Raw genomic sequence first — 57671 nt, forward strand, 5'->3', positions numbered from 1 at the left:
CGTTACCTATTAATGTATAATGAAAGGGATATTTTTCTAAAAGGAGTCCTTATGAGAAAATTACTGTTACTCTTACTAGCCATTCTTATCGCAGGAAGTATGTGGTTGCTACTTGCTCAAAATCCAGTATCTTCTTCCACTAGTATCCAAGCAAAAATTGCTGACGTGAAAGATTACAAATACTACTTAGATAAAGGCAATGCTGCCATTGGTAAGGACATGACTAAGCTTGATCTAGTGATTGTAGAACCTATTGAAATGCAGCAGAAGTATATTGACAGTGCCCAAAAAAGCGGTACTTTAGTGTATGGCTATATTAATGCAATGGAGGCAGATAAATGGAACAAAGCCCTCTACCATCAATTAAACGAAGAAGACTTTTATCGAAATAAACAAGGTGAAAAAGTGTATTTTGCTGAATGGGATTCCTATTTAATGGATATGACTTCGAGTCATTATCAAGAACTTTTACTAACGGAAATCCAGAAGCAAATTGTACAGAAAGGCTTAGACGGTGTGTTTTTAGATACGGTTGGTAATATTAATTCTTATTTACCCCAAGACGAGCAAACATGGCAAAATGAAGCCATGTTATCATTTCTCCAACAAATTAAAAAACACAATCCTGAACTATCTGTTGCTCAGAATTGGGGGTTTCAAACACTAGCTGATTATACAGCACCCTATGTTGACTTTATTATGTGGGAAGACTTTTCTTACCCAGTGGTAGGAAAAGACGAATGGTCACTCGATATGATGCAAAAACTCGTCCATATACGAGATGAATTTGGTACACAGGTTATGGCAATTAGTTTTGAAGATGCAACAAAAAGTCGTGCATTAGCTGAGAAGTTTGATTTTAAATTCTTTTATAGCCCTGCTGGTTCAGACTATAACACCTGGCAGTGACGATATCCCCCCACAAAAAGACTACTGTTTTTGTGGGGGATATTTTGTTTAAGTGCTCACCTCATGGGTAGACTAAAAGAAATTCAGCTTGAGGTGATATGATTGGGTATGACAAAGATGTACGAGGAACAAAATCATAAACACGAAAACCGCTTTCAATATAAACAACGTAATATGTGGACAGGCATATTATTCGGCCTTGGGGTTGTGGCATTTATAGATGAGGTCATTTTCCATCAATTATTACATTGGCATCATTTTTATGATAAATCTACAGCTGCTATTGGGTTAGTGTCAGATGGTTTATTTCATGCATTCAGCTTTTTCGCGACGATTGGTTCTGCTTTTTTATTGGCTGACCTACATAGAAAGCATGGATTTTGGCTAAAAAGATGGCTTGGTGGTATTTTTCTAGGAGCTGGCATATTTCAATTATACGACGGGATTATTCAACATAAATTCATGAAACTGCATCAAATTCGTTATCATGTTGATATTCTCCCATATGATGTGGTTTGGAACATATTAGCGGCTCTATTAATTGTTATTGGTGTGGTCTTGTTACTCCAAACCAATCAAAAGGGACGTTAGGAGGTTGCCCGTTTTGCATTCTGCTCATGCTCAAAGCTTTCCCATTATAGTACAGCTACTAATAGCTTTACCATTTTTTATAGCCATTATTTTTTATATCGTAGCTGTCATTGTTTCGAATCAACATAAAAAACAATGGCCGCATTTTCGTACTATCTGTTGGCTTGTGGGAAATGTAAGTGCCATCGTGACACTAATCGGTCCATTGGCTTCTCTTAGTCATGTCCACTTCGCAGCACATATGATAGGGCATCTATTGCTTGGCATGCTTGCCCCCCTACTTATGGCATTAGCAGCTCCCATGGCACTCCTTTTAAGGACATTATCAGTGAACACGGCTCGTACTCTTTCTCGTACAATGAGGAATCCTTATGTTCGTTTTATTTCTCACCCAATTAATGCGTCTATTTTAAATGTAGGTGGCTTATGGTTACTCTATACGACATCACTTTTCAATCTTATGCATGAACATATACTTCTATATATTTTCATTCACCTTCACATTTTTCTAGCAGGCTATGTATTTACCATTGCCTTTATTTATATTGATCCTACACCCCATCCATACCCTTATGTCTTTCGATCACTTATATTAGTAGTAGCACTAGCAGCTCATTCTATATTGGCAAAATATATTTATGCAAATCCTCCTCAGTATGTACCTGTCACACAGGCAGAGCTAGGTGCCAAGATCATGTACTATGGTGGCGATGCAATTGAAATCATCCTTGTTTATATCCTTTTTTATCAATGGTTTAAAAGCACAAGAAATGCTATTCACACAAAGACAACCATTTCATCACGCTAATTCTACCTCTGACTTAAGAGGATAAATAGGATTGAATAATCCGCCAGTCCTCTAGCTTTTCAGCAAAAGATTTTATATTTTTTCCTGGGATCGGACTGGTTGATGGCATTTTTTTATAAGCACGTTCTTCTAAAAGCTCTAGACCTATATGCTTTTTAAAAACCTCAAATGCTTTCGCTCCATTAAAGAGTACTAACTGGATATTAGGATATTCTTCAAATAAGGTTTGAAAATCATTTGGTTTTTCATTGCGAATTGCTGCGTCTAAGCTTCCTTCACGCTCACAAGTTTCAATCGTGTCCCAAAGACCGATTGCATTGTGTTTTAACAATGCGATTCTCTTTACATAATCGTCAGGAACCTCCGTCTCTAACAGCTCACTCATAATGGGCCAAAAGTGATTGCGTGGATTGCCATAATACTGTTGCTTTTCTAATGATTGCTTTCCTGGCATTGAGCCTACAATGAGCACCTTTGTTGCTGAATCTACGACTGGTAATAATACATTTTTTATTTCACTGGACACAACAATCACTCCTTTCCTCTATTGTAGCGGAAAATCTGAACCAGCAAGTATATCTTTGCTTGACGTAAATAGGAGATGTCGGGATGAATGCTTCTTACTATACGACTGAACAATTTTATAGCCTATACAGTAGCCTATCCAAGGTGGCAGCTCACCACCGTATAAAAACGGCCTATGCTTTTCTACCCCTTCAACCTGTAAATTCTGCAAAAAATGACTTTTCCATAAAACTAAAAGCTCTGTAGCTGAATATTTTTTTAACCATGGTGCAAGCCACTTTTCTCCGTATAAATCTTTCACTGCACTTTCTGCTAAGCCCTCTAAAATAAGAGCATCCAACAAAGTCATCTCATCGAGGGATTTTTTTAAATTGTGTAAACGGCAGACATGATTATATTCATGTGCGAACAATGCTTGCAGTTCCTGTGTCTCTACTTCTCCAATAAATAAAAAAAGAGCCTGAGGATAAGCCACACCGTTTTTATTGGTCATCGTTTGCTGTTGGGTAATTGGGAAAATATAAATCGGTATAGTCGGACCATTCCATTTCTTTTGCAAGTATATAAATTCTTGCTGTACGCAATCCCACACATTATGCTGCTTTAATTGCTCTACATCGACTGTCTCATCTGGTAGAAAAAGTCCCTGTTGCTGTAAAGAATAGTGTATTTCTTCTGACAAGCCGTCTTGAAATAATTCGACTAAATGATCACAAAGAATGGAGCATTGCAAACTATGTAACTCATCTTTTTTTGTGGATTTTCTGGCATAAACAAATTCATCTAACCACTTATCTGTTGGCACAACTGCCATGTCATCACCTCTTCTCAGCATATGTCGTGAATAGACAATCGGCTAGTGATAAATGCTTCGGATCGCATATATTAGCTTGTAATGACATCGAAAGGAGGGATGATATTGAATCCAGCTGATGCTTATAATCTTTGCTGTAAATATCATGGCAAACGCGTTCGAATCTCGGATTCATCTGGTAGGGTACATGTTGGGGAAATCACTAAGGTAGACAGAAGACAGGTATGGATTCTACCTGATAGAAGACATAGTGGTTATGGTTTAGGTTTTTGGGGATTTGGAGGATTTGGTGGGGAAGGTTTTGGCTATGGAATTGCTTTAGGAACAATCTTAGGGATTGCACTAGCTCCAATCATATTCTTCTAACTCAAACTTTTAATATATGTGAAAAATAAGCCATTTCAAACCTTGTTGAGATGGCTCATTTTTCATTATTGAACTTGCTCCTGTTGCTGTTGTTTACTTTCAATCATCTCGGATATTGTGACAAATGTGTAGCCCTGTTTTTTTAATGCAGGGAGGATTTCTTCTAATGCCTTAATGGTTTGTGTACGATTCCCACCACCATCATGAAATAAAATGACATCTCCAGGCCTCGTTCCCTTCATCACCTTTTGCACAATTTTCTTTACACCAGGCTCTTTCCAATCTTGCGTATCCTGATGCCAAGACCACATCACAACCTTGTAGCCATCCTTTACAGCAGCATTAATCATAGCATCCGTATAATTTCCACCTACAGGACGGAATAAAACTGGGGAAAAACCAGTAATACTATAAATCGTGTCATTTGTCTTTTGAAGCTCCTCTTGCAATTTTTTGATGGAAACTTTAAACGGATGTGTATACGTATGATTGGCTAATTCATGGCCTTCTGTATAAGAACGTAAAACAAGCTCTGGATATTTTTCTGCATTCTTTCCAATAATAAAAAAGGTTGCTTTGGCATCATATTTTGCTAATAAATCAAGCACTGCCGCAGTGTACTTGGGATGTGGGCCATCATCAAAGGTGAGGGCGACAATTTTATCCTCTGTGTTGATATCCCATACCACTTCTCCTGTTTCCTCATAATAAGGGCGACCCTTATCAGCATAGCCTTTCTCTCCTAAAAATCCCGAGATGATTAAAAAGCAAACTGTAAAAACCAATACATGTATACGTGTCATAGCATCACCTCCCAAGTCCGAATTCACAGAACTCCGTCAACTTACTATTTACGAATTGCAATGAAATATACTTATGAAGGATTGTCTGTTTTCTCCTTTTAATTATTTCATAACAATTTTGAACGATATGTGAAAAACAAGGGTTAGTGCTTTATTTTTTCTTTATTGATGTAAAATAAAATTATAAGTGATATATAACAAGTCGATAAATATACACTATGTTGTGTAACACAATGGAAGGGATGACATATATGTGGGTTATTACAGTATTTGAAGAAAACACTTATCGAATGTTTGAATATCGTTCTAAAAGTGAGGCAACAACTGCATTACATATATTTAAACAAACTGCTCTGCTTTCCTATACAAGGTAAAGAGATACAAGGAATCTATTCATCAGGAGTAGATTCCCTTTTTAATTGCCTCCATTAACTTCATCCATCATCTCATTCGTTTTCAGCATTATTCATCTGATGACTTTTTTCAAGGAAATGTTGAACACCTTGCTAGTCATCACCATATGTATATAGAGAAAAGGAGTGATTTCGATGGTGACAATTGAACCTATTATGATTAAAGGGCATTTCTTCACTGCAGTAGTTGTTCAATTACCTAAAACAACGCTACTGACCATTTCTAATACGACAGGCTACATTATGTGTGGAGCTTTAGATGTTGGCCTATTAAATAGTCGCTTAGTTGATCGAAAAATCGTTGCTGGTCGTGCAGTAGGTGTTAAAACAATTGATGAGCTATTAACAGCCCCATTAGAATCGGTAACGTATGAAGCAGAACAACTTGGCATTACTGAAGGAATGACTGGCGTAGAGGCACTTTTAAAAATGATCTAATTGGCTATAAAAAAGCGTCAACTAGACGCTTTTCTTTTTTGTTTGCCAACCGATAGTTGAATAAGCAAATATCCCCTTCCACATACTGTGGGACAAAGGGAGTTGTTGTTATGAATAATGGTCAACATTTTAAGATACACCTAACCTTACTTGCTATCGTCTTAATTGTATTTACCTGGTCAGTCATTAAACCATCCTCCTATTTAGATTGGCTGGCTGAGGTTAGCCCAGGGGTTGTGGCAATAACAGTCGTAGTTTGTATCTATCATAAATTTCGCTTCACCACATTTTCTTATATCATCATTGCCCTATTGTCGATCCTTACTTTTATAGGTGGACATTATACCTATTCAGAGGTTCCTCTTTTTAATTGGCTAAAAGAAGAATTTCATTTCCAACGCAATCACTATGATCGTTTCGGTCATTTTTTAAAAGGTTTATTAGCCATCGTGATAAGGGAAATATTACTTCGAAAGACGCAGCTTACTAAAGGAGCTTGGCTAACAGGTATTACAATTAGTATTTTGCTCGCAATTGCTGCTTTTTATGAAATCATCGAATGGTTAAGTACAAGAATCTCGAAGGGCAGTAAAGGGACGAAAGATTTTTTAGGCATGCAGGGAGATCGCTGGGATGCACAATGGGACATGTTTTTAGCCTTGTTGGGAACTATTTTAACTTTACTTTTCTTCACAAAGCTTCATGATAAATATTTAAAAAGACTAAACAAGGAATAAATTTCTTTGCATAGCATTATTATATACCTTACGAAAGGTGGTTTTGTATGTACTATGCACAAGTCAATCAACAAGTACCCCATCTATCACGCGTTATTACGGTAACTGGCAATGGCCAGGTAATGGCTACTCCAAGCTCTGTACAAATACAAATAGAAGTCCAAACACAAGGCAATAATGTACAAGGCCCTCAGCAGGAAAATGCAAGGATCATGAATCAAGTCATTCAGTCACTAGTAGCCCTCGGTATTCCAAGAGAACAAATACAAACAGCTAGTTATACGGTTACACCACAGTATCATTTTGAAGAGGGCAAACAAATTTTTAATGGCTATGAAGTGGTCAATGCCATTACCGTCAATGTATCAAACATCGATAATTTGGGCTTAGTCATTGATACAGCCATAGAAAATGGAGCAAATCGTATTGCCAACATTCAGTTCAAATTGGACCATACAGACGCTTACTATCAGCAAGCATTAAATTTTGCTCTTCAGAATGCACAGCTGAAGGCGAAAACAATAGCAGAAACCATGCACCTTCCTTTACAGCCACTCCCTATAGAAATTGTGGAAGAGCAAGCTAACACACCGATCCTTTACCGCTCTATGGCTGTTTCCTCAGGAGTTACGCCTATAGAACAGGGACAAATTGCTATTGATGCTACTGTCCGCGTAAAATTCCAATACTAAAGACAGGCGCCTTCCACTAATTGATTAGTAGAAGGCTCTCATTTATTTTACAAGTGTATTTTTTTCAATAAGGATTTCATCATCCTCTGTTTTAATAACCATATCAAAATGTTGGCAATATGGATGCATAAATAATTCATATTGAATACGTCGTTCATCATGTGATTGTTTTAAATAATTTATATCTGTCCCTCTATCAAGTACATCACGATCTGATCTTCGCTTAAGCTCTGTAGCCCCATCTGTATAAAAATAAATTTTGAAATCCAATAACTCTGGATCTATAAATGCTACACTCATTCCTTCTACTATCGTGATCTGTTTTTTTGAAGAAATTAATGTGCTTTTCATATAATGTGTACCGATTGTCAATAAATCCAGCCCTGCTCTTATCATCTGAACATCTCTTTCCAATGAAGGAAGGTGATGGGCAGCGGGATGACAAGCGGTCATTTTAAAACGATGATTTACATTTTGATATGTATAATTAATCATTGTCTGTTTGCGAATATCTGAACTAACAATATAAGGATCAGTATTCAAATAATTCACTTCAGCTTGATTTAAAACTTTTAAAAGCTTTTCAGCAAATGTTGTTTTTCCTGCAGCTCCATGACCTGAAATGCCAATAATAATCCTTTTATCAGCAAATCTGATCGATTCCAATATTTCTTGAAAAATCTTCTCCATAGTATTGTTGTCCTCCCTAATTAAAAAGGTATGATGGAAAATTTGCACCATACTCGCTGTACTTTAAAAATAATAACAAACAGTTACAATACATAGAAGTTCGTTTTCCAAATTTTTATGCGTTAACTCCATATCATTTCTAGCTTCGATCTAATAAAAACAATTTGACAGGTTGTCAGTCAATAATTATAATAAAAGCATCTTAATTGATATTGATTATCATTTAAGATGCTTTCACTCAATAATTAAATTTAACTTTCACAGTTTGTCTTAGGAGGGATAAATCAAATTTTCCATGAGGGACTCCGAATAAATGTTCGAACGTAGATTGAATGGCTTTAATTCTAGCAATACGTTCATCTTTATTCCATTTAAATAACGATGAATCTACCCAATGGTGGATTGTCGATAGGAAAAATTCTGCCACTAGCGTTGGATTTTCAATGTGAAAGAGCCCCTCTTTATTGCCTTGTATATTTAAATCTGTTAGCAGTGGCGTAAACTGACAAATGGTTTGTACATGTAATATTTGACGCAGAGTAGCATTACTATCATGTTGTAAATATTTAAAGATTTCGACATGGCCTGTTGGATCATCAAGCTCATAAACAAAAATCCATGCAATTTTCTCATACGCCGTAAGTGTCTCATTATAGATGACTTCTGTAAATTCTTGCTTTATTCCTTTAAGTTGCCTATCAATTAATGCATTTGCCAATGCTTCTTTGGATTTAAAGTAATAGTACAGCGTTCCCTGTGCTACTCCCATCCTTTTAGTTATATCAGTAGTTGAGGTTTTTTCATAACCTTTTTCACTAAAAAGAGACTCTGCTGTATCTAAAATCTCATTTCGTCGTTCTGATGCACTTTTTGTTACTCTAATCATTTTCTGAACTACCCCCTTTTTTCATTTAAGCATTTGACTAATAACTAGTCAAATGATCAGAGTGAGAAGAAATATTGTGAAACATTATTGAGTGACTGTCAGTCAAATACTAATTTTTAGGAGGATTTAAATGTTAAAAAAAACCCTTTCTCTATTAGGTTTCACACTTATATTGCTGATTTTAGGTTGTGCACAATCACAGGAAACTATTTCTGAGAAAAAAGACAATACAACTATTAATGGAAACTATCCATTAACACTAGATACCTACACTTATGAAGGACAGAAAATCTCTCAGACTATCCCCAATGCTCCCGAGAAAGTGATGGTCATCGGTTCAGCTGTCGCAGAGTTAATAGTTAAGTTTGGACAGCAAGAAAAAGTCGTTGGATTTGCATATAGTGATTTAACAAATTCAGACTACAAAGATGACATTGACAAACTACCTTTAGTTAGTGAAATGTGGCCAGCTAAGGAGGCTATCATGGCTCTAGAACCTGATTTAATCTACTCTATTGCTTCTGCATTTAGAGAAGAATTAATTGGAAGTATCCCTTCTTGGAACAACCGTGGACTGCCTGTTGTTTCTTCCACCAACTTTACAATAGGACGTAGCATAGATATTTACTTTGAGGAAATTCAAACATTTGGGAAGGTTTTTAATATAGAAGATAAAACGAACAAATATCTAACTGAACAACAAACACGCATAGATGCCATTACTTCTAAAGTTAAGGATTCTAAAGAAAAGCCTACTGTCCTATTGATAAGTGGCGCTAGAGGTAAGTATTTCTACTTCTCACCAAAATGGGCCATGATTGACGAGATGATTGAAGGTGCAGGCGCTACATATTTAGAACTTTCGAAAGAAGACTATATTGAGCTTTCAACAGAGGCAATTATTGCAGCAAATCCAGATAAAATTATCATCACAGAATTCCAAGAGCCTGATCAAGAAAAAACAAAAAATAATTTAATGAATGATAAAAAGCTTCGAACTGTAAAAGCCATTCAAAATAATGAGGTTATGGCCGTAGAATATACAGGAGCTATAAATGGTGGTATTGAGATTGCTGATTTATATGAGGAAGTAGCTGCATTTATCAACCCTGAAATAGTTAATGGAGTGAAAAAAAATGCTCAAAAGTAAATTTTCTTTTTTTACCCTACTTCTATTTTTGATAGTGCTAGTTTTCATTTCTATAATTGCTTCTGTTTCCATAGGACAAGTCAGTATACCATTTCTTGATTCTTGCAAAATTGTTTTATATCAAATTACAGGAATAAACATAGGTCATATAGATACAACTATTTCTAACATGACACTTGAAATCATATGGCAAATTCGTTTTCCCAGAGTTTTATTAGCACTATTCGTCGGGAGTGGTTTGGCACTTTGCGGTAGTGTGATGCAAGCAACCATTCAGAATCCACTTGCAGATCCTTATTTACTTGGTATCTCCTCAGGTGCTTCACTAGGTGCAACATTCTCTATCATATTAGGGTATCAGCTCAGCCTTTTTGGAGAATCAAATTTAATGATTTGGGCGTTTCTAGGTGCGTTATTGGCAACATTTCTAGTATTGCTGCTATCAAGTATTGGGGAAAAAATGTCTGTTATTAAACTTATTCTAGCCGGAACTGTTGTCAATGCACTATTTACAGCTCTATCTAATCTATTTATATATTTTGCTAAAGATGCGGAAGGTGTACGTTCAGTATCATTTTGGACAATGGGGAGTTTGTCCACTGCTGATTGGGATGACCTGCCTTTAATCGCTACTACTATTATTATTATAGCTGTATTTTTCCTCTCCCAATGGCGCATTATGAATGCAATGCTTATGGGAGATGATGCTGCTATGACATTAGGTATTAATATAAATACTTATCGGAAAGTATTTTTAGTTATTTCTGCCGCTTTGACAGGCATTATAGTTTCAACATGTGGAATTATTGGCTTTGTTGGGCTTATCATTCCACATATTGTACGCATCTTTACAGGGTCAAATCATCAACAACTACTACCTATTGTTATTTTAGTAGGGGCTATCTTTTTAATCTGGACAGATTTATTAGCAAGGTCAATCATTCCTAACAGCGAATTACCAATTGGCATCGTAACCTCATTATTAGGTGCCCCAGTATTTATGCACATGTTAATAAAAAAGAAATATGGTTTTGGGGGTAACTAATATGGAATTAGATGTAGAAAATGTTTCATTCGCAGTATCAGATGTTGAAATTATCAAAAGTATTTCGCTAAAGGTGAAAGAAGGACAATTTGTTGGCATTATTGGACCGAATGGCTGTGGAAAATCAACACTATTAAAAAACATTTATAAAGTCATAAAACCCACTAGTGGCAAGATTTTTTTAGATGATATAGATATTGTTAAATCCTCTGCCAAAGAAATCGCGAAAAAAATGGGGGTTGTTGGACAATTTAACAACTCGAATTTTGACTTTACTGTCCGTGATATGGTGATGATGGGAAGAACACCACATAAAGGAATATTAGAATCAGATACAAAAAATGATATTGAACTTGTGGATAACATATTACGAAAAGTAAACTTAGAGTATTATGCTTCAAAACATTTCTCTTATCTTTCTGGTGGTGAAAAGCAACGTGTCATTCTCGCACGTGCCTTAGCTCAAGAACCACAGTTTTTAATTTTAGATGAACCTACAAATCACCTGGATATTAAATATCAAATTCAAATTTTATCACTAGTGCAATCATTACAGATTGGTACACTAGCCGCATTGCATGATCTATCTATTGCTGCCATGTATTGTGAATATTTATATGTACTAAAAAATGGTCGCATACTAACACATGGCAAGCCTGAGAAGCTACTAACACCTTCATTAGTAAAAGAGGTTTATGAAGTTGACTGTTGTATCTATCAAAATAATGATACGAATAATATAGTCGTTGCGTATCATCCAGCTTTACCTAATCACTAAAGCTATTTTTGACTGACAACCAATCAATATAAGGAGGAGTATCTATGAATCCAATTTCATCAGAAAAATCAAGTACGTTCTATTCATATAGATGGTTGGCATTAGCGGTGATATTACTTCCAACATTATTAATCTCCTTAAATACTTACATGATACAAATTGCATTACCTTCCATTCAAAACGACTTGCATATATCCTTTTCTCACGCTCAATTACTATTTTCAGGATATTCGGTTGGGCTTGCAACTGCTCTAATAATTGGAGGTAAACTAGGCGATATTTACGGTAGAAAAAAAATATTATGGATTGGCGTATTGTTCTTTACCCTTACTGCTTTCTTAGGAGGAATACTTTCAAGCCCATTGTTATTAGTTGGGATTCGATTTGTTCAAGGCTTAGCCGCAGCCCTTATTCAGCCTCAAGTTTTATCAACAATCCAGGAAATTTTTCCGCCTAGAGAAAAAAATTTAGCTTTCGGCTTGTATGGTGCTGTCATTGGAGTAGCCTTTACCTTTGGCTTAATATTAGGGGGATTATTAGTTCAATGGAATATATTTAACGGCGGTTGGCGAACTGTATTTTTTTTCAATGTTCCAATTGGCATGCTAGTACTCCTTTTGCTCCCTTTTATACCGGAGTCAACGGATAAGAAATCCAATCATATTGATTGGATGGGTTCAATTTTATTAATGGTTAGTATATTTCTACTTATTTATCCTTTATCCGAAGTCCAACAACAAGGATGGCAAACATGGATTTTTAGCTGTCTACTGCTTTCATTTGTTGTACTTATTCTGTTCATTTATCTTGAGCGATTTAAGCAAAAACTTCAACAATCACCTCTCGTAGACCTAAGTTTATTTAAGCATCGCCCTTTTGTATTTGGCATTTGTTCTGTGCTAGCTATTTACTTAAGTATGTTTGCCTTTTTCTTTATCCTTAGTTACTTTTTACAATATGGCCTAAAGTATGATACAGGAGAAACGAGTTTAGTTTTTCTACCAATAGGAATTGGATTTTTTGTAACGTCTATTATTTCTTCAAAAATTATTAATAAGTATGGTTTTATTGTTTTAAAAATGGGTGCATTATGTATGAGTATGTGTACTTTTTTACTTGTCTTCTTTTTATGGATGGAGCAATATAATTTACTCAGAACTGATGCAATAATCCTTTTATTCGTCTATGGCCTTGGACTTGGTCTTGCTACAACACCTTTAGCAAATGCCATATTGGGTAACATTCCAAAGATTCATATGGGGGTTGCTGCTGGTCTATTTACAACCTTTATGTACTTAGCAAATTCCTTAGCAGTCGCAGGTATTAGTATACTATTTTCTTATTATTTAGGAACAAGTTTAGAGAGCGCTTCTTTGTTAAATTATATACATGCTTTTACTATAAGTTTAATTGTCATTGGACTGTTTTCTATGATAGCCTATATGATTTTGTCACTTTATCATAAAATGATTTTAAGAATAAAAATAAAGCAACAATAAATTACTATTTTGATTTATAGATTTTTCAAATAATGTATGACAAGCTCTTCATTATTTCGAGCTTGTCTACAGTCTGAAATCACCTCGTACACTATCGAGGTGATTTTTTATAACCAACGTTCACTTCTTGTTTCTTTTCGACAACAAAAGAGCACAAAGAATAATACATATCCCTATGAAATGTTTGATTAATAACGGTTCTTTCAATATCAAATATCCAAGTAGAACACCTACTACAGGAACGATATAATTACTAAAAGAGGCAAATAAAGCACCCTCACTTTTAATTAAAAGATTATAAAGCATATACACAATCCCTGCGTGGAAAATGCCTAATATAACAATGGAGACGACCTGAATCCCATTTATGCTTAATCGTAATGGTTGTTCAAGGATAAATGCCATTGGTAATAAAATCACAGTGGCAATTCCTAAAACATTTCTCATATGAACGATTGGTGAACCACCCTCTAACTTCTCCATTAAAATTAACGAAAATGCAAAGCTCAGTGCTGCTAATAGTAGCAGCACATTCCCTAATACTGTCCCTGAACCACTCACCCCTTGTATTGGCCAAGAAAGAATGATGATCCCCAAAAAGCCTAATAGAATGCTAATCGTTTGAAACGAACTAACTTTTTTATTAAAGAAAAAAACAAAGAGAACTGACGTGATAATCGGGACCATTGCTATGAGCATAGACGCAATACTACTGGATACATATTTTTGACCTTGCGCAATGAGGACGAAGGGAATCACTACTTCAAAAATGGCAATCCCAATGTATAATTTACTATTTGCTAAGTAGTTTTCTTTTTTCAAAAATAAGCCCATAATACTTAAGCAGATTGCACCGATTAAAGCTTTTAACAAAGATAAAGTGACAGCTCCCACATCATTCGTAACTAATGCTACGAAGAAAAACTGAGAGCCCCATATACAACTTATTAATAGCAAAAGGCTGTATTTTCTCATTACACTACCTGCCTCTGCCCAAAATAATTTGTTCCTATGACGCCAATAATGATGATGATTCCACCAATAAAGTGATAAAGGTGAAAGACTTCCTGTAAAAACAAAACGCCTGCAAGTATTGTAATGAGCGTAGCAAAGTTACTAAAAACACTCATTTTAGAAGCCTCTAATTTAGATAACGCATAATTGGATAAATAGGACGTACCGAGCGAGGATAATAGCCCTAAATATAAAATCGCGATGACAAAATCAACATGTGTTAATGGCTGAAAAAATTCATCGATTGTACCATTCATCAGATGATTTCCAAGAGCCACCCCATTAAAAATGACAAATCCACATAATGTCATTACATACGTTAAAATCAGTAATGAATATTGCTTTGTAAGCCTTCGTGCAAACACGTTATAAAGCGACGCAGCAAGGGCTGAAAGTAAAATAAGTCCACTGCCGATGACATTTCCTGTAGTTGCATTGGCCCCATTCATAATTAGCATGTAGATAACTCCAAGTACAGATAAACTAATGAAGACGAGCTGTCCACGAGTAGCTTTTTCCTTTAATAATAAACCTGCTAGTGCTAATGTAAAAATAGGAATCGTTGCTTGAATAATTCCAGCCTCTGAAGAGGAAATTTTAGCAAGCCCAAGCACTTGAAAAGTGAAAAAAACAATGGGATACAATATGGCTAACGGTAAAATTTTTAGTAAATCATATTTTTTTATTGTTAGCTTATTTTTCGTAAATACCATTAAAATAACAATACCGATGAAGGCAAACGTAAAGCGATGGGCTAAAATATCAGTTGGACTCGCCACCGTTAATGTAACTTTCACAAACATGAATGAAAGGCCAATGATACATGCATACGAAATCGCTGCTATATAGGCTTTTCTTTTTTCTGACATACGATAATGCTCCTTCTCAAATCATTCCGGCCGGTATAGTTATCGTATTAAAAAGAGAACCTATAGACGATATGAAAAAAACACATCTGTACCGATACAGATGTGCTGGAGGCTGTCTATGCTTAAATATGAATGGATTTATTCTCAGCTGCTGACTCAAATACAAGCAGGTACTCTTCAATCAGGGGCAAAGCTACCTTCTATCCGCCAGTTATCACAGCAATTTTCCTGTAGTAAAAGTACTATTTTAACTGCTTTAAAAAAACTTGAGGATCAGCATCTTATCTATGTATTACCGAAAAGCGGCTACTATGTTGTTGACCATCAGTTACCCTTACAACCACAGGAAAGAGATCACATAGATTTTGCTACATCTTCACCCAGTTGGCATGCTTTCCCATATCAGGATTTTCAACATTGTATAAACAAAGCTATTGATACATACCAAACAGATCTATTTAGATATGGAACACCAAAAGGCTTACCATCTTTAATAACAGAAGCGAAAAAATTATTAGCAAACTATCAAGTATTCGCAAAAGAAGAAAATATTTTTATTACTTCTGGCGTCCAGCAATCCCTGACTTTGCTAAGTATTATGCCATTTCCAAATGGTCGTTCAACCATTTTAGTGGAACAACCTAGTTACCATTTATATATGGATTATTTAAAAACCTATGGAGTTTCGGCAATCGGCATCAAAAGAACAACGGATGGCATTGATTTACATGAATTAGAAAGCATTTTTAGTAAACATGACATAAAGTTTTTTTACACGATGCCACGTCTGCACAATCCTCTAGGTACTTCTTATAGTAAAAAGACAAAAGATCTAATCCGTAAACTTGCTTATCAATATAATGTTTACATTGTTGAAGATGATTATTTGGCAGATTTCGAGCAAAATTCGAAAATAGATCCCATTTATACAGATGGTACACAGCAATATGTTATCTATTTAAAAAGCTTTTCTAAAATCATGTTTCCTGGCTTACGTATTGGACTTGCCGTTTTACCAGATGTCTTTACTGACACATTTCAGCAGTACAAAAATACCACTGATATTGATAGCTCCATGATTTCACAGGCTGCCTTAGAGCTTTACTTGAAAAGTGGTATGTTTGAACGTTATCAAAAGAAAGTCACCGAAGCTTATGCAAGCCGAGCGAATAGCCTTCAGCAATCCATAGCAACGCATTTAGCCCAATATCAGGCATCAATAGAAGTCTGTATGCATAGCCATATCGTTCTACCAAGACAGGTCAATACTCAAAAGCTTATTCAGCATTTGATGCAACACAAAATTTATCTAGATACGATTAACCGCAATTATTTAGATGCATTTGATCATGAGCGAATATTAAAGCTAAATGTGTCCAATGTGGAGGAATCTAAAATCAACGTTGGCATAAGGGAAATTGCATCAGCCCTTCAAAGTCCTAGCAATTACTTCTAAAGAAAAAAATTCATGAAACCTTATTGTAGCTCATATAATGAGACATCTTAAATTGCTTAATAAGGAGGATTCAATGCAATCTGAAAAATTGCGATTAAGGAAAATTCAGCGTCTTGCATATGAAATCATGGATGAGATGCACAAAGACAAAGACCGTACTGAATTACACAAACTCATTCCAATTATCGATAATTTATCTCGGGCCATTGGTGATTTAACAGATTCCGTTGGTAAATACTCGTTAGATTATGTGGAAGAAAAAGTGAGCAATGCACATGCACTTTTATTTAGTAAAGAAAAGGTGGATATTTTTTATTAATAAAGACAGGGAAAAAGGGTAACCATATACATGGCTACCCTTTTGGCATTAATGCGTTTCAGGTTCGAATGTTTTACAGTCTGTTTCCTCGCTGTTGGAAGCATGTTGTCCCTTTTGGCTGACAACATAAATTTTTTCGGCTGTACATTTGTTACCAGAATCCCAAAATGTGCAGTTATTGACTTCACAAAGAATTTCTTGTGCCATTGTCTCACACCTCCTCTTTGTTAGTTTTAACAAATTAGAGGTAAACAATACGTTGTTAAACAAAGTCAATCGATGATTACATTGCCTCCATTAAGCCATACTAAAGTCTAGATTAGCTGGATGGGTTGGTAAATGCTCCTGTGAAAGCATATTCGTTGTTGGAACTTTGTCATCTACCTCTTCAAATCGGAAACCATCTGCCCATACTTTCCCAGAACCAATTAATAACACACCAAAATAAATGGAGTCACCTTCTTCAGGTACGTCTAAGACAATAGAATAATGATTCCATTCAGTAGAACCTGTCACAGAACGCTGATCCATATTATCAAATTGAATAGTATCACCCGTACCATTGTCAATACGCATCCATGCACCACACTTTGTGGCATCTGCCGTCTTTAAATAGCAAGACATTTTCAAGCGCTTTCCTTTATAGTCAGTAGCCTGAAAGCCCTGCATCATCGTAGCAAATTGTCCCTGATTTGCTGATGCAGCTGTGGAATACAATACGCCTGAACGCTTCCCTGAATGAAACACCTTGTCATCTGTATGAAATTTATATAATTCTGGATTCGCTCCACTCAACATCCAACCTTTAACCTGTTCAACTGTTTCCATGTAATTTTCCTCCTCCAACATATTAAGTGATTGCATCAATTTTCGATACTTCCCTGGTGGTAATGCATAAACTTCTTTAAAGGCTCTTGTAAAAGCTTCTTGTGATTGAAACTGGAGTGTAAATGCAATGGTTAATATCGATACATTAGAGTACATCAAATAACTCGCAGCCATGGCTAGTCGACGTATACGAATATATTCACCAATCGTAATCCCCGTTTCCTGCTTAAAAATACGACTTAGATGGAACTTCGAGTAGCCAGCATTATTAGGAAGACGTTCAAGTGAAATTTCTTCCATCAATTGCTCCTCGATATAGGCAATCGTTCTTTGTGTTGCCTGACTATACTCCATGTTACTCACCTCATCTTTATTATATTGAAGAAGGAAAGAGATTTTTTGATGGAAGTTGCTAAATTTAACTTAATCAATTATTTTTGTTGGTGTTGCTTCTTGCACAACAATGAGACCATCATAAGCCTCTTCAGGTGTCATTTTAATGGTATACAGCATTTGTGTTAGCTTATACCACGGACGGAAATCATCACCGATATTGCCCATTCTTTGCTTTTGGGAAAGGATATCTGCCAGCTCCTTCGATTGTTTGGCAGTTTCAAAATCCACATAAAAGATGTTGCTATCGATGTCACTAAAAGCATCCACTAACACATTATGATGTTCAATTGAATATTCCTTTCGTTCACCAGAGCCGTTTTGTGCTTGAAATGTATTATTGACAAAGTCTGTGCCAATCGCAAAATAGTGTTCTTTATATTGCTCATTTAAGTATTGTCCCATTGATTGATAGCCTGCCATCGAAGCAGAGGTTTTCTCAATATGACCGTTATGAGCAGACATTAACACTTTATCATGCCCTTGCGTTGCTTCGTACTCCACAATCCATTGTAAATTTTCAGCCAAATATTCATCCCGTAAATTCATATAGTTTCCATCATTTACAAATAATTGCGTACGTTGCTTCATAATTTGTGCATATTGAGCAGCAAAGGAGAAGGCATCCTTTGATGATTTTTTCTCATATATCGCCTTGTTTGATTGTAAATCGTTGATGATTGTATCAATCGTTTTATCAAGCTCTATTAGCTGATTATTCGATAAATCTCTCATCGTTTTGTTGGAAACATGCTCTAGCTCAGTCGTAAATTTCTTAGCATTGTCAGCATGTACCTGTGCATAATAATCAAGCAATCCCTTTTTGCTATAATCATAGCGTTGCATATCATTTCCGTAAAAATAAATTTTATCTTGTTCATCGACTGTTAAGTTATAATCATGCATCCATTGAACAAGTTCAATCATTTGTTCTGTTTTATAAATGCCATAATCAAGAGCCTTTATAGCTTCCTCCGCCGTTCCAACACCGTTTAAAATAAATTGATTAATCTGCTGGGCTCCACCAAAATCTCCTTCTAAGACAAAAACATGGACATTTTCATTCTTAATCATCGCTTTAAATAGGTCTTTTTTTAATGTTTGAAATTCGATATTGCCATGTGTTGCTTCTCCAAACCCAATAATTTTTACATCATCAGGGATATTGATATCTTTTATTTCACTAGTATACTGCGAGACATCTTTTATAGACTCCCCCTGCCCACATCCAGCTAAAGCTACTAATAGCATTGATGCAGTTAAAAATCGGAAGCTTCGTTTCACTATTCTCATGTCAATTCTCCTTTAAGGTGTTAAATGGCTTTTCGTTGGAAATAGTAATATCCTCCGAGGAAAAATAGGATGAACCCACCACCTACTACTGTTAATAATTGCTCCCATGGCACAAAGAATACATCGTCTGTCTTGCCACCTATGTACATCATTGAAAAAGGCTGTGCCCAGGGATAATATGGACCAATTCGTTCAGAGTTCACCGCTAAAATTGATGGCAACGTAAATATGACATTGACAGCAAATGGAGCAGCAAAGCTTTTAAACATTATGGATAACCATAATTGAAGGGCCACTAAAGGCAATGTTGCTACCCATCCTCCAACAATACTTTTCCATACGATTCCCATTGGAAAAGGATCTGTATAGCCCTTCAGCATACCTACAGCAAAGATGGAGCCTAAATACAAGAGCTGCATCGCTAGAACAAGCAGCATAATTAACACATATTTTGCTACAAATACTTTCCCTCTCGTTACCGGTAATGCTAAAAGCTGCTTCCATCCGCCAGACTGATGTTCATATCTACAGATGAGACTCGCAAAAACGCCCGTAATAAGAGGTAAAAATAATAATGCGTATGTTAAATTCATTGAAAATAAGGCAATATACCATTCATTTATTTCCAGTCCCTGCATATTGTCCTCTAAATTTGCTGATAGTCCAATGAAAAGCCCAATCATGGGCCCCGCCAAAATAATAGGTACCATTTTTGATTTACGCAATTTAAACCATTCAGCTTGCAGTAAAGCGTTCATTATTTCACGTCCCTTCTTGCAAAATCGACCATGCCAGCAATATAGAGTAAAATACCAATCCCTACACCTAGCATGACATTGATTATCGGCTCATCCCAGTGGTTCATCAATGATGGCCATTTCCATATCATCCAGTCAGGTAGAACATAGGAGGAATAAGCAAATATCACCCCAAAAATGCCTACTGTAATAGGAATTCCTTGATTATGGCTTACACTCGCAATCCACAATTGAAGTGCCAAAATAGGCAATGCTGCAAGCGCAGGGAAGTAACTAAATTTAACTAACTCCATATAAGGAATAGATTCACCTAGATTTAAAAACAGCCCATAACTCAGCGTAAAAATCATGAGTAGTGTTGAAGACAAAAATAGTAGAATAGCTAACACAGTATATTTAGATAAATACACAGTTAATTTGGATACAGGTAATGCGATAAGCTGCTTCCAAGCGTTAGTCTCGTTTTCAATACTCGCCATGAAGGACGTTAAAATGGCAATGCCCAACACAATGGCAAGCGGTGTAAATGAATGAACATTTAGTAAATAATAGCCCCAATCATCTTCACTTTGCTGTAAGAGGTAATCCTTTCTTACTCCATAATTGACCATTTGTAGAGCGACAACACCTAAGGGACCTAAGAGCGTTAAAAACCATAATCCTTTGCGTTTGATTTTTAAAAAATCAGCAGTTAACAGCTTGCCCATCATATCGCCTGCTCTCCCATCGTCATTTGCAGGAATATATCCTCCAATGAGCGTTTCTCTTCCTCCACTCGGAATACTGAAATACCCTCCTGAACAAGAACATGGACAATATGAGCAACTTTTTCATCTGAGCATTCCTCTAATAAAATAACCCCATCTTGATAATCTGCTTTAATGCCATGGGCTAATAGAGAGCGCCATCCTTTTTCACCATTGTTCACTTTAAATAGAATCTTTGGTTGAGCAAACCTACGCATCGCCTCAATAGAATCTTGGAAAATCAATTTCCCCTTAGAAACAATCCCTACTTGAGTCGCCATTTGATCGATCTCTGATAATAAATGGCTGGAAATAATAATAGTCATGCCGTATTCCTTTGGTAGCCTTTTAATTAAATTACGAATTTCAATAATTCCTGAAGGATCCAGACCATTCGTTGGTTCATCTAAAATAAGTAATTCAGGATTATGCAGTAGAGAAGCAGCAATACCTAGACGTTGCTTCATCCCTAACGAAAAGCCCTTTACCTTTTTATTAGCAGCTTCCTTCAAACGGACAATTTCGAGAACTTCATCGATTCGAGATTTCGGTACACCTACTATTTTTCTTAGTGCCTCCAAATTCTCGTATGCTGTTAAATGTGGGTAGTAGGAAGGATTCTCTACTAATGAACCTACATTGGCTAAGATTTGAATACGCTCCTTCGTAATGTCTTTTTGAAAAATTTTAATGGTACCTGTGGAAGGCTTCATTAAACCAAGAAGCATACGAATCGTAGTCGTTTTCCCTGCTCCATTTGGCCCTAAAAATCCGTATATTTCACCTTTTTGTATTTGTAAATTCATATTTGATACAGCTTGCTCTTTCCCAAAGTGTTTTGATAAGTTTTGTGTTTGTACGATATATTCCAATGTTCTCACCTCATTTACTATCATAAGAAGAAAAGGTTAAAAACAGGTATGGACCAAGTTTAAATTTTGTTTAAAAAACTTCTACTCTTTTTATAAGAGCCTTTCTTTTTCTGCTGCTATGCTTTCGATACAAAAAATTGTTGCATCAACATAAAAAAATCTGCGAGCTTTTACTTCCCAAGCTTCGCAGATTGAATCACATTTTTTATAATAATTTTTGTGCCCGAGTGATTGGAGTTTATGTCCCATTCTAAACCCATACCCTTTACCATTACATCAACAATGGATAAACCAATTCCTGCCCCCTTAGCATTCGATTCATTTTTCATCCCTTGACCATGGTCCTCAATCAGAAATGCTCTGTAGCTCTCCGTTGATTCCGTTGTCACCTTTATATATTTCCCACTGTTAGCGTGACGCAATACATTTTGGAATATATTATCAAATATTCGTCCTAACCATAATGGATCAACACGCCATTCATTAGGTTCAAATGCTTGCAGTTCAATGTCGATCGTAAAACCTTCTCGCTCAAAAACTGGATACCAGGTTGTTAGATGTTCCCGCACAAACCGAATAACATTGATGTTTTTCGGTTCGAAATTATATTTACTTGCCATTAACAATGTATAGGACATTAGATTTTCGATTAAAGCATCAATATTCACTATCGATGTTTCCATTGCCTTCAAAGCTTGTTTGCCTTCCTCTGACAAGGTTTCTTTGCTAATCGTATAGGACTGGGCTCTTACTTTTGTTAACGGTGTCCGTAAATCATGTGATAAATTGGCAATCAGTTCCCGTCTTAGCTGTTCTTCCTTCTGTTGACGCTGTTTACTATCTCTCAGCTCGCAAACCATTCTGTTAAAGCTATGCTCTAATTGCCCAATTTCATCCCGCTTTTTCACATGAATCTCAATAGGTAGACCGTCTACATCACGTATCTCCATGGCCTCTTGGAGATGTAATAATCTTTTTCGGATTCCTTTGAAAAATAAAAGCGAAACGACAATAAAAAATAAAATAACGGCAATTACACCAAAAAGTAAGAAGCTACCATAGTTATCATAGACCTTAATAAGCGGTGGATTAAAGGCTTCCCTTGAAATCTCTAATACAATAAAGCCATTTGATACATCACCGCCTACGAAAGCCATAACAGTAAATGGATTACCTCCATAGCGTTCCTTTATAAATTGAGTTGTATAGGCTGGTGTCCATTTTGTTGGTAACTGCTCCTTCACATTGACAGAAGTCAGGAGATTGCCCTCTTCACTTACCCAAAACATAGAGGCTGTAGGATATTGCTCTTGCCATTTTTGAAAAAACTCGGCAACAGTATGATCTGAAGCTTGTTTTATGCTGTTGGCCTCTGTATGCCATTGCTCCTCGATTTCACTTTCCAGAAGAACATCACTTGAAAATTCTCCAGACGCTGTTTTTGTAATGCCTAACACGAAAATCGCAACACCCAGATAGGATATTTGCACAATTGATATGGCTAATAAAATAATTAGCATATATTTTGCTAATAGTGATCGGAAAAATTTCATAGTTTCACCCTATAGCCTATACCTCGAATTGTTTCGATAATCAGAGGCTTTGCAGGATTTACTTCAATCTTTTCTCTTAAGTAACGGATATGTACCATCAATGTTTTATCACCTTCTATATAACTCTCACCCCAAACACCCTCATAGAGTTGTTCCTTCGTTAAAATTTGATTGAGGTGACGTATAAAATACTGCAATAAATAAAATTGTTTACCAGTCAAAAGAATTTCTTCTTCATCCAATGTATTGATAATTCGCATATCTTTCGTATAAATTTTTAGGTGCTGCAATGCTAGGACATCATCATTTTTTTGATATCTTCTCAGTAATACTTCAAGCCTTGCTACTAGTTCATCGGGGTGGAATGGCTTTGTTACATAATCATCAGCGAAGTGGAGCCCTTCAATTTTATCCTCAATAGCCGTTCGAGCTGATAACATTAATATTGGTAAGTCCTTATTTTCTCGTTTAATTCTTTTGCCAATGGAGAAACCATCTAAGCCAGGTAGCATCACATCCAATATAGCAATATCCTTTGAGACAATATGTTGCTCAAGATCTTCTCCAGACTCTAACCAGGTTACTTCATAGCCTCTTTCAGTTAATTCCTTACTGACCCATTGCCCTATTTCTTTTTCATCTTCTATGTACAATATACGAATCAATGGTCACCCTCCTTATTACTAATTAAAAATTATATTAAAATACCATATTTTGCATTATACATTTAATTAGAAATTAAAAACAATATAAATCCCATACATGGTTATTATAGGGTAAAATCTTATTAATTGTGGGAATAGGCAGGTATACATACAAAATCCTACTGCCCTGTGGATGAAAAGATTCTTTACTTGTCTAAAGCTGCTCAAAACTTAGGTTATTTAACAGTTCATGCAAAAGAGAGCAAACTAATGTTTCTAGTTTGCTCTCTTTTTGGATTATTATTGAATAATCAGCATATCATTTTCATCAAACTGCCACATGTCACCATAGGCTACTTCCCAGTAGTAGCCATTTGGATCTTGGAAATAGCCACTATAGCCTCCCCAAAACACAGTTTCTGGCTCTTTCACAATTGTCGCTCCAGCCTCTTTTGCTAATGCAAATACACGATCTACTTCTTCTTTTGTTTTACCATTATAGGCAAGTGTAATTCCGCCAAAGCCACGGCTAATTTCTGGTGGGTTGGCTTCATTGATATCTTTGACTAAGCGTTCAATTGGAAAAAGCGATATTTTCGTTCCTCCATTATTAAAGAACATCACATCTGGATTCGTTTCGTCTCCGTACACGACTACCTCAAAGCCAAGCCCCTCTCGATAAAATGCTAGTGATTTCACCATATCTATAACACCTAATGTGATTAAATTTAACCGATTCATCTTCCAATTCCCCTTTATAAAGTTTTACTATTTTTAATTTAAATTCGCTATCCAACAAAAATTCCCTTTATTACAGAAAAAAAGTCATTCGTTTACTTCAGTCCAAATACTCTTTGTACAGGCAATTGTCATTCCATAGCGCCCCATATTTTTCTGATTAGAAGATGCGTGACCAATTAGGGGCTTACCATTTTGTTTAATAGCAAAATTTTTTATTCCTCTAACCATTGTCAGCTCACAAAAGTTACCTCGACGTTTCTATGAAACAAAAATGTGCGTACTTTTTTTCACCTTATCGAAACATCATAATGAAAAAGCAATCAAGCAAACTCACATATTGGAGGAATAAAAATGATTACTCATTTACAAGATACAATCACATTAAATAATGGCTTACAAATGCCTGGTATGGGTTTAGGTGTTTTCCAAGTAGCGAATGGCGCTACTGCAGAAATGGTCAAAAACGCCATCGAGGTCGGCTATCGAAGCATCGATACAGCTGCTATTTATGGCAATGAAGAAGGTGTAGGAGAAGGTATTAAACAGGCACTAACATCCACTAGTTTACAACGTGAAGACCTGTTTATTACATCAAAAGTGTGGAACGATGGATTAAGCTATGAGGAAACTATTACAGCCTATGAAAAGAGTTTAGAAAAACTGGGTTTAGATTATCTAGATCTTTATCTTATTCATTGGCCAGGTAAAGATAAATATACTGACTCTTGGAAGGCTCTAGAAGACTTATATGATCAAGGTAAGATAAAAGCAATTGGCGTATGTAATTTCACAGCCTCACACTTGCAAAACTTACTATCATTTGCTCGCATTAAGCCTGTTATCAATCAAGTGGAATTTCATCCACGCTTACAGCAAGCTGAGCTTCATTCATTCTGTAATAACCACCAAATTCAACTGGAGGCTTGGGCACCTTTAATGCAAGGTGGGCTTCTTGAAGATGAAACGATTTCGAAAATCGCAATAAAATATGGAAAATCTAATGCTCAAGTTATTTTGCGCTGGGATGTACAAAACGGCATTATTGCGATTCCAAAATCTGTGCGTCGAGAACGCATGCTACAAAATGCTGATATCTTCGACTTCCTTCTAACAGACGAAGAAATGGCTACAATCAATGCGATGAATCTTGAACAGCGTGTCGGACCGAATCCAAATGAATTCGACTTTGCTCTATAAGCATAAAAAGAGGAAAAGAGACTGTCTTACATGTGACAGTCTCTTTCTCCCCTCATTACGATGTTTGCTGCATTGCGATATCTTCATCACGTTGTTTTAACAGTACATCTTCACCTTTATCCTGTAATAATTCAACATGCTTTTCGCCCCAAGTGCAAAGCATGTTCAGAATAGGTTCCATCCCTTGTCCATAGGTCGTTAATGAATATTCGACTTTTGGTGGTACTTGATTGAAGACCTTTCGATGAATTAATCCAGCCTGCTCTAACTCTCTTAATTGACTTGTAAGCATTTTTTGAGAAATACCCGGAATTAATCGGCGAAACTCATTTGTTCGAATTTTACCATGGTGGTTTAAATGACAAAGAATGACTGGTTTCCATTTACCGCCGATAACTTCAAGCGTAGCTTCAACACCAATATTATAAACTTTTTGCATTGTGACCCCCTGTAATATTCAAAAGTAACTAAAAGTACCGTACATATCTTTTAGGTATGTATGAATAGTACTACACACAATAAAAAAAATCAAAGGAGATTTTAATAGTATGTCAAAATCAAAAGAGTCAAGTGCTAAATTAACCTTACTAGCTCTTGCAATCAGTGCATTCGGTATAGGTTCCACTGAATTTATCAGCGTTGGACTTCTACCATTAATTACAGATGACTTTGGTATCTCTCTAAGCACAGCTGGCTTAACCGTTTCTATATATGCACTAGGGGTAACTGTTGGAGCTCCATTATTAACAGCCTTAACATCACGCCTTAGTCGAAAAACCGTATTATTGCTTGTCATGACCATCTTTATAGTAGGTAACTTAGCAGTCGCTTTAGCACCTAATTTCTCTTTATTATTAATCGGACGTATTATTTCAGCATTAGCACACGGTGTGTTTATGTCCATCGCTTCCGTTATAGCGGCTGATGTAGTGGAACCAAATAAACGAGCCAGTGCTATTGCCTTTATGTTTACAGGCTTAACTTTGGCTACTGTAACAGGTGTTCCACTTGGTACATTTATTGGTCAAGTAACAGACTGGCGGATGTCGTTCATCTTTATCGTCGTCATTGGGATTATCGGTTTAATTAGTAATGCGATCTTAGTACCTAACCAATTGTCGAAAGGCAATCCTATCTCTATTCGTGATATTGGCAAAGTATTAGGCAATATTCGCATGATTTTAATATTGTTCATTACCGCAATTGGATACGGTGGTGCCTTTGTTGTCTACACATATATTTCACCTATTTTAGAGCAATATATGGGGTATTCTCCTCATGCAGTAGTCATTATTTTAGTGGTCTATGGTATTTGCGTTGCGATCGGTAATACATTAGGTGGTCATTTTGCTAATCATAATCCGCTACGTTCTATCTTTATTATTTTTGTAGGACTTGCCTTGGCGTTGCTCGGCATTGGCTTCATGCTCGAATCACCTATTATCGGATTAATCATGGTATTAGTAATGGGCTTATTTATGTTTATGAATGTCCCAGGATTGCAGCTATATGCTGTTCTACTGTCTGAAAAATATGTACCATCAGCTATTTCTATGGCCTCAGCATTAAATATTTCTGCCTTCAACATTGGTATATTTTTAGGGTCCTATATTGGGGGCTTTATTATTCACCATCAATCATTAGCGCATACTCCCTTGTATGGATTTTTAATGGTTATGCTGGCAGCAATTGTTACATTAGTCTGGTACATTTTCGATAATAAAAAACAATAGGAAGTCAAATTTCATTTTGTATAAAAAAGTAGTAGAGAATGTGTATTGTTTGTTGATATGTTGTGTCCTATAATTTACTTGAATCAAACGAGAATGATTATCATTCTAGGTTAAGATGACATTCTTGCTGTTTTAGTAAATTAATAGGAGTGAATAGCAATGCGTAGAGGTCGATATTTTTCATTTGTCCTTTTACTTGCACTAATGTTCGTGTTAGGTGCCTGTGGCTCAAATGAAGTAAAAGAGGATACAGCGAAAGAAGATCAATCAACTAAAGATACAAGAATTGTAGAAGATGAGTTTGGAAAAGTAGAAATTCCTACAAACCCACAGCGTGTAGCTGCTATCTATATGGAGGATTATTTAACTGCCTTGGATGTAAAACCTGTTGTGCAATGGTATCACCCATCATGGGGTAAACAGGACTATTTAGGATTAGATGTTCCTGAGTTCGACATTACTGGTAGTATGGAAACATTACTACAAGCTAAGCCTGATTTAATCATTGTGGATGGCGCCGCGGATAAGGCAAAATATGAAGAATACTCAAAGATTGCACCTACTTACCGCTTAAAAGAAGATATTCTACAAAATCCACGTGAAATTGTAAAAACAATAGCTGATGTTTTAAATATTCCTGATAAAGCAAAGGAAATCGTTGACAAATATGAGCAACGTGTATCCGATTTAAAAGCAAAATTAGATGAATCAATTGGAGACGAAACAGTTGCTGTTGTACGTCTAAATGTCGCAGATAATACATTAGCTTTATTTGGCATTCAAAATCGCTACACTGGCTATATTTACACAGAAACGGGCTTGACACCACATCCGTTAGCACGTGATATGACAGAGTTTCATGAAGTCTTATCTGAAGAGGCTATTCCAGAGCTAGATGCAGATCATATCATCCTTTTCCCTTCAAATGGCACTTGGGATTCGAAAGAAAATCAAGAAGCGATTAAATGGTTAGATAGTACACTATGGAAAACAGTACCTGCTGTTAAAAATGGGCATGTCTATATTGCGGATCGAACATATTGGCAGTCTGGAGCTATCACAGCTAACCTGCTGAAATATGATGATCTTGAAAAATGGTTCGTGAAATAATTTTCAAAAGAAAGCTCTTTATGAGGGCTTTCTTTGCATAGCGTTGAAAAACAAAACCATCCATAAAATTTTTGTGAAAGATGAAAATGGATTTCCGTTGCAGGCTACTTGCTTTCCTGTGGGCGAGCGCTGAGCCGCTTCCTCCGTGCAGGGGCTCGCCTGTCTCGCTATCCCATGGGAGTCAAGTAGCCTTCCACTCCAACCCACAAAAATGGTACCTTTTTAGCAAAGGTTTTCAAATAAAGTGAAGGTTTTTGCTACTTATTTTATGGAGGATGATTGTCATTCATCACTTCTCCATATTGAAAATAAGAGCCTATCCCCTCTAAGAATACAGATAATGGGCTATTTGATCGCTATACTACTATGAAAAAAAGTAAAGACACTTTGCAGAATGGTTGATTGGAGTGGAGCCAGCGTCACTCCTAGGGGATTTAGCGTCACAGATGAGACCCTGGAGCGAGCGTAAGTGAGTGAAGCGGCTCATCGGACGCCCCCTGGAAAGGGCGCTGGCGGAACGGAAATCAACCTCTCACCTTGCAAATTTGCTTTTTCTGCCGTTGACATCATCTTTTTTCAACAACATGAAAGAAAGCTCTTCAGAGAGCTTTCTTTGTATTGTTCTCCAAATTCAATTATAAAGGGGTGAATCATCAATGGGTAACTTAACACATGTCTATACGTTACAAACTATTTCTTATGCGACTCAATCAACGAACAAGCAGCAGTTTAATAGTGATTTCTATACACTTTTCATCGTAATGAGTGGCAGCGGAAAGCTAGAAATAGATCATAACACCATTCATCTTAGTGAAGAAAAGTGCATATCGATTCCTCCTAATAACACGGCTAATATACGCATTCAAAACGAGCACCTTTGTTTTTATCAATTACAGTTCAACATTGTCCATCTTAGCAATAAACAGACTACTAGCTCTTTTAAGCGTGTCAAAGAGCAACGTCTCCTCCCCTTTTCGCAATGTCGTAGACTGCTAGAAGCCATTTATCAGAACCGTCTAGCGGAGGATGAGCACACCATCTTTGAGCAGCATGTACACTTTCAAGAGCTGATGTTATTGCTCTTACATCAAACAATACCCAAGCTGGTGCAAAAAAATGATCGTCAATCTGTTGAGCAATCCATTAACTATTTGCATAAACATTTTGAAAAAGAGTGGACTGTCGAGCAGTTGGCAGAGCTAGCTGATGTTCCAAGATGGAATTATACCCGTATGTTCAAAGAGATTACAGGGCAAATCCCTCTTCACTATTTAAATAACATTCGCATTGAAAAAGCCAAGCAATTATTAATGACAACAAATGATCGGGTATTTGAAATTAGTCAGTCTATCGGATTTAATAATGAATATTATTTCAATCGTCGTTTTAAAGAACATGTCGGCATCTCTCCAGGACAATATAGAAGAAACCAAAGCAGCAATCTACGTGTATTTGCACCATTCTTAGAAGACTTCTTTGTCGCCCTTGGGATTACACCAATTGCTCAATTCAGTCATCCAAAATGGGGAAAACAAGACTATTTAGGTCTTCAAGAAGTGCCTGATATCGATGTACAAAATGGAGAAATGGATCGACTCCTTCACTATAAACCAACATTAATTATGCTAGATGCAGGTATAGAGCGATGGGAATCCTGTCATCATTTAAATGAAGTAGCTCCCATCTGTCATATCTCACATCCTGGAGAGAACTGGCAGTCTACTTTGTTTAAGATTGCTGATTTAACAGGAAAAACCGCCTTGATGCAAGACGTGATCCTACAATATGAGGATAAGGTACAGCAAGCAAAAGGAATTCTTAGTAAATCCGTTTATGGGCAAAGTGTGGCATTTCTTCGCATTTCAGCCATTGGCATTACTCTATATGCGGGTCCTGAATGTGGCTATACGGGGCCAATTTTATATCGTGACCTCGGTTTAATGCCACATCCACTTGTCTGGAGTATTCCGCACAATCAACGTAAAGCACCACTGACATTTGATCAATTGCTGCAATTAGATGCGGATCATTTATTTATTACTTTTGATAAACAACATTCCATTTACGAGAACGAGGAGCGTACGATTTTAAAAACTTCTATGTGGAAAAATCTAGCTGCAGTTAAAACCAACTGTGTATATGAAGTGGATTTTTTAACATGGATGAATTACGGTATTCTGTCTCATAGTAAAAAAATTGATGATGTCTTACATGTTCTCGGCTAAAAGAGGAAGCTCACTTTGGCTTCCTTTTTAAATGATTAGGACAGACATTGCACTGCAAAATAACACCTAAAGACGTTTAGCTACATAAGATAAGATATCAGCTATAGGATAGGAGGAATTACATTGTATTACAATCCTTATCCGTACTTTGTTCATCCTTATCATTACCCAACGTCGCCACTTGCCCAGCAGCTTGCCGTTAGACCTATTCCTCAACATTTAGCAATGCCGAACACTACCCCCTTTCCACCTGTCGACACACATAAATTAAAAATGTCAGCTACACGGATAAAGGCGATCATGCAACAGGCTCAATTGCTTACGGATAAAATTGATAGCTCTCAACAATTTGCACATGATCTAATGAATGCTGCACAGCTTTCAAATAAAACAGAGGTTGATAAATTAATCACATCAACAGGCATTACGATGAAATTTGATGCAAATTATACACCAGACAATTTCAGAATACGTCTTATGGATAATGGTTGTTGTGGCATAACCATAAATTTAAGTTGGTAAAAAAATTTACCCTTATATCTCTATCGAACTTGTAAACTATAAAATTCTATGCTAAAGTGTTTTATTATTATTTCTGAAAATTCTTATATCACTTTTCTTATCAAGAGAGACGGAGGGATTGGCCCGATGAAGTCTCAGCAACCAGCTCAACAGTATGGTGCTAATTCCAATTGGCAAAATTTTAAGCCTGAAAGATGAGAAGAAGAACTACCGTTGCTTATTCTGGAGTCCTCTTCTAAGGGGACTCTTTTTTATGTTCTACTAATTTTAACAGAAAGCAGTGAAATCAATGTCAAACCAACTTTTACAAGCATTACAATTATTAAAATCAAAACAATGGGTTGATTTAACACATACATTCGGCCCTAATTCCCCACATTTTTTTATGTTTGAAGATGCTAAATTTGAAACATTATTCTCTCATGATGACGGGTTCTTCGCACAACAATTCACGTTCCCAGGACAATATGGCACACATATCGACCCACCCATTCATTTTGTGCGAGACTCCCGCTATCTAGAAGAATTAGAACTAAAAGAACTAGTTCTTCCTCTTGTCGTTATTGATAAATCACGAGAAGCTGCTAGCAATCATGACTTCTCGCTAAGTGTGCAAGATATTTTTGATTTTGAAGCACAACATGGAGTAATTGAAGCAGGTACCTTTGTAGCGCTACGTACGGATTGGAGTAAGCGCTGGCCAGATAAAGAGGCATTTAGTAACCAAGATATGGATGGACATAACCATATACCAGGCTGGGGCTTAGAGGCATTACAATTTTTATTGAAGGAACGTCAAATAAGTGCACTTGGCCATGAAACATTTGATACTGATTCAGCCGCTGATTTTCACAAAAATGGTAAGCTAGATGGCGAATACTTCGTGCTTGAACAAAACATCTATCAAATTGAGTTGATGACTAACTTGGACAAGCTACCTGCGAAGGGGGCAATTATCTTCAATATCGTCCCTAAGCCTGAAAAGGCATCTGGATTCCCTGTACGCTCATTTGCTATTTTGCCATAACACAAAGGTCTGTACGATTCATATGTTGAATCATACAGACCTTTATTTTCGTATATTTCTTTTTTTGAATAGATAGTAAACGATGAGCATTACGAGGCCAAACAATAGGATGAGATAAATACTATAATGGGATAAATAATAACCAACAAACCGCCACTTCTCCCCAAGCATCCTCCCTAACGTTATAAATGTGAAAGTCCAGATAAATGCCCCTGTATAGGCAAAAAAAGCAAACTTTCTATATGGATAATTATTAATTGCCGCAATATAGGCTGTCAGATGTCGTACACCAGGTATAAAATAGCCTATTAATAATAAAGTTGGCCCAATTTTAGTAAACAGTTGTTTTGTAAAATCAATTTTTTGCTCCGTAATATGAATTTTGGGTCCATATTTCTGCAATAATGGTAAGCCAAAACGATAGCCGATATAGTAGCTTAAGGTAATACCGCCAACTGCACCAATCATTGCACTTACTAAAGCGGGAATGTGTTCAAGGCTTTCTATATAAACGCTGTAGCCAACATATGTTAGAAAGACCTCATCAGGAAGTGGCAACCCAACAATGCCTCCAATTAGGATCACGATAATACCCAAATACCCGTAATGTTCAATTAGAGATTGCACATGATGTGCCATATAACATCCCACCCAAAATTTATTAAAACGCATTGATTAACAAGTTCCTTCAATAGATCTAAGAGAACCTGAGGCATCGACTTTAAGACCTTCAGCAGCTTTATATCATTTGAAACTGCCGTAAAGCAAAGTCAATACCACCTTCAGTGGAACTCTTTGTAACAAAATTCGCAACTGCTTTTAGAGCTGCACTACCATTTCCCATAGCAATACCTAGCCCTACATGCTCTAACATATCAATATCATTATCCCCATCTCCAAAAGCAATAGCATTTTCAGGATCAATGTTAAAATGGTCTAGTACCGCTTTAACAGCTATCGATTTGGCAACATCCTGCTGTAATACATTCACAATATAAGGATGCCATCGCTGCCAAAATATATGCGGAAATTGGCTAGCATATCTTTTTTCAGCCTCCTCATCTGCATATAGACACATGAGAAAAACTTCTTCATCCACAATTTTTTCATTCACAACCGGAAAATTTCGTAAAGATAGAGTTGCCTGCATCGCATTGAAAGCAGCTGGATGCTGAATGCCATTCATCGATAGTTGCTCTGTAAAAAATGTGAGGCTATGCTGCTGTTCACGTGCAAAAGCTTGTACATTTTGAACAATATCTTTAGCAATAGGTGTTTTATGTATGATTAAATCCTTGTGTTTCACATATGCCCCATTTGCTGTAATAAAGGTTTCAATCCCTAGCGCTTGTATCTCCTGACACATCGATAAAGGTCTTCCTGTAGCCGCTACAAGGTGAATTCCTCTCTCCTGCAAAAGTTGAATGGCCTTCTTTGTGCTTTCTTCCACACAGCCATCCTCGTAATTAATCAGTGTTCCATCCATATCAAAAAATATGATATTATAATTCATCTTAAGCCGCCTTTATAAAACAGTACTTTAGAATCACAAACATTTAATTCATTCCTTATACTTAATGAAAAGTATGAAAGTATTTTGACAAACTTTCAGCAAACTCTATAACTTACATTAACAGCACCGATAAATACTATTACAAGCATAGATTTAATGACAATTAACTATAAAACAGATGAATATTTTTATTTTAATAATTCTAAAGGAGTATACCAAAGAACACAGAATTGTTAAAATAAAAGATATCTACTTAAATACATTGAACGATAAACATTTACGTATAAATAGAGCAAAAGAAACAAAATTTTAGAGCCTGCAAAGGAGTTGATTCTTATGGCATTTAACATTTACTACTATGAAAGTAGTGTAGATTGTAAATTTTGCAAAAAGCATTTTACAACTTATAAAGTACGCCCTAATCGATATAAAATCATCGAGGAGCAAACAGATTTCATGCCTGTTTATGATGGCTTAAATCCTTTGCTGTATGAGGTTGCTGTTTGTCCCCATTGCGGCTATGCCTACCATAAGTCTATGACACGGACATATGGACCTTTCATGCAACTCATTGATGAAATTTACATTAAAGAGCTCCAGAAGCCGATGGATATTTGTCAGGAACGTACAATCGATGATGCCATTGTCAGTTTTAAGCTTGCTTATTTGGTATCACGTGCTTCCATGGAAGAATCCCTTTTAATGGCGAATTTCGCCTTGAAAATTGCTTGGCTTTATCGTTTAAAAACCGATGAGGAATCCGAAAAGCGTTACCTTTTTGCAGCTAGAGACTTTTATAGTAAATCCTTTGCATCCAATCAGGAGGGTGGAGAAAGAATCCAGTTTTTACATGCTGAATTAAGCCTTCGACTCGGTGATATTGTAGAAGCTAAAAAAGGATTCTCACGTTTAATTGCCGATCGAAATGTATCACCAAAATATCGAAAGCTTGCGCGTAATCGTTGGGAAAATTATAAATATGACGAACAACCTATAACAGTTAATGAAATCATTAATTGATTTGACGAGGAGAGGACTAGTTATGTTGCTATTCCATAAAAGAATTGATGTGAGAGAAGAGGATATATTTTCAGAGTTACATCATTTTTTATTAAGAAAAAATAATCGCTACTTAACAAACGATGAGATAGTCGCTTTAACAGGAGTATCACCTGAACTCCTTTACAAATGGGTAAAAGCAGGAAAGTTAAAAAAGTCCATTTTCCCTAATTTAGGAGCGCCCTGTGAACGATGTGGACAAATTACACAAGCTAAAATTTGTGTGAGCTGCTCCTCCTCCATTGTTGGTACATTAAAGCAAGAAGAAAAGGATCGTGCATGGTTCAATCAAATTCAACGTAACCATGTTAGAGCAAGCACCTATCACTATAAATAATGATAAACATCTCCACTTTACAAATGGAGATGTTTTATGTTGTTGAAAAAAGGTGATTCACTAGCAGAAAAAGAACCCTTGGCAAGGTAGTTTTGTTTCCAACGCTATGGAGCAACTCCACTTTACAAACGGGGATGTTTTTTTGCCAATATAGGCAAATTTAAACAAAATTTAAACAAACTCTTCCTAAGCTTTAAACTTCGTTCCTTATAATAAGTATCAATATAAGAAGAAGGGCTGATTATTAATGAAAAAAGATAGGAAACGTAAGGTTTTATTAAGTATTGCACTGACAAGTTTAATGGCACTAAACGGAGTAACTAGTGTCTCTGCGGATGTCACTGCAAATGAAGAACAGCTCAATATTGAACTTAATTCAACAGTCAAACAGGTTAGGTCTTCTAATGAAACGTTATTAGATTGGAAAAAATGGGTAAACGATCATGCCTATAGCCTGTCCTCCATTCAACCTGAAACATTTAATGGACAAAAAATTCCATCTAGTGAATTTGAGGATTTAGAGATGCTAAAGCCATTATTACATGATAAGCGCATTGTCTTTTTAGGAGAGAGCTCTCATGGTGTTGCACAATTTAATCTAGCTAAAACACGTTTAATACAATTTTTACATCAAGAAATGGGCTATAATGTTCTCGCTTTTGAAAGTGGCATGGGGAATGTGATGAACGCCCAAGGAAAAATTGACAAACAAGCGGCTCTACAAACAATGAAGGATGGTATTTTCGGTGTATGGTGGACAAAAGAAACCCTTCCTCTGTTTGAATACGCCAAAACAACTTATACAACAAAGCAACCCCTTGTTCTCACGGGCTTTGATATTCAACAACAAGGGGCATTCACGAATGGAGATTGGCTGCACAATCCTCAATTAGCTCAACAATTCAGTGAAGCAGAGAAACAACTCGCTGAATGGAGCTCAGGAAAAGATTTAAAGGGCTATCAAAAAGAAAAGGCAACAATTATCAATGTGTATAAACAAGTAAAGGCACAAGTACAGTTAAAAGAAAAAGAGTTGCAAGCAGCATATCCAAATGAACCCCACATTGTAAAACTGATGGAGCGTACTTTAGCAGATCGTATTCGTTTAGCAAATGAATATGTTGAACTAACTATTCAGGCCAATATTGACCTTGAACAAAATAATATAGAGTCATTTTTACAAACAATGGAATGGCGAGATCAGGCAATGGGTGAAAACTTACTTTGGTTAGCTGAAAAGGTTTATCCAACAGAAAAGTTTATCGTGTGGGCACATAATGACCATATTCGTAAAGCACAATCGGATGTAATGGGTTCCCCTTATCCAGTCAAATTAATGGGCGAACGTTTACCAGACATCTACAAGAAATATAGCTATGTACTAGGCCTATACATGGGAAGTGGCGAGACAGCAAATAATATGGGTGAACCGATGGCTGTATTACCACCTATCAAGGGATCTATTGAGGATATTCTGTCTACAAAAAATAAACCATATACATTCATCGATATGCGCAATCGTCAAAATGAGCGAGGCAACTCATGGATGTTTGAGCCTCGCATAGGCTATAGCTGGGGCGTTATGCAGGAAAGCTTTGTTCCACGCGATCAATACGATGGTATTCTCTTGATCGATAAAGTAAGTAAACCCCATTATGTAAAATAACCTCTCTTATAAAATAATCGCAAACTAGATTCCCTAGTTTGCGATTACTTTATGTATCCATGGATATCGTATCCCATTCCTCGTCTTGATACCCAATCATCCAAAATAAGCCTCTACGCCTTTCCATCACAACACTTTCATTTAACGCTAAAGGAGCTGTCTGTCCATTAATTCGACTATCTACACAAGCCCAATGCAATCTATAAATTTTATCAGCCTCGTCTAAAATTTCTTCCTTACTGCGCATAATTGTTTGTTGGTAAAACTGTTCAAACGTTTCGCAGCTTGAAACAGCTTGAATCGCATATTCACAATCACAAACATCTTCCGGAAAATCTAACTCTTCCACCATACCTAATGCCCAAATGAGTGTCCAATAGGCTTCATATTGCCATGAAATATTGACAGCCTCTTGCGTACTAGGATGCTGCGCCCCCAGAAAGAGCCTTTCTTGCTCCGTTAAGAATGGTTGTACTTTATATTTATGTAGCATATCGGTAAAGAATTCCCTAGACCCTTCAATATCGCCATTTTGTGCTACGTCACAGGCGAATTGAATAACAATCAATAGGGCAACTGCTCTTCTTGCGATATCCTCTTGACTTTTAAAGTGGAGATTTTCTAATGGTGATAGCTGAGGAAGAGAAGCAGCGTAAGGAATCTCTCGTTCTGTTAAAAAAGCGATCGTTTTATTTTTTCGCACTTCTCCCTGTGCTGATGCTACCTCATGCGTATTTATTTTTCTTGTACAAGCATGGGGTCTAAAGTCAGATGGACCTGATTCCCCGTTAGGATAAACAATCACGCTACCGTTTTGATCCAGCAAAGTACCGTCTGGTAGAAAACCAATACCGCCTATCCTTGTTAGTAGTCTTGTAAATAGCTGCATATGCTCGTCTGTCATAGCCCTATCCATCTCGATTGCAATGACTGTATTGAGCACAGCTATTTGAATCATTACTCGTTCTTTTAGCTGTTCATCTTTAAAGGGAATAGTATCGTAATAGCCCATCATCCCAGGGATATTTTTTGCAAAATAATCAGGGTTCATATCTTCAGTTAAAATGTTCATCGAGCATCTACATTTTTTAAAAAGCCCTTTAGATTTCAATAAATATCCGCTATCTTGTTTTTCAATAGCAAAGCCTTTGGCAAATACGTCGGCTATTTTAGCATGCATATCATCTAGATCATTTTTGGAAGCAAATATCGTAAAATGATTCAAACTACTCTCTCCTTTGTAACATATAGCATTTCAGTATCCAATTTTCCAAACCATTCAGTACTTGGCTAAATAATTGTTTATTTTTTCGTAATACCTCATGTTCCATCCAATAAGCCAGCAAAGAGCGCCATTCTTCCTCATTTATCATTGTTGTTGGTGTGATTCCCTGCTGCATCATATAGCAAACAGCTCGGATAGCTGTCAGTCTCTCTACTTCACTACCATCTAACCACTCAAATAGTGTCCCTGCACTTGGCTGTGATACTGCTAAAAGCGAGTCCCAGCCATCGATCGGAAATGCAACATAGGGCTTCATCCATGTAATAATGTTTGGGTGCTGGAAATGGCGTAATCGATGTAATGCCGTATAGGCATCCATGTTATCTTTTTCAATATCCTGTAGGATAAGGGCCAGCCCTTCGTCTACTGGTAAACAATGCGCCGTTAAATAATCACGTAGCCAGGCTGGAAGTTCAGCATTCCCTTGCCAAAGTTCCTTTACCCATCTTTCAGCCTCGTCAGCACACACCGTTACTAGAACTTCACCCCAAGCTTTTTGTTGTGCTGGAGTCTGTGCTTGTTCAACTCTTTGTTGAAGTGCCTCATATATCCTTACCTTATCAAATTGCCAAAAAGCCTCTTGAATGCTTGTTTCTCTTACGCCATGCATGGAAACATAATGAAGTAAAAATTCTAAGCTTGATTTAGCCTGCTGTAAATTAGAGCTTAAATATTGTTCCAGCCACGTTAACCATATTTGTGACCTAGTCAGATTAACATCCAATCCCTCCCCACTACAAAATTGTTGATGCTGTCCACAGTCTACACCAATACAGCCTAGAGTGGTCGCAATGTCGACATACGCAGGAAAGCTTAAGGCAAGCAAATTAAATTCATCTTCTTCATGACTCCAATACCAAATCGATTCGTCCTCAAGCTTGAGGAGAAGGGCATCTCCGTTACCTGCCGTAAAAAATTGTAAGTATTGCTGTTCATGCAATTCATCATCCCCTCCAAAATAGGGGAAATCCAAATCATTTAAGCTCCAGCCAAAATCTCCAGAAGGCGTATCCAGCAATTCTGTAGGCAAGATAGCTTCGTCAGGGAGAGACCAATAAATAGTTACTTGCTGCGAGCAATTTAGTAAGAGATGACGGAACTCATTAGGGATTTGTACGCCAAGTCGTGCCTCTACCTGCTGTAAATCATGTTCAGTAGCGACTGCTCGTATTTCAATCGGATGTACATAAGCTCCTTGCCACTTCAATCGCTTTATTAAATGTTGCCAACGCTCAATCCACATTGCAGCTCACCTCCACATAGGCTAAAATGATTTCTTTCGTCTTATTTTTATCGTCAGAAAATCATCTACTGATTAGGTTCATTTCCAACACAATAAAAAATGCTATTATTTTACTGATATATAAGCCTTCAAATATGCTAAATTACTTAACTCTATACGGTCTTTTTTAGTAAGTAACAGTGAATTATTTGACTTTCTTTACTTCCATCATAATTTTTGTCACATACTCTTCTTCTCGATTTTTTATAACAGCATCATAAACGTATTCCTCATAAACGTATTGACCAAGCTCATAGCCTTTTTCATGCATGACATTAAATAAACGTGTATAGGTCTCTCCAAGCTTCGCAGAGGGCCCAACATGATAACCAATAACGAATTCCCCCTCTATTGCTTTAAAGTAAGGATGACCTTCTCTTGGATTAGGCTGCTCAATATATAAATAGCTGTAATTATCGTAATTGCCTGCTAATACTTGTTCTCTCCTCGTAATCCCTCCGATTGGATAACCTGTATCTAATTGAGAGCGATCTAATTCCTCGATAAAATCCGATACAGCCTTCACAAACTGCTCTTCAGTAGAATCTTCGATATTTTTACTTAGGTATAATGTATCTTCAGGAAAGTACTCAATCGTGATGTCATCAAAATGTAGATGTAGAGCTTCCTCAGTCGTTTTGATTTTGACATCAATAATATTTTCAATCATTTCGAGCTCTCGACGTTTCTTCGCAACAATTTCTTTTTGTTGATGCATCAATTCTAAAAAATTCTCTGGTGATTTCTCTGCCATATACTGCTGAATATCCTTCAAGGACATTCCAACTGCTTTTAATAACTCAATAACACTAAAAAAATCATATTGAGCAAGTGAATAATACCGATAATCTTTACTATCCTTCATGATGGGAGATAATAATCCAATTTGATCGTAATAAATGAGTGTTTGCTTATTAACCTTACAAATTTTAGCAAATTCCCCAGTTGTAAAATATTTTACATTTTTATTAAGCATTTTTTGAGCTTCCTCCCTTGACTATATAGTAACTATATACTTTAAATTGTACCTATTCACAATAAAAATAGAAAGGTTTTGACATTATGTTCACGGAGATTCGTGACATTACAGCTTTCAACAAGAAAGAAATTTTAGCTTTACGCATCGCAGACAATCAGCAACATTTTATTGAAACGACAGACCAATGCTTAACAGAGGCAGAAATGGATCGACGCTTTACTCCTTTAGGTCTGTATAAAGATAACACCGTTATAGGCTTCGCTATGTATGGATTATTCCCTCATGAAGATTACAGTCAACGCGTTTGGCTCGATCGCTATCTAATTGATGAACAATACCAAGGGCAAGGTTTAGGTAAACACTTTTTACAGCAACTTATTCATTACTTAACAGTAAAGTTCAACTGTTCACAAATATATTTAAGTGTTTATGACAATAACGCAGTAGCTATTCAGCTGTATAAACGATTTGGTTTTATATTTAATGGTGAACTAGACGACAAAGGGGAAAAAGTAATGGTGTTGGAGGTGCATGGACATGACAACCATTAATCCTATTGAAACAAGACCACTGAAACCATTATTTCTTTCATACTTATTCCCCGCAATGATCGGTATGCTTTTGATGTCCGTCAATATTTTGGTAGATGGTATTTTCGTTAGTCATGGCGTGGGTCCTACAGCGTTAGCTGGGGTTAATATAGCCGTTCCCATTTTCTCTATTTTGCTTTCTATTTCTCTATGGATTGGTATGGGAGGAGCTACGCTTTTCTCAATTTCTCTTGGGGAGGGCAATAGGCAACGAGCCCATCAGCTCTTTACATTAGCATTTATAATGATGTTACTAGTCGTGCTAACGATTATCGGATTCCTTGCATTCAATTTAAAAGATATTTCTTATATATTTGGGGCAAGCGATGATACGTATCCCTATGTACAGGAATACCTACATGTTATTTTACTGTTTGGCGTGTTTTACACACTAGAAAATCTACTAAGTATTTTTATTCGAAATGATGGTAACCCAAAGCTTGCTATGCTGGGCTTAATTACAACATCAGTATTGAATATACTCTTAAATTATATCTTTATCTTCGTACTAGATTATGGTGTGACTGGCTGTGCCTTAGCAACAGCAATCGCCACTATTATAGGTACGTCTGTACTTTGTCTTCATTTTTTCCGTCCACAATCTGAGTTAAAGTTTGTCTCTTCATTTTTTAATCTATCAGATCTCAGAAAAATATTTGCTATTGGACTACCTAGCTTTATCGTTGAAGCTTCCGTAGCAGTTATCGTTATTTTGTATAATGTTACCTTCTTGCACTACTTAGGGGCAAATGGCGTAACAGCCTATGCAATGGTCAACTATATCCATACTGTATTGTTAACGATTTTCCTTGGCATCGGTATGGCACTACAACCATTAGTGAGCTATCACCATGGGGCGAGATTACTAGAACGATTAACAGCATTATTAAAAATAGGGCTAGCTACTGCATTTATTTTAGGGTTAACGACGGCACTTATCGCAATGCTTTTCCCTTCTCAATTAATGGCATTATTTGGAGATAGCTCCTTTGAAATTCGTAGTTTGGCAGCACAGGGCTTTGTTCACTTTGCCATTGGCTATGTATTTTTAGGAATCAATATGGTGTTCGCAGAATTTTTTCAATCCATTGAAAAAATTCGTATTGCCACAACCATTATGTTACTACGCAGTATTATTTTATTTATCCCTACCCTCATCGTACTACCCAAACTACTTGGCTCTCAGGCCATTTGGTGGACCTTCCCGGTAGCAGAGGGCATTACAGCATTGCTCATTTACTTGTATATTAAAAAAAATCCAAGAACCATTTCCTCTCTAAAAAATGCTTAAATAGAAAGGGGCCTCATCATGGCCCCTTTCTTACTTTTTATTCAAATATTCATCACGCAACATACTCATAATAATCCCATCCGAAAATGCATTGTTCATAAACAAAGCCTGTCTTAAAATAACTTCTGTATTTGAAACCGACCTTCTCATAGGATTTAATGGCTCTACTATTATGGAAATACACCTGTAATTCTAAGCGGTTCAGGTTTAGCTCCTCAAATATAAATTTTTGAGCAAGTTGTACGGCTTCAGAGCCATATCCTCTACCGCACTCCTCGATACTATGTAAGGCTATAATGAAACATTGCTTTTTTATTAGTTAAGTCGATCTCGATAATCGCCAATTACTTGATCGTTGTCAATTGAACAAATAGCAAAATCATAGCGCGAGGCATCTTCTTTAAAACGTTGAATCGCCTCTTTAATGTGTTCTTTTGTAAATATGTTACGCGTTCCTGTCATATACATGATTTCTTCATTTTGAAAGCACCTTGCAATACGATCGATATCATCCTCACGAATGGCTCTTAAATAGACTCTTTGACCTTTTATCATGATAGACTCCTCTTTCACATGAAATAAGGAACCATCTTGTACGTAGATGATTCCTTTGTCAAAACTATTCCATTTACTTTTCATTGGGTATTGGTACCGATTTCTTTACAGGCTCTTCCGAGGAGGTTACACCTAGAATATCGAGCAGGAACATAAACAGCGGAATACCAATGATTAACCCCCATACACCAAGGAAATGCTCTGAGAAGAGGATGACCATAAACGTATAGAAAATCGGTAAATCTGTCTTTGCGGACATCAGCTTTGGATTTAAGAAATAAGCTTCAATGGCATGTAATACCATGACAATGACTAAAATATAGACAATGTACATTAAGCCACCGATACTATATGCGATAATACTTAGTGGAATTAGTGAAATAATAACTCCTGCGACTGGCACTAAACCTAAAATAAAGAGCATAATCCCAAGAGCAATCAGATGTGGAAAGCCCATTATAGAAAGGGCAATCACTGATAACACACAGTTGACAGCAGCAATAATAAATTGAGCCTCAATTACTTTACCAAATGAGCGGATGAAAATTCTTGAAAAATAATGAAGTTCATCATAAAGTGGTCCAACTTTACTATCCTTAAACTTGGCTGTAAACTCAATAATGCGTTTCTTTTCCAACAAGATGAACAAGCTCAATATTAGAGAAATCAGAATTTGCATAATGATTTTACCAATATTCGTAATATTTTTAAGAGTTAAATCCACACCCTGCTCTAAATATTTTCCAAGTTCGATTTTCTCAAAAGTTGGCGCTAAATATCTGGCAATCTCATTGTCATCTGGATCGAGATTAAAGCTGGCAATAAGATCGAAAAGCTGGGTAATTTGCTGGGTTACAATCGGCAAATACTTGTAAATTACCGCAACAATACCTGCGACAAGTAAAAGGTACAATGTTACTGTAACAGCCTTTTCATTCATCGGTGTATATTTTCTTATGCTTTTCGTTGTCTTCGTAGTAAGCTGATTCATCAAATAGGTAATAATAAACGTCAGCAAAATTAAGTTGATCATACTACGCATTAAATACAATGCAACTGCAATCCCAACTAGAAGAATAATACGTTTAAATCCATTACTCCGAAAGAAATTACTCATTTATTCACTCCTTCTACAAAACGGCCTCGCTGCCTCTGCTACCTAGGGCTACACTATCAACTAAACATAAGCAGTATAAAATTGATTTACAACAATACGCATCATTCTTATGTAAAAATTTCCCTCTCATTTAATGAGTATAGCCATCTACCTTCAAAATAAGACGAAATTCATGTTTCTTTAGAAGTGTCTGTATAAAACCTTAGGCGTGGGTGAAGTGAATTGTATGTCTTGTCAAATTAAAAAATCAATACTTTTATCCTTTTTGAAAGCTTTATCAGCGTATAAGCCTAAATTCTATGAATCTATTATAACCCTATAAAACCAGCATATCCAATTTGAAAGTTCTTTTATAATGGTATTTGCATAGAACTTTTATCAGATGGTACATTATGCTATTTTGATTACAGAAACAAATTAAAAATAGACAAGGACTGATTCTATGAAAATTGCGAGGAATCCTGAGAACATTCACCCACCTGTTGCTCCTTATGTACATCAAATTGAAGTCACTGGCCCCCATAGGTGGTTAACCCTATCAGGTCAAATCGGTATGATGGCAGATGGGACTATCCCTGAAGATGCAGCAGTACAATTGAATGTAGCACTAGAAAATATAAAAAAAAATTTAGAAAGCGCCAATATGGAGGTTCAAGATCTGACGAAGATCGTTTTCTATTTGGTAGGAGAAATGGATGCAAGTCAACGACAGCAAATCATCCATAACTTTTTTGGGGGACATCTTCCATGCACAACATTGATATATGTGGTTGCACTCGCTACTCCTGCCTTAAAGGTTGAGATAGACGCATGGGCTTGTAAGAAATTATAAATCATACTATGTTATATATAATCAAGATGTGCTGTAATTATGTATTTTTCTAGTACCCCTTTAACCCTTCTAAAGGGGTACAGTTTCATCTACTTTTACATAGATAGTAAAGTATTATTTAAGTAATGTGAGCGTTGTTGCAATTGCATTATCAACAAAGGCTTGTTGCGGCTGTGATTTCAGCATGACCGTTAATCCGATTAGTGCCACAAGTAGTGCTTGTGCTAAAGATTTCGCATCCGTGTCAGCATCTAACTCGCCTGATTGGATTCCTCGCTCAATCGTCTCCTGAAAAATAACAGCTAAATAAAGTTGATGCTCTCTCGTTAAAATTTCAAATCTCTCGTCATGAGGAGCTAATTCAACCATTGTATTGATACAAAAACAGCCGTTACTAAGATCTTTCGTATATTCAGCTGCAATCACTTCTTCAAAAAAAGTAGCAAATGCCTGCTTTACAGACGTATGGCTTTGGAGTCTTGCTCGTATATCAGCTGCACGAGATGTCGTATATCTTCGAAGTGCTGCTTCGAAAAGCTCTTTTTTGTCACCAAAGGTTGAATAAATACTAGGACGTTGAATGCCCATTCTAGCAGTGAGATCACTTAAAGAAGTAGCTTCATATCCCTTCTCCCAAAATAACTGCATGGCAGCCTCTAATACTTTTTCTTCATCAAATTCACGGGTTCTTGCCATAAAAAACCCACCTCCTTTATGTAAGGATTAATAAGCTGGTCACTACAATTTAAATACCAAACAGTATGTAATAATTGTACAACCTGCTCTTTATATTGTCAATTTCCGTTTTATTTATAAAAATAAATTCAAAAAATACATTGACACAGCAAATAAAACTAAGATATATTTACCAATAATTATTTCATACCAAACGGTAAGTTATGATGACAATTCAATTATGAATGGAGGATACCGTGTGGACAATGATCTGAAGCGAGAAAACGATGTGCCTACTATAAATCAACAGTCTTCCATGTCTCGAGCTATAACATTATTATTCGCAACAGCCTGTGGAATGTCTGTAGCCAATATTTATTTTGCACAGCCGCTGCTCGATCAATTGTCAAATGAGTTTACTATTGATCACTCGATTATTGGTGTTGTTATTACCATCACGCAAATCTTTTATGGCTTAGGTTTATTACTCTTAGTGCCTCTAGGAGATTTACTCAATCAGCGCCGATTGATTATTGGACAGATGCTACTGTCCATAACGGCTTTGGTTATAGTAGGCACTGCGTCCTATAGCGCAGTACTTTTCACAGGTATGGCTTTGGTAGGTCTACTTGCAGTTGTGACGCAGACACTTGTGGCATTTGCGGCTACTATGGCTTCCCCTACAGAACGAGGTCGTGTTGTTGGTATTGTCACGAGCGGAATCGTCATTGGCATACTGCTCGCTCGGACCTTCGCTGGTCTCTTAACTGATCTGGCTGGCTGGCGGTCCGTTTATCTAGTCTCTGCCACTCTTATGTTTTTAATGGTCTGTATATTTCTAAAAGTGTTACCTAAAGTGGAGCGTGAAGTAAAAGCCCTATCCTACTTTCAGCTAATTAAATCCGTATTTATGTTGTTCATTCAAGAAAGAACTTTACGTATCCGCTCGGTTTTAGCCATGCTAATTTTTGCTGATTTCAGTATTTTATGGACGCCAATTGTTCTGCCACTTAGTGCCCCACCGTTAACACTGTCACACAGTGTCATTGGTGCTTTTGGTCTTATTGGAGTGGCTGGTGCATTAGCTGCCGCACAGGCAGGAAAATTTGCTGACCGGGGTTATGGACAAAAAACAACAGGGATTGCTTTAGTGCTACTACTCATTTCATGGTTGTTTATAAATTATCTAGAAAAGTCGTTATTTGCATTAGTTGTTGGTATTATCTTGCTGGATTTGGCCGTACAGGCAATTCATGTCACTAATCAGACGATGATTCTTCCATTGCGTGCAGAAGCGCGAAGTCGACTTACCGCTGGTTACATGGTGTTCTACTCCATCGGCAGCGCTGGCGGTTCAATCGCTTCTACACAGACATATGCACACTTTGGCTGGGAAGGGGTTTGCTTACTTGGAGCTTCTATCAGTACAATTGCCCTTATTTTTTGGGTAATGACTAGACGATTCACAAAATATTGATTTAACTTAGGAGAGATAACAAATGGAAATAGGAATTACTTCTTTCGTAGAAACAAAACCAGATGTTCATAGTGGCGAGGTAATTAGTCATGCACAGCGTTTACGTGAAGTAGTGGAGGAAATCATTCTTGCAGATCAAGTAGGATTGGATGTGTTTGGCGTTGGCGAGCACCATCGAGAAGATTATGCTGCTTCCTCCCCAGCAATGGTGTTATCAGCTGCCGCTCCACAAACGAAAAAAATTCGATTAACAAGTGCCGTGACAGTTCTTTCTTCTGCCGATCCCGTACGTGTCTTTCAGGATTTTTCTACTTTAGACGGACTATCAAATGGGCGTGCGGAGATTATGGCTGGCCGTGGATCCTTTATCGAATCTTTCCCCCTATTTGGCTACAATTTAAATGATTATGATGAACTGTTTGAAGAACATTTGGACTTATTACTCAAAATTCGCGAGTCAGAAAAAGTAGTATGGGAAGGGAAGCATCGACCAGCGATCAATAATTTAGGTGTGTATCCAAGACCTGTTCAAAAGTCTTTACCCATTTGGGTTGGTAGTGGAGGAAATCAACAATCAGCCATTCGGGCCGGACTTTTAGGATTACCCCTTATGCTAGCAATCATTGGTGGCAGTCCTATGCAGTTTGCTCCAATCGTACAACTTTATAAAAAAGCTGCTGCTCATGCAGGTCATGATTTATCTAAGCTTCGGGTAGGCTCCCATTCGATAGGTTTCGTTGGCCCGAATAACGAGTGGGCAGCAGATACATTTTTCCCATCTACACAGGCGGGCATGAATAAACTGGGCAAAGAACGGGGTTGGTCGTATTATGATCGTTCTAGCTATGATGCTGCACGTAGTTTTGAAGGGGCATTATATGTCGGTGATTCAGAGACAGTTGCTCAGAAAATCATTCATCTTCGTAAACATGTAGGGATCACACGATTTATGTTATACGTACCTTTAAGTACAATGCCACATGATCAAGTCATGCAAGCGATAGAACTTCTAGGAACAGAAGTGGCACCCCGTGTGCGTGAGGAAGTTGCTAAATGGGAGGCGGAAATGGTACTAGAAGGACATCCATTTCTTTAGGATTTCATTATATTTTAAAGGGGAATTTATATGACGATTAATAATCGTGTACTACCAGAATTAAGACAGGCTTACTCACAGTTTCCGGGCTTTCGTCTGCAGGAAGATTTAGCGTGGAGTCGCAGCCTCTTAGTCCAGCCACCATTAGAAAAGTCAAAACTTGTGCACACGACGAATTGCATGATTCCTAGAGGTGATGGAGGTGAAATGCTAGTTAAAATATATGAACCCGTTAAACGGAGCAACGATAAACTTCCAGCTATGCTTTGGATTCATGGTGGTGGTTTCGTTATGGGACACCCCGATATGGATGATCTTCTATGTGAACGTTTTGTTCAGACCGCTAACTGCGTTGTCGTTTCTGTTGATTATCGACTTGCTCCTGAGCATCCTTATCCAGCCGCGATTGAAGATTGTTATGCAGGGTTAGTATGGATGACAGCTGAGGCTCCATCACTAGGCATTGATGTTAAACGAGTGGCAATTGCTGGTGCAAGTGGTGGCGGAGGGCTAACAGCAGCACTAGCATTAATGGCTCGCGATAAGGGAGGGCCTTCAATTATATTTCAAATGCCATTATATCCAATGCTTGATAACCGAAATGAAACGCCATCTAGCTATGAGATTACCGATGCTCATGCAACATGGAGTAGATCAAATAATTTGACCGCTTGGCGTATGTACTTAGGAGAAGAAAAGGACACCAACGAACTTTCTCCGTATGCGGTTCCTTCAAGAGCAGATAATTTAGCAGGATTACCACCAACCTATACATGTATAGGTCAACTTGATTTATTTCGAGATGAAACCTTTGATTATGTAACACGTCTTGCCCAAGCAGGAGTAGATGTTGAAATAAATCTCTACCCTGGTAGCTTTCATTGCTTTGAAGTCTTTGTACCTGAAGCCGAGGTAAGTCAGCGTGCAAGTCAGAACTATTTAGATGCAATGGCTCGCGCTCTTCACCCTTAATCTACCTTACTGAGAATGTGAAATAGCCCTTATCATAGTCGTTAAGTAGTTCAGTTGCAATCATAATTGGCAGGAGCATAATTTTCTAAATGAAAGTTGCTGCTCTTGGAATGTTTGAATATGAAAATTTAAAATGCGAAAATGCTTTGACGGTATTTTCGCATTTTATAATTATAACAATTTAGTTATGATGACTTTGTTGATAAAAACTTCACAGCTATGCAAGTCCAATTCCTCAATTTATGGCAAGTTTATCGTAAAATAAAATAATGACTTTTTTTATCATCAAATGAACTATGATGTTAAAATTACTATAAAGTGATCCAATCAGGAGGTGTAATCATTTGGAAGAAAAATATACTATAGGTGAAACAGCTAAAATAATAGGTTCTACTATAAAAACAGTTCGTTACTATGATGAAATTGGGTTGCTAAAACCTACAAGTTATACTGATGGTGGACATCGATTATACACAGTGAAAGATATATGGCGTCTTGAAATGATTACAAACCTGCGTTATTTGGATTTTGGAATTGATGATATAAGCAAAATGATATCTGAGGAGCTATCAGTCACTAGAATACTTGATTGGCAGATTGAATCGATGGAAACACAGGTTAATACGCTTATGGATATGATATCAATTTTGCGTCAAGCAAAGGAACATAATGGGGATTCATTGCAGTGTATTCATGATTTAGTGAATGCACGAACAATTAAAGCTGAAAATAAAAAACAATTTATCGATAAAAAAGTGCAAGAAATACAATTCTTAAATGGCATTCCAAAAGAGTGGAAAGATTCGTTTTTTTATTATTTTGACAAATACATTATTAATCAGGTGAAAGGCTCCGCCAAACAAACCGCTGCTTGGCATGAGTTGCAGGAGCTCATAAATGATCCGCAGTTTATAAAAGACCTGAAAAATACTGAATTTCTGTACATGAATATTGTTCATCAGCCAAAATACAATGCTACAACATTGGTCAGAAAGCTCGAAAACATCCATGATCGATTGAATAAGGCGTTGAAACAAAAATCGCCTGCCAGCAGTCCGGTTGTACAGGCCATTGTCGATGATACTGCTAGGCTGTATACGAACTCAGAGCATTTGGACAATAAAGAAGATTACTTCCATTACTTTGTAAAATATATTCAAAGAACCAAAACCAAACGACTCGAACGATGTGAAACGTTATGTGCCATTCTAAGCCCACAATACTACCAACTCTCAAAAGCTAATCAATTACTATTTCAAGGAATAGAATGGCGACTTGAACATATGGAAAACTCAGAACGAGAATAATTGAGGGCTAAACACCCTCAACTATTCTCTTTAGCAGTCAACCTTTCTGCAACGTAAACTCTGGATAATCCCCAATATTTTGCTCTAATAGTTTAAATGGCTGATGCTTTAAATAATGATTAAAGAAATCCAATGAATAGTCGTTAATCAAACGGTAAGCCTTTTGGATGTCGACCCCTTCCATCCGTTCATAAAGTGGTGAAAACAGATATAAATCAGAGAAGCCCATATGCTTCATATTTTTAATCTTCATCCAATAGTTCCCACCCACAGTTACATACTCATACCGTGGTAGAGTTTCGTTTACAAACTCAATGAACTCCTTACCATCCGTTTCCTTCGCTTCTCTGATTGAGTCATCAGCACTCATCATCATAAATGGCTTCTTCAGCCCATCTGCAGGAACTCGGAGTTTTCCATATAGAACGCCGTCCATATTAAGAGCTGCTTTTATTCTTGAATCTGTCATTAGCATTTGGGTGCTCGTTGCCCCACCAAAGGAATGGCCAAACATACCTATATTCTCCATATCCATTCGACCTGTAAAGCGGTTTTCAGGATCGTTTTGAGCCAACTGCTCTACTTGATCCAGCACAAATTTAGCATCTTCAACCCAACCCTCATTTGCTTTATCTAAATATGCGATTGATTCCGTTTTTTGTGGGACGTAATTTGCTATACGACCATCAGAAAAAACGGAAGTAGTGCTACTATAAGTATGATCTATACCTACCACAATGTAGCCTTGACTGACTAGTTGCTCAATTTGAAAAGTGTTCTGATTTTTATGCCCACTAAAGCCATGAGAGAAAAGGAGTACTGGATAGGTTGTTTCCTGATTAGAAATCTCAGCGTTCTCAATAGCATGTGTCTTGACATAACCAAAATTTGTGAATAAAAACTTCGGTAAATTTAGAATTTTACTATACCCCTCTGCAAAAACAGCAGAATCGGAAATATAAGGAGCCGTATTACCTTTAGCATTCGTATCAGCAGGATACCAGATCTGTACCATTAATTCGCGTTTGTCGCCAAGCTCTGGTGTGAGAGTCTCTTCCCTCTTAGTATCTTCCCAATCGTAGGTGACTGTTCCAATTTGGTACGGACCCGCTGGCTTTTCAAAGGTAAATACCGGAAGAACGATAGGCAGACTAACTGCTATGGCAGAATAAAGTACAGCTAATGTTGAATTCAGAACAACACGTAATCGGCGCATACTTGATTGTTGTTCTTTTTGAACTTTTGGGTTAAAAAAGTGCCTTATCACAACAACAACGAGAAAAAATAATGTCATCAAATAAGTCGGTATCATTTGCCACCGCATCCCTTCAATGATTCCATGGACAAGTAGAAATAGCATAGACATACCACCAGCTATCAGTATTCCTCGCTGTGACTTGTTTCTACCAAAAACTAACCAACCTAGTAAAACAATATTAAAGATGACATAAAACAATTCAATAGACCTCATAATAAAAACCTCCTTGTTTTTTTGATCTTGCTGATTCAAATCAAAGTGTATTACCTCCAGTAAGAGGAGAATCAACAATCAATACAAAAAAACACTGACATTTTTTATAATTGTCCACCATTTTACAAATTTAAGGTTGTATATTATTAAAATAAAAATTGAGCAGTTATAAAAAATTGTCTTTATAATATCAATAAAGAACTATGAATATTTCACAGGTACAGGTTAAATTATTTTAGAAGTTAGGAGAGGACAGAAATGGATTCCTATGAAGTATCGACATTAAAAAAGGGCCTTTTGATATTGGATGTATTACGACAAAAGCATGCTCTTACATTGACTGAAATTATGGAAGAGTTATCACTGAATAAGACATCGGTTTTTCGCATGCTTTATACTTTGGAAAAAATGAATTATGTTAATAAATATAATAAATACTATCAATTAAATCCTCATATTTTTAGAGATGAACATCTATATTGGCATCAAGATATTGAATGGACTTCCCTTGTAGCACCTTATCAATTAGCCCGACAAGAAGAAATAACTACTTATATTGGTATTTTAGAAGATTGTGAAATGGTGATAAAAAATGTCATCAGGGAGCCATTTGAACAACCTTTTTTTCAAGCAATCGATACTCGAACACCCATGCATTCAAGTGCACTTGGAAAAGTAGTCTTAGCTCACCTACCCATAGAAACGCAACATGACATGTTAAATAGTATAAGACTTCATCCACTTACATCAAAAACCTTCTATGATTATGGTTTATTAATTCCTCACTTACAGGTTATTAAAGCACAAGGATACGCTGTTGATAATGAAGAAACCAATCTAGGTAAATGTTGTATTGCAGTACCTATCTATGTCAATAAAGAAGTAATAGGTGCCATTGCCCTACACGGTTCGACGGAGCAAATAAAGAAAGCGGCCATTCGTTCTTTTGTAAAAAAATTAGTCGAGGCAAGTAAAAAATTAACAGCGGAAATTGATTATCTTTTAACATAGTTTTGTATCTTAGAAGATTAATAAGCTATGCTCCTTTGCAATAAAAATGCTTTTGTTTCTATATATGAAACTATTAGTATAGATGTTTGTAAAAATAGGTTTTTATCCTATTCTTGTTATAGAAAAACGAGGAGGTAAGAAGATGAAATTCCATACATTAAAGAAAACTAATATCCGTATTTCAGAAATTGGTCTTGGAACAAATGCTGTTGGTGGTCATAATTTATTTGAAAGCTTAAATGAACAAGATGGAAAGGAGCTAGTGACAACAGCCCTAGATCTTGGAATAACTTTTATTGATACAGCAGACATTTATGGTAAAGGGCGTTCAGAGGAAATCGTTGGGGATGTTTTGAAAAACTATCGTAGGGAAGATTTCGTTTTGGCAACAAAGGCAGCTAAACGTTGGTTTGAAGATGGTACAGTAACAGTAGATAATCATCCAAAATATCTACGACAAGCTTTTGAAAATAGCTTAAATCGCCTCCAATTGGATTATGTAGATCTATACTATTTGCACTTCCCTGATAACGAAACACCTCTTGTTGAATCGATTGGAGAATTATCGCGCTTAAAAGAAGAAGGTAAAATCGGAGCAATAGGAATTTCTAACGTAACATTAGATCAATTAATCGAAGCAAATATGCATAATGATATTTCAGTCTTACAATCTCCTTATAATATGTTAAACCGTTCAGCCGAACAAGATTTACTGCCATATTGTATAAAAAATGATATTTCATTTATTCCTTATGGACCACTCTCATATGGTCTACTTGGTGGCAAGTATACAAAAGATTTTAAACTAGGCGCAGGGGACTGGCGAGTTTCAAACCCTTTATTCCACGGTGAACTGTTTGAACAAACATTAGTTAAAGTAGAGGCGTTAAAGGAAGTAGCAGCAGAAAAACAAACAACATTACCAAATCTGGCTCTTGCTTGGTTATTAGCCCAAGACGGTGTTGATGCCGTTATCCCAGGAGGAAAGCATAAAAGCCAAGTAGCTATCAATGTGGAAGCAACGGATGTCCTGTTAACAAATGAAGATTTAATGAAAATAGAAGGAATTTTATAATAAAAAATGAGAAAAGAGAGGATTTTTGCAAATTCGCTCTTTTCTCATTTTTATTATATTTTAGCTTTGTGCTCTATCGCAATTTTAGCGTAGTTTGACTGTGCAATTCTGCTAACAGCCTGTCATTTTCTTGGATTATTGGAAATTAAGCGACTCCTCTTCTTAATCCAATTTACGCACTTTAATCGGGATTAATGTTCTTTCTAATTGTTCACGATGCTGTTCGTACTGAAGTGGCAACATTAATTGGCTACCCATTGTCTCAGGTGTTTCGTCATGAGCAAATCCAGGAGGATCTGTAGCGATTTCAAATAGAATTTCGCCAGGCTCACGGAAATAAATCGCATTGAAATAATTACGATCTTTGACTTCCGTTACATGCTGTCCATGGTTCATCACATACTCTTGCCATTCTAAATGATCCGTATTATCTTGAGCTCTCCACGCAATATGGTGAACCGTTCCTACACCCATTTGACCACGTACACCTGCTACTGTTTTTAAATCTACAGTATTACCAATAGCTGCACTTGATTTATAACGAGTATAGTCACCCTCTGTCGCTACCTGTTCAAGGCCCATCACTTCTGTTAAAACTTTTGCCGTTTCTTCAGGATGACTTGAGTATAGTGTAGCTCCACCAAAACCTTTAATAGCAACCTCGGGTGTTACCTCACCAAATGTCCATTCATTGAGCTCGCCTTCCGCACGTGCAACTAGTTCAATATGCAAACCATGTGGGTCGTCCAATTGAATGACTTGCTCACCAAAGCGTTCAGCTTTTTGGAAGGGAATCGAGAATTTTGCTAAGCGATTAATCCAAAATGGAAGTGCCCCTTCTGGTACAACATACGTTGTAACGCCAACTTGGCCATCACCAATACGTCCTTGATAAGCATCTGCCCAAGGGAAGAAGGTAATGATTGTGCCTGGTTTTCCACCTTTATCGCCAAAATATAAATGATATGTGCCAGGATCATCAAAGTTTACAGTTTGCTTCACTAAACGTAAGCCCAACACACCTGCGTAAAAATCAATATTCTCTTGTGGATGCCCTACGATGGCTGTGATATGGTGAATACCTGCTGTATGTTTTTTCATGTTAACAAGCCCTTTCGACTATTTTTCTCACCTTTACTGTGCCCAACTACGTCCTACCTCAAACTGGATAAGCTTAGCGAATTGTATATAAAGCTTTAGACCATGGGATTAATTGATCTAACATTTGGTTCACTGAATCTGATTGTACTTCCTTTGGTTTAAAGTCTGTTCCATTTTCAAAATCTGTGAATAAGGATAATGCTGGGTGAACACGTACATCTGCAATTAATAGCTCTCCCATAATGCCACGTAGATGTTCTGCTGCACGAGCTCCACCTACAGAACCATATGACACGATTCCTGCTGCCTTGTTATTCCACTCAACACGTAAATAGTCTAGTGCATTTTTTAAGGCCCCTGTAATAGAGTGATTATATTCTTGTACGATAAACACAAATCCATCTTGTTTAGCAATAATTTCTGACCAAGCCTGTGCACCCGAAGCATCTTGCCCTGGTTCGCCTAATAATGGCAATTTATAATCAGCAATATCGATCACTGTATAGTTTGCGTCACCACGTAGATCTGCAATTTCCTTTACCCATTGTGCTACTTGAGGGCTTACACGTCCCTCACGTGTCGATCCAATAATAATACCGATATTTAATTCTGCCATTGTTTGTTCCTCCTCTTTTTTTGAACTAAATAATTTATTCAAAAAACCCATAATTGTACCTCCTGACGAAAGCTAAAGGTTCGAATTCATTTATCTCGAAATTGTTTATCTTGAATTCGAGATAATAATAACACGATATTTTTATCAACGTCAACAACTTTGTTTTTAAATTTAAAAAGGCAGAGAAAATTAACTCTCTACCTTCCCTAAAAGCTTATAAACCTGTGATTTTAAATAGCTATATTGCCCATCATTGGTATCATGAAAAGCCTCTGTCCTATTTGAATCAATATCCTGATAGTCGATTATGTATGAAAATTGCTCCTCCGTAAAATCCATTCTTACGCCATTAATGACATTATAAAAGTGCCAGCCCTCCTTGAGAAATGTCTTTCTAATTTCTCCGCCAAGAATATCCTGCACCACTAATGAAGTAACGCCACATTGCCCTTTTGCAAGGTTATCCAAGCTCCATTTAGAACTTGATTGGCTTGACCATAATTTTCTTAAAGCGTTTAAAATGTCTTTTTTCATGCTATAACTCCTCTCAAACACTTTAAAATGGGACTTCATCCATTTTTATTGGTGTTGAGTTCCCTGTAATCCAATCATCTTTAATAGCACTATAGACAATACTATCTGTCACGGTACCGTCCTCATTTTCCCAAGCATTTCTTAAATAGCCCTCGTTCACAAAGCCAGCCTTACTAAAGCATTTTCGCATCCCCATATTATCGGCTCTAGTATAGCCCTCAATACGAATCTTACCTTTTTCGCCAAATAGATCAATGAAGTGCTTTAACACCATATCCTTACTTCCACATGAATAAAAAGAATCCCGACTTTTTCCCCTTCCTCAAGTAGCCAATGTGTTTCACGATCGTTCTTATAGTAACCCTCCACATATGCAGCTCGAATGGACTCTTCTTTTACCAGTGGATTCGTGTGATACAACCATTTATTTTGAGTGAGTAACTGTACTAAATCATCAATTTCTTCTTCAAATAATTTGAATTCCATTAATAGCTCCTTTCTTAAATGTCCTCACATATATCAGAAAAAATAAAATTGGTTTTTGTATGTGCATATGGCTGTAATACATCAATAAACTGCTCAACATCAGAAAAAGTTTGAAAATGCCCTTTTAATAAAAAACATGCCTCACCTGATATTCGATAACAAAAATCTATCGTTGTATACGTCTTAATAAGATCTTTAAAATCTGCATAGCGGTTGTTTTTTATTGTCGCCTCAATGATAGCCTCAACTGGATAGCCTAATGCCTTTTTATTAATAGCCAAAGTATATTTTTTTATGACTTCCTGTTCCTCTAATTGCCGTACTCTTTCACGAACAGCTGGTGCCGATAAATGTACTCGTCTCCCTAATTCACTCATAGAAATACGACTATCCTCCTTTAATTCTTTCAGTATCCTTTCATTAATGAAATCCATTATGGCAATACCCCTTCTTTTTAAAAGGAAACGATTATAATTTCCTTCGAATTCGCATATTAACTTCGTTATTCATATTTTACACTAATGAAAGGAGGGATGTTTGATGACACTTATTCATTTACACGACAAGGGCTTAACGCCATTTCAACAACTATTAGGCTATAACGAGGGAATTCAGCTGCACTGGCAACAGTTGGGGGAGGTACTCGAAAAAGACGGGCATCTATCCGCTTCATTAAAAGAAGAGGTTCGAAAAACATTAGCTCAAAAAAATGGCTGTCAGTATTGTAAGGCAAAAGGCAAACCAGATCCACAATACTATGATGAGAAAACAGCCGTATGTACAGGTTTTGCAGAAGCATTCTTAGCTTCAAAAGGTCACACTGCGGCCAATGTCACAGCTGTATTAAAGGATTATTTAACAGCAGCCGAGATTAGCGAGCTACTAGCATTTATTTGCTTC

The 57671-nt window shown here is 36.8% G+C and carries 64 protein-coding genes, 1 pseudogene and 1 riboswitch (1 of these 66 cut by a window edge); of the genes and pseudogenes, 33 read left to right on the forward strand and 32 right to left on the reverse strand.

Annotated features, from left to right (window positions below; translation table 11 throughout):
- Positions 1–51: 51 nt before the first annotated feature.
- From MHI22_RS14510 to MHI22_RS14520, 3 genes are all read left to right on the forward strand, one after another.
- Positions 52–909 (forward strand): endo alpha-1,4 polygalactosaminidase, encoded by an 858-nt coding sequence (locus MHI22_RS14510; RefSeq protein ID WP_340812307.1) that lies wholly within the window; start codon positions 52–54, stop codon positions 907–909.
- A gap of 108 nt (positions 910–1017) precedes the next feature.
- On the forward strand, positions 1018–1500 hold the full coding sequence (locus tag MHI22_RS14515) for a DUF2243 domain-containing protein (protein ID WP_369802743.1): 483 nt from the start codon (positions 1018–1020) through the stop codon (positions 1498–1500).
- Between the two features lie 13 nt (positions 1501–1513).
- A complete protein-coding gene (locus MHI22_RS14520; protein ID WP_058843881.1) occupies positions 1514–2308 on the forward strand; it encodes a cytochrome c oxidase assembly protein in 795 nt (264 codons plus the stop codon).
- A gap of 13 nt (positions 2309–2321) precedes the next feature.
- Here the strand turns inward: MHI22_RS14520 and MHI22_RS14525 are convergent, their stop codons facing one another.
- Together MHI22_RS14525 and MHI22_RS14530 are read right to left on the reverse strand one after the other, a co-directional pair.
- Entirely contained in the window at positions 2322–2834 is a 513-nt protein-coding gene (locus MHI22_RS14525) for a DNA-deoxyinosine glycosylase (protein WP_036128664.1), read from the reverse strand.
- Positions 2835–2852: 18 nt separating this feature from the next.
- The gene (locus MHI22_RS14530) at positions 2853–3647 is read right to left on the reverse strand and encodes a DUF2268 domain-containing protein (protein WP_036128666.1); all 795 of its coding nucleotides are present in this window, start codon (positions 3645–3647) and stop codon (positions 2853–2855) included.
- Between the two features lie 105 nt (positions 3648–3752).
- Between MHI22_RS14530 and MHI22_RS14535 the strand changes: the two genes are divergently transcribed.
- Complete coding sequence (locus MHI22_RS14535; RefSeq protein ID WP_036128668.1) at positions 3753–4013, forward strand: hypothetical protein; 261 nt, start codon at positions 3753–3755, stop codon at positions 4011–4013.
- A 65-nt stretch (positions 4014–4078) separates the two neighbouring features.
- On the opposite strand, the gene MHI22_RS14540 is transcribed toward MHI22_RS14535, so the two are convergent.
- Entirely contained in the window at positions 4079–4816 is a 738-nt protein-coding gene (locus MHI22_RS14540) for a polysaccharide deacetylase family protein (RefSeq protein ID WP_036128670.1), read from the reverse strand.
- Between the two features lie 233 nt (positions 4817–5049).
- On the opposite strand from MHI22_RS14540, the gene MHI22_RS14545 reads away from it, so the two are divergent.
- From MHI22_RS14545 to MHI22_RS14560, 4 genes are all read left to right on the forward strand, one after another.
- Positions 5050–5190 carry a hypothetical protein gene (locus MHI22_RS14545; protein WP_197412997.1) on the forward strand — a complete coding sequence of 47 codons (141 nt, stop codon included), beginning with the start codon at positions 5050–5052 and terminating at the stop codon, positions 5188–5190.
- Between the two features lie 174 nt (positions 5191–5364).
- Positions 5365–5667 carry a YunC family protein gene (locus tag MHI22_RS14550; RefSeq protein WP_036128672.1) on the forward strand — a complete coding sequence of 101 codons (303 nt, stop codon included), beginning with the start codon at positions 5365–5367 and terminating at the stop codon, positions 5665–5667.
- A 110-nt stretch (positions 5668–5777) separates the two neighbouring features.
- A complete protein-coding gene (locus MHI22_RS14555) occupies positions 5778–6404 on the forward strand; it encodes a DUF2238 domain-containing protein (protein WP_036128680.1) in 627 nt (208 codons plus the stop codon).
- A 47-nt stretch (positions 6405–6451) separates the two neighbouring features.
- Entirely contained in the window at positions 6452–7096 is a 645-nt protein-coding gene (locus MHI22_RS14560) for an SIMPL domain-containing protein (RefSeq protein ID WP_101966885.1), read from the forward strand.
- Positions 7097–7138: 42 nt separating this feature from the next.
- On the opposite strand, the gene MHI22_RS14565 is transcribed toward MHI22_RS14560, so the two are convergent.
- Together MHI22_RS14565 and MHI22_RS14570 are read right to left on the reverse strand one after the other, a co-directional pair.
- A complete protein-coding gene (locus tag MHI22_RS14565; protein WP_036128684.1) occupies positions 7139–7786 on the reverse strand; it encodes a uridine kinase family protein in 648 nt (215 codons plus the stop codon).
- Between the two features lie 238 nt (positions 7787–8024).
- Entirely contained in the window at positions 8025–8672 is a 648-nt protein-coding gene (locus MHI22_RS14570) for a TetR/AcrR family transcriptional regulator (RefSeq protein WP_058843879.1), read from the reverse strand.
- A 130-nt stretch (positions 8673–8802) separates the two neighbouring features.
- Here MHI22_RS14570 and MHI22_RS14575 point away from each other — a divergent pair, with 130 nt between their 5' ends.
- The 4 genes from MHI22_RS14575 to MHI22_RS14590 are packed head-to-tail and all read left to right on the forward strand — an operon-like array spanning position 8803 to position 13144.
- Positions 8803–9822 carry an ABC transporter substrate-binding protein gene (locus MHI22_RS14575; RefSeq protein WP_058843878.1) on the forward strand — a complete coding sequence of 340 codons (1020 nt, stop codon included), beginning with the start codon at positions 8803–8805 and terminating at the stop codon, positions 9820–9822.
- Positions 9809–10867, forward strand: coding sequence for a FecCD family ABC transporter permease (locus MHI22_RS14580; RefSeq protein WP_036128690.1), 1059 nt, complete (start codon positions 9809–9811; stop codon positions 10865–10867). The genes MHI22_RS14575 and MHI22_RS14580 overlap by 14 nt, the downstream gene beginning before the upstream one ends.
- Before the next feature lies 1 nt (position 10868).
- Positions 10869–11645 (forward strand): ABC transporter ATP-binding protein, encoded by a 777-nt coding sequence (locus MHI22_RS14585; RefSeq protein WP_340812311.1) that lies wholly within the window; start codon positions 10869–10871, stop codon positions 11643–11645.
- Positions 11646–11689: 44 nt separating this feature from the next.
- Positions 11690–13144 carry an MFS transporter gene (locus MHI22_RS14590; protein WP_101966884.1) on the forward strand — a complete coding sequence of 485 codons (1455 nt, stop codon included), beginning with the start codon at positions 11690–11692 and terminating at the stop codon, positions 13142–13144.
- A gap of 120 nt (positions 13145–13264) precedes the next feature.
- On the opposite strand, the gene MHI22_RS14595 is transcribed toward MHI22_RS14590, so the two are convergent.
- Both MHI22_RS14595 and MHI22_RS14600 read right to left on the reverse strand, forming a co-directional pair.
- Positions 13265–14119, reverse strand: a complete 855-nt coding sequence (locus MHI22_RS14595; RefSeq protein ID WP_340812314.1) for a DMT family transporter — start codon at positions 14117–14119, stop codon at positions 13265–13267.
- Positions 14119–15027 (reverse strand): DMT family transporter, encoded by a 909-nt coding sequence (locus MHI22_RS14600; protein WP_340812316.1) that lies wholly within the window; start codon positions 15025–15027, stop codon positions 14119–14121. Before MHI22_RS14600 ends, MHI22_RS14595 begins: the two co-directional genes overlap by 1 nt.
- Positions 15028–15145: 118 nt before the next feature.
- Between MHI22_RS14600 and MHI22_RS14605 the strand changes: the two genes are divergently transcribed.
- Complete coding sequence (locus MHI22_RS14605) at positions 15146–16483, forward strand: aminotransferase-like domain-containing protein (RefSeq protein ID WP_340812317.1); 1338 nt, start codon at positions 15146–15148, stop codon at positions 16481–16483.
- Between the two features lie 73 nt (positions 16484–16556).
- Positions 16557–16802, forward strand: a complete 246-nt coding sequence (locus tag MHI22_RS14610) for a hypothetical protein (protein WP_036128699.1) — start codon at positions 16557–16559, stop codon at positions 16800–16802.
- 48 nt (positions 16803–16850) lie between these two features.
- Here the strand turns inward: MHI22_RS14610 and MHI22_RS14615 are convergent, their stop codons facing one another.
- From MHI22_RS14615 to MHI22_RS14655, 9 genes are all read right to left on the reverse strand, one after another.
- Positions 16851–17009: a DUF1540 domain-containing protein gene (locus MHI22_RS14615; RefSeq protein ID WP_004231699.1), complete on the reverse strand. Its 159-nt coding sequence runs from the start codon at positions 17007–17009 to the stop codon at positions 16851–16853.
- 90 nt (positions 17010–17099) lie between these two features.
- Complete coding sequence (locus MHI22_RS14620) at positions 17100–17984, reverse strand: helix-turn-helix transcriptional regulator (protein ID WP_058843872.1); 885 nt, start codon at positions 17982–17984, stop codon at positions 17100–17102.
- 69 nt (positions 17985–18053) lie between these two features.
- Positions 18054–19316 (reverse strand): erythromycin esterase family protein, encoded by a 1263-nt coding sequence (locus MHI22_RS14625; RefSeq protein WP_340812320.1) that lies wholly within the window; start codon positions 19314–19316, stop codon positions 18054–18056.
- Positions 19317–19336: 20 nt separating this feature from the next.
- Positions 19337–20074, reverse strand: a complete 738-nt coding sequence (locus MHI22_RS14630; RefSeq protein ID WP_089933701.1) for an ABC transporter permease — start codon at positions 20072–20074, stop codon at positions 19337–19339.
- Complete coding sequence (locus tag MHI22_RS14635; RefSeq protein ID WP_036128706.1) at positions 20074–20784, reverse strand: ABC transporter permease; 711 nt, start codon at positions 20782–20784, stop codon at positions 20074–20076. The genes MHI22_RS14630 and MHI22_RS14635 overlap by 1 nt, the downstream gene beginning before the upstream one ends.
- Positions 20781–21692 (reverse strand): ABC transporter ATP-binding protein, encoded by a 912-nt coding sequence (locus MHI22_RS14640; protein WP_058843870.1) that lies wholly within the window; start codon positions 21690–21692, stop codon positions 20781–20783. Before MHI22_RS14640 ends, MHI22_RS14635 begins: the two co-directional genes overlap by 4 nt.
- Before the next feature lie 170 nt (positions 21693–21862).
- Positions 21863–23245, reverse strand: a complete 1383-nt coding sequence (locus MHI22_RS14645; RefSeq protein WP_340812323.1) for a sensor histidine kinase — start codon at positions 23243–23245, stop codon at positions 21863–21865.
- Positions 23242–23910, reverse strand: coding sequence for a response regulator transcription factor (locus MHI22_RS14650; protein ID WP_340812324.1), 669 nt, complete (start codon positions 23908–23910; stop codon positions 23242–23244). Before MHI22_RS14650 ends, MHI22_RS14645 begins: the two co-directional genes overlap by 4 nt.
- A 279-nt stretch (positions 23911–24189) precedes the next feature.
- Entirely contained in the window at positions 24190–24630 is a 441-nt protein-coding gene (locus MHI22_RS14655; RefSeq protein WP_036128713.1) for a VOC family protein, read from the reverse strand.
- Positions 24631–24981: 351 nt separating this feature from the next.
- Between MHI22_RS14655 and MHI22_RS14660 the strand changes: the two genes are divergently transcribed.
- Positions 24982–25827: an aldo/keto reductase gene (locus tag MHI22_RS14660; protein ID WP_058843867.1), complete on the forward strand. Its 846-nt coding sequence runs from the start codon at positions 24982–24984 to the stop codon at positions 25825–25827.
- 55 nt (positions 25828–25882) lie between these two features.
- Here MHI22_RS14660 and MHI22_RS14665 read toward each other — a convergent pair whose 3' ends face one another.
- The gene (locus tag MHI22_RS14665) at positions 25883–26266 is read right to left on the reverse strand and encodes a winged helix-turn-helix transcriptional regulator (RefSeq protein ID WP_036128717.1); all 384 of its coding nucleotides are present in this window, start codon (positions 26264–26266) and stop codon (positions 25883–25885) included.
- Positions 26267–26375: 109 nt separating this feature from the next.
- Here MHI22_RS14665 and MHI22_RS14670 point away from each other — a divergent pair, with 109 nt between their 5' ends.
- The 5 genes from MHI22_RS14670 to MHI22_RS14690 all read left to right on the forward strand — a co-directional run bounded on the left by MHI22_RS14670 (position 26376) and on the right by MHI22_RS14690 (position 32444).
- Positions 26376–27560, forward strand: a complete 1185-nt coding sequence (locus MHI22_RS14670) for an MFS transporter (RefSeq protein WP_141904202.1) — start codon at positions 26376–26378, stop codon at positions 27558–27560.
- A gap of 159 nt (positions 27561–27719) precedes the next feature.
- Complete coding sequence (locus MHI22_RS14675; RefSeq protein WP_330493685.1) at positions 27720–28670, forward strand: ABC transporter substrate-binding protein; 951 nt, start codon at positions 27720–27722, stop codon at positions 28668–28670.
- A gap of 656 nt (positions 28671–29326) precedes the next feature.
- Complete coding sequence (locus MHI22_RS14680) at positions 29327–30895, forward strand: helix-turn-helix domain-containing protein (protein ID WP_340812329.1); 1569 nt, start codon at positions 29327–29329, stop codon at positions 30893–30895.
- A gap of 123 nt (positions 30896–31018) precedes the next feature.
- The gene (locus tag MHI22_RS14685; protein WP_036128728.1) at positions 31019–31417 is read left to right on the forward strand and encodes a hypothetical protein; all 399 of its coding nucleotides are present in this window, start codon (positions 31019–31021) and stop codon (positions 31415–31417) included.
- 94 nt (positions 31418–31511) lie between these two features.
- Positions 31512–31618: riboswitch (SAM riboswitch) on the forward strand.
- An 88-nt stretch (positions 31619–31706) separates the two neighbouring features.
- A complete protein-coding gene (locus tag MHI22_RS14690; RefSeq protein ID WP_036128730.1) occupies positions 31707–32444 on the forward strand; it encodes a cyclase family protein in 738 nt (245 codons plus the stop codon).
- Positions 32445–32486: 42 nt separating this feature from the next.
- Here the strand turns inward: MHI22_RS14690 and MHI22_RS14695 are convergent, their stop codons facing one another.
- Together MHI22_RS14695 and MHI22_RS14700 are read right to left on the reverse strand one after the other, a co-directional pair.
- Positions 32487–33083 (reverse strand): DedA family protein, encoded by a 597-nt coding sequence (locus MHI22_RS14695; RefSeq protein ID WP_036128732.1) that lies wholly within the window; start codon positions 33081–33083, stop codon positions 32487–32489.
- Positions 33084–33183: 100 nt separating this feature from the next.
- Positions 33184–33957, reverse strand: coding sequence for a Cof-type HAD-IIB family hydrolase (locus MHI22_RS14700; RefSeq protein WP_340812332.1), 774 nt, complete (start codon positions 33955–33957; stop codon positions 33184–33186).
- Between the two features lie 336 nt (positions 33958–34293).
- On the opposite strand from MHI22_RS14700, the gene MHI22_RS14705 reads away from it, so the two are divergent.
- From MHI22_RS14705 to MHI22_RS14715, 3 genes are all read left to right on the forward strand, one after another.
- Positions 34294–34977: a DUF2225 domain-containing protein gene (locus tag MHI22_RS14705; protein ID WP_036128736.1), complete on the forward strand. Its 684-nt coding sequence runs from the start codon at positions 34294–34296 to the stop codon at positions 34975–34977.
- Between the two features lie 22 nt (positions 34978–34999).
- Positions 35000–35353 carry a hypothetical protein gene (locus MHI22_RS14710; RefSeq protein ID WP_036128737.1) on the forward strand — a complete coding sequence of 118 codons (354 nt, stop codon included), beginning with the start codon at positions 35000–35002 and terminating at the stop codon, positions 35351–35353.
- Positions 35354–35600: 247 nt separating this feature from the next.
- The gene (locus tag MHI22_RS14715; RefSeq protein WP_340812334.1) at positions 35601–37019 is read left to right on the forward strand and encodes an erythromycin esterase family protein; all 1419 of its coding nucleotides are present in this window, start codon (positions 35601–35603) and stop codon (positions 37017–37019) included.
- 49 nt (positions 37020–37068) lie between these two features.
- On the opposite strand, the gene MHI22_RS14720 is transcribed toward MHI22_RS14715, so the two are convergent.
- From MHI22_RS14720 to MHI22_RS14730, 3 genes are all read right to left on the reverse strand, one after another.
- The gene (locus MHI22_RS14720; RefSeq protein ID WP_141904199.1) at positions 37069–38244 is read right to left on the reverse strand and encodes a DUF4272 domain-containing protein; all 1176 of its coding nucleotides are present in this window, start codon (positions 38242–38244) and stop codon (positions 37069–37071) included.
- A gap of 1 nt (position 38245) precedes the next feature.
- Positions 38246–39547 carry an SMI1/KNR4 family protein gene (locus tag MHI22_RS14725; RefSeq protein WP_340812336.1) on the reverse strand — a complete coding sequence of 434 codons (1302 nt, stop codon included), beginning with the start codon at positions 39545–39547 and terminating at the stop codon, positions 38246–38248.
- A 184-nt stretch (positions 39548–39731) separates the two neighbouring features.
- The gene (locus MHI22_RS14730; RefSeq protein ID WP_036128745.1) at positions 39732–40562 is read right to left on the reverse strand and encodes a MerR family transcriptional regulator; all 831 of its coding nucleotides are present in this window, start codon (positions 40560–40562) and stop codon (positions 39732–39734) included.
- An 86-nt stretch (positions 40563–40648) separates the two neighbouring features.
- Between MHI22_RS14730 and MHI22_RS14735 the strand changes: the two genes are divergently transcribed.
- Together MHI22_RS14735 and MHI22_RS14740 are read left to right on the forward strand one after the other, a co-directional pair.
- Complete coding sequence (locus MHI22_RS14735) at positions 40649–41116, forward strand: GNAT family N-acetyltransferase (protein WP_036128746.1); 468 nt, start codon at positions 40649–40651, stop codon at positions 41114–41116.
- Positions 41103–42446, forward strand: coding sequence for an MATE family efflux transporter (locus tag MHI22_RS14740; RefSeq protein ID WP_058845250.1), 1344 nt, complete (start codon positions 41103–41105; stop codon positions 42444–42446). Before MHI22_RS14735 ends, MHI22_RS14740 begins: the two co-directional genes overlap by 14 nt.
- Positions 42447–42476: 30 nt before the next feature.
- Here MHI22_RS14740 and MHI22_RS23445 read toward each other — a convergent pair.
- Positions 42477–43001, reverse strand: a pseudogene (locus MHI22_RS23445) (GNAT family N-acetyltransferase).
- Positions 43002–43074: 73 nt separating this feature from the next.
- Positions 43075–44118: an AI-2E family transporter gene (locus MHI22_RS14755; RefSeq protein WP_058845249.1), complete on the reverse strand. Its 1044-nt coding sequence runs from the start codon at positions 44116–44118 to the stop codon at positions 43075–43077.
- Positions 44119–44560: 442 nt separating this feature from the next.
- On the opposite strand from MHI22_RS14755, the gene MHI22_RS14760 reads away from it, so the two are divergent.
- Entirely contained in the window at positions 44561–44950 is a 390-nt protein-coding gene (locus tag MHI22_RS14760; protein WP_058845248.1) for a RidA family protein, read from the forward strand.
- Positions 44951–45064: 114 nt separating this feature from the next.
- Here the strand turns inward: MHI22_RS14760 and MHI22_RS14765 are convergent, their stop codons facing one another.
- Positions 45065–45646 (reverse strand): TetR/AcrR family transcriptional regulator, encoded by a 582-nt coding sequence (locus tag MHI22_RS14765; protein ID WP_036128759.1) that lies wholly within the window; start codon positions 45644–45646, stop codon positions 45065–45067.
- Between the two features lie 295 nt (positions 45647–45941).
- Here MHI22_RS14765 and MHI22_RS14770 point away from each other — a divergent pair, with 295 nt between their 5' ends.
- From MHI22_RS14770 to MHI22_RS14785, 4 genes are all read left to right on the forward strand, one after another.
- Positions 45942–47102, forward strand: a complete 1161-nt coding sequence (locus MHI22_RS14770; protein WP_231745151.1) for an MFS transporter — start codon at positions 45942–45944, stop codon at positions 47100–47102.
- Between the two features lie 22 nt (positions 47103–47124).
- Complete coding sequence (locus MHI22_RS14775) at positions 47125–48198, forward strand: LLM class flavin-dependent oxidoreductase (protein WP_340812342.1); 1074 nt, start codon at positions 47125–47127, stop codon at positions 48196–48198.
- Positions 48199–48228: 30 nt separating this feature from the next.
- The gene (locus tag MHI22_RS14780) at positions 48229–49170 is read left to right on the forward strand and encodes an alpha/beta hydrolase (RefSeq protein WP_340812344.1); all 942 of its coding nucleotides are present in this window, start codon (positions 48229–48231) and stop codon (positions 49168–49170) included.
- Positions 49171–49514: 344 nt separating this feature from the next.
- Positions 49515–50477, forward strand: a complete 963-nt coding sequence (locus MHI22_RS14785) for a MerR family transcriptional regulator (protein ID WP_244504868.1) — start codon at positions 49515–49517, stop codon at positions 50475–50477.
- Between the two features lie 37 nt (positions 50478–50514).
- Here the strand turns inward: MHI22_RS14785 and MHI22_RS14790 are convergent, their stop codons facing one another.
- Positions 50515–51948, reverse strand: coding sequence for an alpha/beta hydrolase family protein (locus MHI22_RS14790; protein ID WP_058845242.1), 1434 nt, complete (start codon positions 51946–51948; stop codon positions 50515–50517).
- A gap of 258 nt (positions 51949–52206) precedes the next feature.
- Between MHI22_RS14790 and MHI22_RS14795 the strand changes: the two genes are divergently transcribed.
- Positions 52207–52959, forward strand: coding sequence for an IclR family transcriptional regulator (locus MHI22_RS14795; protein ID WP_058845241.1), 753 nt, complete (start codon positions 52207–52209; stop codon positions 52957–52959).
- Between the two features lie 142 nt (positions 52960–53101).
- Positions 53102–54034: an aldo/keto reductase gene (locus tag MHI22_RS14800; RefSeq protein WP_036128769.1), complete on the forward strand. Its 933-nt coding sequence runs from the start codon at positions 53102–53104 to the stop codon at positions 54032–54034.
- A gap of 162 nt (positions 54035–54196) precedes the next feature.
- Here MHI22_RS14800 and MHI22_RS14805 read toward each other — a convergent pair whose 3' ends face one another.
- From MHI22_RS14805 to MHI22_RS14830, 6 genes are all read right to left on the reverse strand, one after another.
- Positions 54197–55135, reverse strand: coding sequence for a ring-cleaving dioxygenase (locus tag MHI22_RS14805; RefSeq protein WP_089933692.1), 939 nt, complete (start codon positions 55133–55135; stop codon positions 54197–54199).
- 73 nt (positions 55136–55208) lie between these two features.
- On the reverse strand, positions 55209–55802 hold the full coding sequence (locus MHI22_RS14810; protein WP_036128773.1) for an NADPH-dependent FMN reductase: 594 nt from the start codon (positions 55800–55802) through the stop codon (positions 55209–55211).
- A gap of 138 nt (positions 55803–55940) precedes the next feature.
- Entirely contained in the window at positions 55941–56285 is a 345-nt protein-coding gene (locus tag MHI22_RS14815; RefSeq protein ID WP_058845239.1) for a YunG family protein, read from the reverse strand.
- 22 nt (positions 56286–56307) lie between these two features.
- Positions 56308–56559 carry a GNAT family N-acetyltransferase gene (locus tag MHI22_RS14820; RefSeq protein ID WP_230593984.1) on the reverse strand — a complete coding sequence of 84 codons (252 nt, stop codon included), beginning with the start codon at positions 56557–56559 and terminating at the stop codon, positions 56308–56310.
- A complete protein-coding gene (locus tag MHI22_RS14825) occupies positions 56550–56771 on the reverse strand; it encodes a hypothetical protein (RefSeq protein WP_230593986.1) in 222 nt (73 codons plus the stop codon). Before MHI22_RS14825 ends, MHI22_RS14820 begins: the two co-directional genes overlap by 10 nt.
- A 14-nt stretch (positions 56772–56785) precedes the next feature.
- The gene (locus MHI22_RS14830; RefSeq protein ID WP_036128778.1) at positions 56786–57205 is read right to left on the reverse strand and encodes an Lrp/AsnC family transcriptional regulator; all 420 of its coding nucleotides are present in this window, start codon (positions 57203–57205) and stop codon (positions 56786–56788) included.
- 106 nt (positions 57206–57311) lie between these two features.
- Between MHI22_RS14830 and MHI22_RS14835 the strand changes: the two genes are divergently transcribed.
- Positions 57312–57671: the 5' portion of a carboxymuconolactone decarboxylase family protein gene (locus tag MHI22_RS14835; protein WP_036128779.1), read on the forward strand. It continues 45 nt past the right edge of the window; 360 of the gene's 405 nt are visible here — the first part of the coding sequence; its start codon is at positions 57312–57314; the stop codon falls past the right edge of the window.

It is taken from the genome of Lysinibacillus sp. FSL L8-0312 (genome assembly GCF_038003285.1).
Taxonomy (GTDB): Bacteria; Bacillota; Bacilli; order Bacillales_A; family Planococcaceae; genus Lysinibacillus; species Lysinibacillus fusiformis_D.

Excerpts from the sequence above, each read along its gene's own strand:
- MHI22_RS14510 (WP_340812307.1), top strand. The coding sequence starts at position 52 with ATGAGAAAATTACTGTTACTCTTACTAGCCATTCTTATCGCAGGAAGT.
- MHI22_RS14515 (WP_369802743.1), top strand. The coding sequence starts at position 1,018 with ATGACAAAGATGTACGAGGAACAAAATCATAAACACGAAAACCGCTTT.
- MHI22_RS14530 (WP_036128666.1), bottom strand. The coding sequence starts at position 3,647 with ATGGCAGTTGTGCCAACAGATAAGTGGTTAGATGAATTTGTTTATGCC.
- MHI22_RS14540 (WP_036128670.1), bottom strand. The coding sequence starts at position 4,816 with ATGACACGTATACATGTATTGGTTTTTACAGTTTGCTTTTTAATCATC.
- MHI22_RS14545 (WP_197412997.1), top strand. The coding sequence starts at position 5,050 with ATGGAAGGGATGACATATATGTGGGTTATTACAGTATTTGAAGAAAAC.
- MHI22_RS14550 (WP_036128672.1), top strand. The coding sequence starts at position 5,365 with ATGGTGACAATTGAACCTATTATGATTAAAGGGCATTTCTTCACTGCA.
- MHI22_RS14555 (WP_036128680.1), top strand. The coding sequence starts at position 5,778 with ATGAATAATGGTCAACATTTTAAGATACACCTAACCTTACTTGCTATC.
- MHI22_RS14560 (WP_101966885.1), top strand. The coding sequence starts at position 6,452 with ATGTACTATGCACAAGTCAATCAACAAGTACCCCATCTATCACGCGTT.
- MHI22_RS14565 (WP_036128684.1), bottom strand. The coding sequence starts at position 7,786 with ATGGAGAAGATTTTTCAAGAAATATTGGAATCGATCAGATTTGCTGAT.
- MHI22_RS14570 (WP_058843879.1), bottom strand. The coding sequence starts at position 8,672 with ATGATTAGAGTAACAAAAAGTGCATCAGAACGACGAAATGAGATTTTA.
- MHI22_RS14575 (WP_058843878.1), top strand. The coding sequence starts at position 8,803 with ATGTTAAAAAAAACCCTTTCTCTATTAGGTTTCACACTTATATTGCTG.
- MHI22_RS14580 (WP_036128690.1), top strand. The coding sequence starts at position 9,809 with ATGCTCAAAAGTAAATTTTCTTTTTTTACCCTACTTCTATTTTTGATA.
- MHI22_RS14585 (WP_340812311.1), top strand. The coding sequence starts at position 10,869 with ATGGAATTAGATGTAGAAAATGTTTCATTCGCAGTATCAGATGTTGAA.
- MHI22_RS14590 (WP_101966884.1), top strand. The coding sequence starts at position 11,690 with ATGAATCCAATTTCATCAGAAAAATCAAGTACGTTCTATTCATATAGA.
- MHI22_RS14595 (WP_340812314.1), bottom strand. The coding sequence starts at position 14,119 with ATGAGAAAATACAGCCTTTTGCTATTAATAAGTTGTATATGGGGCTCT.
- MHI22_RS14600 (WP_340812316.1), bottom strand. The coding sequence starts at position 15,027 with ATGTCAGAAAAAAGAAAAGCCTATATAGCAGCGATTTCGTATGCATGT.
- MHI22_RS14605 (WP_340812317.1), top strand. The coding sequence starts at position 15,146 with ATGCTTAAATATGAATGGATTTATTCTCAGCTGCTGACTCAAATACAA.
- MHI22_RS14610 (WP_036128699.1), top strand. The coding sequence starts at position 16,557 with ATGCAATCTGAAAAATTGCGATTAAGGAAAATTCAGCGTCTTGCATAT.
- MHI22_RS14615 (WP_004231699.1), bottom strand. The coding sequence starts at position 17,009 with ATGGCACAAGAAATTCTTTGTGAAGTCAATAACTGCACATTTTGGGAT.
- MHI22_RS14620 (WP_058843872.1), bottom strand. The coding sequence starts at position 17,984 with ATGGAGTATAGTCAGGCAACACAAAGAACGATTGCCTATATCGAGGAG.
- MHI22_RS14625 (WP_340812320.1), bottom strand. The coding sequence starts at position 19,316 with ATGAGAATAGTGAAACGAAGCTTCCGATTTTTAACTGCATCAATGCTA.
- MHI22_RS14630 (WP_089933701.1), bottom strand. The coding sequence starts at position 20,074 with ATGAACGCTTTACTGCAAGCTGAATGGTTTAAATTGCGTAAATCAAAA.
- MHI22_RS14635 (WP_036128706.1), bottom strand. The coding sequence starts at position 20,784 with ATGATGGGCAAGCTGTTAACTGCTGATTTTTTAAAAATCAAACGCAAA.
- MHI22_RS14645 (WP_340812323.1), bottom strand. The coding sequence starts at position 23,245 with ATGAAATTTTTCCGATCACTATTAGCAAAATATATGCTAATTATTTTA.
- MHI22_RS14655 (WP_036128713.1), bottom strand. The coding sequence starts at position 24,630 with ATGAATCGGTTAAATTTAATCACATTAGGTGTTATAGATATGGTGAAA.
- MHI22_RS14660 (WP_058843867.1), top strand. The coding sequence starts at position 24,982 with ATGATTACTCATTTACAAGATACAATCACATTAAATAATGGCTTACAA.
- MHI22_RS14665 (WP_036128717.1), bottom strand. The coding sequence starts at position 26,266 with ATGCAAAAAGTTTATAATATTGGTGTTGAAGCTACGCTTGAAGTTATC.
- MHI22_RS14670 (WP_141904202.1), top strand. The coding sequence starts at position 26,376 with ATGTCAAAATCAAAAGAGTCAAGTGCTAAATTAACCTTACTAGCTCTT.
- MHI22_RS14675 (WP_330493685.1), top strand. The coding sequence starts at position 27,720 with ATGCGTAGAGGTCGATATTTTTCATTTGTCCTTTTACTTGCACTAATG.
- MHI22_RS14680 (WP_340812329.1), top strand. The coding sequence starts at position 29,327 with ATGGGTAACTTAACACATGTCTATACGTTACAAACTATTTCTTATGCG.
- MHI22_RS14690 (WP_036128730.1), top strand. The coding sequence starts at position 31,707 with ATGTCAAACCAACTTTTACAAGCATTACAATTATTAAAATCAAAACAA.
- MHI22_RS14695 (WP_036128732.1), bottom strand. The coding sequence starts at position 33,083 with ATGGCACATCATGTGCAATCTCTAATTGAACATTACGGGTATTTGGGT.
- MHI22_RS14700 (WP_340812332.1), bottom strand. The coding sequence starts at position 33,957 with ATGAATTATAATATCATATTTTTTGATATGGATGGAACACTGATTAAT.
- MHI22_RS14705 (WP_036128736.1), top strand. The coding sequence starts at position 34,294 with ATGGCATTTAACATTTACTACTATGAAAGTAGTGTAGATTGTAAATTT.
- MHI22_RS14710 (WP_036128737.1), top strand. The coding sequence starts at position 35,000 with ATGTTGCTATTCCATAAAAGAATTGATGTGAGAGAAGAGGATATATTT.
- MHI22_RS14715 (WP_340812334.1), top strand. The coding sequence starts at position 35,601 with ATGAAAAAAGATAGGAAACGTAAGGTTTTATTAAGTATTGCACTGACA.
- MHI22_RS14725 (WP_340812336.1), bottom strand. The coding sequence starts at position 39,547 with ATGTGGATTGAGCGTTGGCAACATTTAATAAAGCGATTGAAGTGGCAA.
- MHI22_RS14730 (WP_036128745.1), bottom strand. The coding sequence starts at position 40,562 with ATGCTTAATAAAAATGTAAAATATTTTACAACTGGGGAATTTGCTAAA.
- MHI22_RS14735 (WP_036128746.1), top strand. The coding sequence starts at position 40,649 with ATGTTCACGGAGATTCGTGACATTACAGCTTTCAACAAGAAAGAAATT.
- MHI22_RS14740 (WP_058845250.1), top strand. The coding sequence starts at position 41,103 with ATGACAACCATTAATCCTATTGAAACAAGACCACTGAAACCATTATTT.
- MHI22_RS14755 (WP_058845249.1), bottom strand. The coding sequence starts at position 44,118 with ATGAGTAATTTCTTTCGGAGTAATGGATTTAAACGTATTATTCTTCTA.
- MHI22_RS14760 (WP_058845248.1), top strand. The coding sequence starts at position 44,561 with ATGAAAATTGCGAGGAATCCTGAGAACATTCACCCACCTGTTGCTCCT.
- MHI22_RS14765 (WP_036128759.1), bottom strand. The coding sequence starts at position 45,646 with ATGGCAAGAACCCGTGAATTTGATGAAGAAAAAGTATTAGAGGCTGCC.
- MHI22_RS14770 (WP_231745151.1), top strand. The coding sequence starts at position 45,942 with ATGTCTCGAGCTATAACATTATTATTCGCAACAGCCTGTGGAATGTCT.
- MHI22_RS14775 (WP_340812342.1), top strand. The coding sequence starts at position 47,125 with ATGGAAATAGGAATTACTTCTTTCGTAGAAACAAAACCAGATGTTCAT.
- MHI22_RS14780 (WP_340812344.1), top strand. The coding sequence starts at position 48,229 with ATGACGATTAATAATCGTGTACTACCAGAATTAAGACAGGCTTACTCA.
- MHI22_RS14790 (WP_058845242.1), bottom strand. The coding sequence starts at position 51,948 with ATGAGGTCTATTGAATTGTTTTATGTCATCTTTAATATTGTTTTACTA.
- MHI22_RS14795 (WP_058845241.1), top strand. The coding sequence starts at position 52,207 with ATGGATTCCTATGAAGTATCGACATTAAAAAAGGGCCTTTTGATATTG.
- MHI22_RS14800 (WP_036128769.1), top strand. The coding sequence starts at position 53,102 with ATGAAATTCCATACATTAAAGAAAACTAATATCCGTATTTCAGAAATT.
- MHI22_RS14805 (WP_089933692.1), bottom strand. The coding sequence starts at position 55,135 with ATGAAAAAACATACAGCAGGTATTCACCATATCACAGCCATCGTAGGG.
- MHI22_RS14810 (WP_036128773.1), bottom strand. The coding sequence starts at position 55,802 with ATGGGTTTTTTGAATAAATTATTTAGTTCAAAAAAAGAGGAGGAACAA.
- MHI22_RS14815 (WP_058845239.1), bottom strand. The coding sequence starts at position 56,285 with ATGAAAAAAGACATTTTAAACGCTTTAAGAAAATTATGGTCAAGCCAA.
- MHI22_RS14820 (WP_230593984.1), bottom strand. The coding sequence starts at position 56,559 with ATGGTGTTAAAGCACTTCATTGATCTATTTGGCGAAAAAGGTAAGATT.
- MHI22_RS14825 (WP_230593986.1), bottom strand. The coding sequence starts at position 56,771 with ATGGAATTCAAATTATTTGAAGAAGAAATTGATGATTTAGTACAGTTA.
- MHI22_RS14830 (WP_036128778.1), bottom strand. The coding sequence starts at position 57,205 with ATGGATTTCATTAATGAAAGGATACTGAAAGAATTAAAGGAGGATAGT.